At 41.6% G+C, this 49,191-nt stretch carries 40 protein-coding genes, 9 tRNA genes and 1 pseudogene; 25 read left to right on the top strand and 25 right to left on the bottom strand.

Annotated elements, in window-relative coordinates:
* Positions 1-27: 27 nt before the first annotated feature.
* The 4 genes from H5123_RS11865 to gltX all read right to left on the bottom strand — a co-directional run bounded on the left by H5123_RS11865 (position 28) and on the right by gltX (position 1,994).
* Positions 28-103 (bottom strand) — tRNA-Glu (locus H5123_RS11865).
* Positions 104-234: 131 nt separating this feature from the next.
* A tRNA-Glu gene (locus tag H5123_RS11860) sits at positions 235-310 on the bottom strand.
* A gap of 96 nt (positions 311-406) precedes the next feature.
* Positions 407-482, bottom strand: a tRNA-Ala gene (locus H5123_RS11855).
* A 102-nt stretch (positions 483-584) separates the two neighbouring features.
* A complete protein-coding gene (gene gltX / locus H5123_RS11850; RefSeq protein ID WP_124016283.1) occupies positions 585-1,994 on the bottom strand; it encodes a glutamate--tRNA ligase in 1,410 nt (469 codons plus the stop codon).
* 256 nt (positions 1,995-2,250) lie between these two features.
* Here gltX and H5123_RS11845 point away from each other — a divergent pair.
* The 6 genes from H5123_RS11845 to H5123_RS11820 all read left to right on the top strand — a co-directional run bounded on the left by H5123_RS11845 (position 2,251) and on the right by H5123_RS11820 (position 2,883).
* A tRNA-Val gene (locus H5123_RS11845) sits at positions 2,251-2,326 on the top strand.
* Between the two features lie 39 nt (positions 2,327-2,365).
* A tRNA-Val gene (locus H5123_RS11840) sits at positions 2,366-2,441 on the top strand.
* Between the two features lie 33 nt (positions 2,442-2,474).
* Positions 2,475-2,550 (top strand) — tRNA-Val (locus H5123_RS11835).
* Between the two features lie 41 nt (positions 2,551-2,591).
* Positions 2,592-2,667, top strand: a tRNA-Val gene (locus H5123_RS11830).
* 36 nt (positions 2,668-2,703) lie between these two features.
* A tRNA-Val gene (locus H5123_RS11825) sits at positions 2,704-2,779 on the top strand.
* A gap of 28 nt (positions 2,780-2,807) precedes the next feature.
* Positions 2,808-2,883, top strand: a tRNA-Val gene (locus H5123_RS11820).
* Positions 2,884-3,163: 280 nt separating this feature from the next.
* Here the strand turns inward: H5123_RS11820 and H5123_RS11815 are convergent.
* Positions 3,164-4,993, bottom strand: a complete 1,830-nt coding sequence (locus tag H5123_RS11815; RefSeq protein ID WP_182698091.1) for an ABC transporter ATP-binding protein — start codon at positions 4,991-4,993, stop codon at positions 3,164-3,166.
* A gap of 223 nt (positions 4,994-5,216) precedes the next feature.
* Between H5123_RS11815 and H5123_RS11810 the strand changes: the two genes are divergently transcribed.
* From H5123_RS11810 to sstT, 6 genes are all read left to right on the top strand, one after another.
* Positions 5,217-6,752 carry a DNA-3-methyladenine glycosylase 2 family protein gene (locus tag H5123_RS11810; RefSeq protein WP_182698090.1) on the top strand — a complete coding sequence of 512 codons (1,536 nt, stop codon included), beginning with the start codon at positions 5,217-5,219 and terminating at the stop codon, positions 6,750-6,752.
* A gap of 4 nt (positions 6,753-6,756) precedes the next feature.
* Positions 6,757-7,308 (top strand): methylated-DNA--[protein]-cysteine S-methyltransferase, encoded by a 552-nt coding sequence (locus H5123_RS11805; protein WP_182698089.1) that lies wholly within the window; start codon positions 6,757-6,759, stop codon positions 7,306-7,308.
* A gap of 70 nt (positions 7,309-7,378) precedes the next feature.
* Positions 7,379-8,662, top strand: coding sequence for a DEAD/DEAH box helicase (locus H5123_RS11800; RefSeq protein ID WP_124016287.1), 1,284 nt, complete (start codon positions 7,379-7,381; stop codon positions 8,660-8,662).
* An 11-nt stretch (positions 8,663-8,673) separates the two neighbouring features.
* Positions 8,674-9,153: a dual specificity protein phosphatase family protein gene (locus H5123_RS11795; protein WP_124016288.1), complete on the top strand. Its 480-nt coding sequence runs from the start codon at positions 8,674-8,676 to the stop codon at positions 9,151-9,153.
* Positions 9,154-9,676: 523 nt separating this feature from the next.
* Complete coding sequence (locus tag H5123_RS11790) at positions 9,677-10,579, top strand: chemotaxis protein CheV (RefSeq protein WP_182698088.1); 903 nt, start codon at positions 9,677-9,679, stop codon at positions 10,577-10,579.
* 497 nt (positions 10,580-11,076) lie between these two features.
* Complete coding sequence (gene sstT, locus H5123_RS11785; protein WP_182698087.1) at positions 11,077-12,309, top strand: serine/threonine transporter SstT; 1,233 nt, start codon at positions 11,077-11,079, stop codon at positions 12,307-12,309.
* Between the two features lie 79 nt (positions 12,310-12,388).
* Here the strand turns inward: sstT and H5123_RS11780 are convergent, their stop codons facing one another.
* The 3 genes from H5123_RS11780 to H5123_RS11770 form a co-directional block, all read right to left on the bottom strand.
* Positions 12,389-13,042, bottom strand: coding sequence for an RluA family pseudouridine synthase (locus H5123_RS11780; protein ID WP_182698086.1), 654 nt, complete (start codon positions 13,040-13,042; stop codon positions 12,389-12,391).
* Positions 13,043-13,207: 165 nt separating this feature from the next.
* Positions 13,208-13,798 (bottom strand): protein disulfide oxidoreductase, encoded by a 591-nt coding sequence (locus H5123_RS11775; RefSeq protein ID WP_182698085.1) that lies wholly within the window; start codon positions 13,796-13,798, stop codon positions 13,208-13,210.
* A gap of 26 nt (positions 13,799-13,824) precedes the next feature.
* Complete coding sequence (locus H5123_RS11770; protein WP_182698084.1) at positions 13,825-14,424, bottom strand: ACP phosphodiesterase; 600 nt, start codon at positions 14,422-14,424, stop codon at positions 13,825-13,827.
* Between the two features lie 457 nt (positions 14,425-14,881).
* Here H5123_RS11770 and queA point away from each other — a divergent pair, with 457 nt between their 5' ends.
* The 5 genes from queA (at position 14,882) to secF (ending at position 20,378) form a co-directional block, all read left to right on the top strand.
* Entirely contained in the window at positions 14,882-15,922 is a 1,041-nt protein-coding gene (gene queA / locus H5123_RS11765) for a tRNA preQ1(34) S-adenosylmethionine ribosyltransferase-isomerase QueA (RefSeq protein ID WP_182698083.1), read from the top strand.
* A 142-nt stretch (positions 15,923-16,064) separates the two neighbouring features.
* Entirely contained in the window at positions 16,065-17,189 is a 1,125-nt protein-coding gene (gene tgt / locus H5123_RS11760) for a tRNA guanosine(34) transglycosylase Tgt (protein WP_124016295.1), read from the top strand.
* A 25-nt stretch (positions 17,190-17,214) separates the two neighbouring features.
* Positions 17,215-17,547 (top strand): preprotein translocase subunit YajC, encoded by a 333-nt coding sequence (gene yajC, locus H5123_RS11755; RefSeq protein WP_124016296.1) that lies wholly within the window; start codon positions 17,215-17,217, stop codon positions 17,545-17,547.
* An 18-nt stretch (positions 17,548-17,565) separates the two neighbouring features.
* A complete protein-coding gene (gene secD / locus H5123_RS11750; protein ID WP_124016297.1) occupies positions 17,566-19,416 on the top strand; it encodes a protein translocase subunit SecD in 1,851 nt (616 codons plus the stop codon).
* A 14-nt stretch (positions 19,417-19,430) separates the two neighbouring features.
* Positions 19,431-20,378 (top strand): protein translocase subunit SecF, encoded by a 948-nt coding sequence (secF, locus tag H5123_RS11745; protein ID WP_124016298.1) that lies wholly within the window; start codon positions 19,431-19,433, stop codon positions 20,376-20,378.
* Positions 20,379-20,645: 267 nt separating this feature from the next.
* On the opposite strand, the gene H5123_RS11740 is transcribed toward secF, so the two are convergent.
* Positions 20,646-21,047, bottom strand: a complete 402-nt coding sequence (locus H5123_RS11740) for a DUF3224 domain-containing protein (protein ID WP_124016299.1) — start codon at positions 21,045-21,047, stop codon at positions 20,646-20,648.
* Between the two features lie 164 nt (positions 21,048-21,211).
* Here H5123_RS11740 and H5123_RS11735 point away from each other — a divergent pair, with 164 nt between their 5' ends.
* The 5 genes from H5123_RS11735 to H5123_RS11715 all read left to right on the top strand — a co-directional run bounded on the left by H5123_RS11735 (position 21,212) and on the right by H5123_RS11715 (position 24,363).
* Complete coding sequence (locus tag H5123_RS11735; protein WP_124016300.1) at positions 21,212-21,532, top strand: putative signal transducing protein; 321 nt, start codon at positions 21,212-21,214, stop codon at positions 21,530-21,532.
* A gap of 117 nt (positions 21,533-21,649) precedes the next feature.
* The gene (locus H5123_RS11730) at positions 21,650-22,009 is read left to right on the top strand and encodes a rhodanese-like domain-containing protein (RefSeq protein ID WP_182698082.1); all 360 of its coding nucleotides are present in this window, start codon (positions 21,650-21,652) and stop codon (positions 22,007-22,009) included.
* A gap of 8 nt (positions 22,010-22,017) precedes the next feature.
* A complete protein-coding gene (locus tag H5123_RS11725) occupies positions 22,018-22,929 on the top strand; it encodes a bifunctional precorrin-2 dehydrogenase/sirohydrochlorin ferrochelatase (protein ID WP_182698081.1) in 912 nt (303 codons plus the stop codon).
* Positions 22,930-23,007: 78 nt separating this feature from the next.
* A complete protein-coding gene (locus tag H5123_RS11720; protein ID WP_124016303.1) occupies positions 23,008-23,544 on the top strand; it encodes a YaeQ family protein in 537 nt (178 codons plus the stop codon).
* A 216-nt stretch (positions 23,545-23,760) separates the two neighbouring features.
* Positions 23,761-24,363, top strand: coding sequence for a histidine kinase (locus H5123_RS11715; protein WP_165870087.1), 603 nt, complete (start codon positions 23,761-23,763; stop codon positions 24,361-24,363).
* Between the two features lie 77 nt (positions 24,364-24,440).
* Here H5123_RS11715 and H5123_RS11710 read toward each other — a convergent pair whose 3' ends face one another.
* The 15 genes from H5123_RS11710 to H5123_RS11640 form a co-directional block, all read right to left on the bottom strand.
* Positions 24,441-26,894: a S8 family serine peptidase gene (locus tag H5123_RS11710; RefSeq protein ID WP_182698080.1), complete on the bottom strand. Its 2,454-nt coding sequence runs from the start codon at positions 26,892-26,894 to the stop codon at positions 24,441-24,443.
* Positions 26,895-27,356: 462 nt separating this feature from the next.
* Entirely contained in the window at positions 27,357-27,719 is a 363-nt protein-coding gene (locus H5123_RS11705; protein WP_182698179.1) for a rhodanese-like domain-containing protein, read from the bottom strand.
* Between the two features lie 28 nt (positions 27,720-27,747).
* The gene (locus H5123_RS11700; protein WP_124016307.1) at positions 27,748-27,960 is read right to left on the bottom strand and encodes a DUF2892 domain-containing protein; all 213 of its coding nucleotides are present in this window, start codon (positions 27,958-27,960) and stop codon (positions 27,748-27,750) included.
* Positions 27,961-28,004: 44 nt separating this feature from the next.
* Positions 28,005-31,277, bottom strand: a complete 3,273-nt coding sequence (locus tag H5123_RS11695) for an efflux RND transporter permease subunit (RefSeq protein ID WP_182698079.1) — start codon at positions 31,275-31,277, stop codon at positions 28,005-28,007.
* A 5-nt stretch (positions 31,278-31,282) separates the two neighbouring features.
* Entirely contained in the window at positions 31,283-32,332 is a 1,050-nt protein-coding gene (locus tag H5123_RS11690) for an efflux RND transporter periplasmic adaptor subunit (RefSeq protein WP_182698078.1), read from the bottom strand.
* A 241-nt stretch (positions 32,333-32,573) separates the two neighbouring features.
* Positions 32,574-33,857 carry an OmpP1/FadL family transporter gene (locus H5123_RS11685; RefSeq protein WP_124016310.1) on the bottom strand — a complete coding sequence of 428 codons (1,284 nt, stop codon included), beginning with the start codon at positions 33,855-33,857 and terminating at the stop codon, positions 32,574-32,576.
* Positions 33,858-34,299: 442 nt separating this feature from the next.
* Positions 34,300-35,760, bottom strand: a complete 1,461-nt coding sequence (gene putP, locus H5123_RS11680) for a sodium/proline symporter PutP (protein ID WP_124016311.1) — start codon at positions 35,758-35,760, stop codon at positions 34,300-34,302.
* Between the two features lie 135 nt (positions 35,761-35,895).
* On the bottom strand, positions 35,896-36,603 hold the full coding sequence (locus H5123_RS11675; protein ID WP_124016312.1) for a DUF3379 domain-containing protein: 708 nt from the start codon (positions 36,601-36,603) through the stop codon (positions 35,896-35,898).
* Entirely contained in the window at positions 36,596-37,159 is a 564-nt protein-coding gene (locus H5123_RS11670; protein ID WP_124016313.1) for a sigma-70 family RNA polymerase sigma factor, read from the bottom strand. Before H5123_RS11670 ends, H5123_RS11675 begins: the two co-directional genes overlap by 8 nt.
* A 101-nt stretch (positions 37,160-37,260) precedes the next feature.
* Positions 37,261-38,892, bottom strand: coding sequence for a BatD family protein (locus tag H5123_RS11665; protein ID WP_182698077.1), 1,632 nt, complete (start codon positions 38,890-38,892; stop codon positions 37,261-37,263).
* Positions 38,886-40,988: a VWA domain-containing protein gene (locus H5123_RS11660; protein ID WP_182698076.1), complete on the bottom strand. Its 2,103-nt coding sequence runs from the start codon at positions 40,986-40,988 to the stop codon at positions 38,886-38,888. The genes H5123_RS11665 and H5123_RS11660 overlap by 7 nt, the downstream gene beginning before the upstream one ends.
* Positions 40,985-41,992: a VWA domain-containing protein gene (locus tag H5123_RS11655; RefSeq protein ID WP_182698075.1), complete on the bottom strand. Its 1,008-nt coding sequence runs from the start codon at positions 41,990-41,992 to the stop codon at positions 40,985-40,987. The genes H5123_RS11660 and H5123_RS11655 overlap by 4 nt, the downstream gene beginning before the upstream one ends.
* A complete protein-coding gene (locus H5123_RS11650; protein ID WP_182698074.1) occupies positions 41,986-42,534 on the bottom strand; it encodes a DUF4381 domain-containing protein in 549 nt (182 codons plus the stop codon). The genes H5123_RS11655 and H5123_RS11650 overlap by 7 nt, the downstream gene beginning before the upstream one ends.
* Positions 42,535-43,470 carry a DUF58 domain-containing protein gene (locus tag H5123_RS11645; protein WP_182698073.1) on the bottom strand — a complete coding sequence of 312 codons (936 nt, stop codon included), beginning with the start codon at positions 43,468-43,470 and terminating at the stop codon, positions 42,535-42,537.
* Positions 43,471-43,511: 41 nt separating this feature from the next.
* Positions 43,512-44,468, bottom strand: a complete 957-nt coding sequence (locus H5123_RS11640) for a MoxR family ATPase (protein ID WP_124016319.1) — start codon at positions 44,466-44,468, stop codon at positions 43,512-43,514.
* Between the two features lie 249 nt (positions 44,469-44,717).
* Between H5123_RS11640 and fadI the strand changes: the two genes are divergently transcribed.
* From fadI to H5123_RS11625, 3 genes are all read left to right on the top strand, one after another.
* Complete coding sequence (gene fadI / locus H5123_RS11635) at positions 44,718-46,028, top strand: acetyl-CoA C-acyltransferase FadI (RefSeq protein ID WP_182698072.1); 1,311 nt, start codon at positions 44,718-44,720, stop codon at positions 46,026-46,028.
* 5 nt (positions 46,029-46,033) lie between these two features.
* Positions 46,034-48,160 (top strand): fatty acid oxidation complex subunit alpha FadJ, encoded by a 2,127-nt coding sequence (fadJ, locus tag H5123_RS11630; RefSeq protein ID WP_182698071.1) that lies wholly within the window; start codon positions 46,034-46,036, stop codon positions 48,158-48,160.
* 242 nt (positions 48,161-48,402) lie between these two features.
* A complete protein-coding gene (locus H5123_RS11625; RefSeq protein ID WP_235781780.1) occupies positions 48,403-48,693 on the top strand; it encodes a hypothetical protein in 291 nt (96 codons plus the stop codon).
* A gap of 229 nt (positions 48,694-48,922) precedes the next feature.
* On the opposite strand, the pseudogene H5123_RS11620 reads toward H5123_RS11625, so the two are convergent.
* Positions 48,923-49,191, bottom strand: a pseudogene (locus H5123_RS11620) (hypothetical protein); the annotation flags it as partial.

The raw sequence follows: 49,191 nt of genomic DNA, 5'->3' as shown, positions 1-49,191 counted from the left end.
TCGAATCATGTTCAACCATCTTAAATATGGTATCCCATAGGGGATTCGAACCCCTGTTACCGCCGTGAAAGGGCGGTGTCCTAGGCCTCTAGACGAATGGGACACAGTTGATACGTTATACTCTGCATCGAGTGAATACTCATTGGTGTCTGTAGGCTAAACACCAGTGCTATATAGATCATCAAACACTTTTTCTAAAAAACAGTTTCGAATCATGTTCAACCATCTTAAATATGGTATCCCATAGGGGATTCGAACCCCTGTTACCGCCGTGAAAGGGCGGTGTCCTAGGCCTCTAGACGAATGGGACACAGTTGATACGTTATACTCTGTATCGAGTGAATACTCATTGGTGTCTGTAGGCTAAACATCAATGCTAATATCTATTTAAAGATAGTTAAGTAAGTGGTGGAGCTACACGGGATCGAACCGTGGACCTCTTCACTGCCAGCGAAGCGCTCTCCCAGCTGAGCTATAACCCCTCTTACTTAATGCTTTTGGATATGCTACTAGAAAAAACTAACATCATGTCTCAACTGCGAGGCGCATTCTATGCAGCATACCCAAAAGTGTCAACTCGTTTTTTAGGAATTTATTCTATCTGCTACAAATTCAATCGCTTTGGATATTCTTTGTGCAGATCTTTCTTTTCCGATTAAGAACAAGGTTAAATCTAACGCAGGAGACTGCCCTGCGCCTGTCACGGCAACACGTAAAGGCATACCCACTTTACCCATACCGACATCAAGTTCAGTTGCTGTCGCTTCAATAACGTGGTGAATATTCTCTACACTCCAATCATTTAGCTCAGATAATTTTTGATTAAACAATGTTAGAGGCTCTAGTGCAACGCCACGTAAATGCTTTTTAGCTTGGGCTTCATCAAAATCTGCAAAGTCTTCATAGAAGTATCGGCTTGAAGCGGCTAACTCTTTTAGTGTTTTCGCACGTTCAGATAGTGCCGTAACAATTTCAGTTAGCGCTGGGCCATTACTGGTATCAATTTTCTGATCATCCATATGCCACTGTAAATGCGATGCGACATAAACAGGATCGAGAGACTTGATATAATGTTGGTTTAGCCAAACGAGCTTATCAGTATTAAAAGCTGAAGCCGCTTTATTGATATCATCTAATTTAAACAGCGTTTTCAACTCGTCCATTGAAAATATTTCTTGATCACCATGAGACCAACCTAAGCGAACAAGGTAGTTTAATAGTGCTTCAGGTAAATACCCGTCATCACGGTACTGCATAACGCCTACAGCACCATGTCGCTTAGATAGCTTGGCGCCATCGTCACCTAGAATCATCGACACATGAGCATATTCAGGAATAGGTGCGCCTAAGGCTTTAAGGATGTTGATTTGGCGTGGAGTATTATTGATATGATCTTCACCGCGTACAACGCAGGTGATGCCCATATCCCAGTCATCGACTACAACACAGAAATTATAAGTAGGTACGCCATCGGTACGCTTAATAATTAAGTCATCAAGCATATCGTTAGAAATTTCGATACGTCCACGGACGTGATCATCAAATATCACACTGCCTTCGATAGGGTTTTTAAAGCGAACAACAAAGGGCTCATCAGTATCACGAGGTGCAAGGTTACGACAGCAACCGTCATATTTTTGTTGTAGACCTTGTGCAGCTTGCTCTTCACGCATGCTTTCAATACGTTCACGAGAACAATAACATTTATAGGCAGTGCCTTTATCAAGCATTTGCGCAATAATTTCATTGTAACGATCAAAACGCTTAGTCTGGTAGTAAGGGCCTTCATCCCAAGTCAAACCTAACCAGTTCATACCATCAAGGATAGCGTCACAGGCTTCTTGAGTTGAACGTTCAATATCAGTGTCTTCAATACGAAGTACAAATTCACCATTGTTAGCACGAGCGTGCAACCATGAATAAAGTGCTGTTCGAGCACCACCTACATGAAGAAAACCAGTTGGACTTGGAGCAAAACGCGTCTTGGTAGTCATAATCGGACACTAACCTATTTATAAACGTCTAAAGAAGACAAACAAAAAAATGTGACGCTATTCTAACAGTCAAACCCAGCAGTTGAAATGGCGGACATCTAAACCTAGGGTTGTTTTTGAATTTTCTTTATTATTGAGTACAATCCCTTGTTCAACAAAGCATCAAAGCGAACAATTTTAGCCCGACTGGCAATATTTTAAATAAAAAGCGTTGACAGGTTTTGCTTGCCCCCTATAATACGGCCCCACACAGCGAGGTCGATTAGCTCAGCTGGGAGAGCACCTCCCTTACAAGGAGGGGGTCACTGGTTCGAGCCCAGTATCGACCACCATATTTTTATTTATGGAACATTACTGTTAATTATATCCCAGGTCGCTTAGCTCAGCTGGGAGAGCACCTCCCTTACAAGGAGGGGGTCACTGGTTCGAGCCCAGTAGCGACCACCATATAATTTTCAGAAGTTTTTGTGTAGAGTCCCAGGTCGCTTAGCTCAGCTGGGAGAGCACCTCCCTTACAAGGAGGGGGTCACTGGTTCGAGCCCAGTAGCGACCACCATATCTTTTATAGATTGATGGACTCAAAAGTAAAATATCCCAGGTCGCTTAGCTCAGCTGGGAGAGCACCTCCCTTACAAGGAGGGGGTCACTGGTTCGAGCCCAGTAGCGACCACCATATTTTACTAACAGTTATAAAAAGATTGATATCCCAGGTCGCTTAGCTCAGCTGGGAGAGCACCTCCCTTACAAGGAGGGGGTCACTGGTTCGAGCCCAGTAGCGACCACCATATCAATTTAGTTTTGCGCTATATCCCAGGTCGCTTAGCTCAGCTGGGAGAGCACCTCCCTTACAAGGAGGGGGTCACTGGTTCGAGCCCAGTAGCGACCACCATCTAGCCTCATCCTCAATATCCAACATAATCAAACACCATCTAGCTTCATCCTCAATATCAAACATCATCAAACACCATCAAAAATAATCCCAACCTAATTAAACAAAACATCATGATTTTTTGATTTCCATTATCATATCTGTTCATTTTTGCTGTTGGTCTAATCGCGAATATAGCTGTTTGTGTTGAATCCTATTGTTTATACCACAATAAAAAAACCACTCATTGTGTGAGTGGCTTTTGCAGTAGAGGTGAGTTACAAACTATCTCGGGTAAGTTTTAATCTAAACCCAAAAAACCACCGGTTTGGTGAGCCCAAAGCTGTGCATATATGCCTTTAGCGTCAATGAGTTCTTGGTGAGTTCCTTGCTCAACAATACAGCCTTTATCTAATACAATTAGCCTATCCATAGCTGCAATCGTCGACAGTCGATGCGCTATCGCTATCACTGTTTTGCCTTCCATTAATTCATACAATGATTCTTGAATCGCGGCTTCAACTTCAGAGTCGAGCGCTGATGTTGCTTCATCAAGTAATAAAATGGGTGCATTCTTTAATAATACTCTTGCAATGGCAATGCGTTGGCGTTGGCCACCAGATAGCTTGACTCCGCGCTCACCAACTTGGGCATCGAGTCCTTTGTTACCAAATGGATCAGTTAAATTATCAATAAACTCTGCTGCTTGTGCTTGAGTGATAGCAGCTACTAGTTGCTCGTCATTGGCATGAGGATCACCGTACAAAATGTTTTCACGAATTGAGCGATGCAGCAAAGATGTGTCCTGAGTAACCATACCAATGTTTGCCCGTAATGAGTCTTGGGTAATATCTGTTATAGGTTGGTCATCAATGAGTATTTGGCCTTTTTCAACATCATGAAAACGCATTAGTAAGTTTACTAACGTCGACTTTCCTGCACCAGAGCGTCCTACTAAACCGACTTTTTCGCCAGCTTTAATATTCAGGTTTAGCTGTTCAATGACTCCTGCTTTTTCGCCATAATGAAAACTCACTTGGTTAAAATCGATTTTACCCTGATCAACAGTAATGTCTTTGGCGTTGGGTTTATCTTGAATCGCAATCGGTTTCGATAAAGTATTCATTCCATCGGTAACGGTACCAATGTTTTCAAATAGCGAACTGATTTCCCACATGATCCACTGTGACATACCATTTAAACGAAGGGCTAAACTTACAGCAATGGCAATTGCGCCAACCGTAATCGCATTGTCAGCCCATAACCAAATAGATACCGCAGCGATAGTAAACGCCAACACGTAATTAATGATTTGTACTAAGACATTAATGATCGTTACCAGGCGCATTTGGCCATAAACAGTTTTTAAGAAATGTGTCATGCTGTCTTGAGCATAGTCAGCTTCTTGGGTGGTATGTGAGAACAGCTTTACGGTAGAAATATTGGTATAACTGTCAACAATACGCCCGGTCATGGTTGATCGAGCATCGGCTTGTTCTGTGGATATCGCCTTTAACTTTGGCACTAATTTCCACTGAATTAAGACGTAAGCAGCCAACCATACCAGCATGGGCAGCATCAGGCGCACATCAGCAGCGGCAATCATCACCAGCATCGAGGTGAAATAAACCAAGATATACATGAGAACGTCGAGTAATTTCATCACCGTTTCACGGACCGCAAGCGATGTTTGCATAACCTTAGTGGCTATTCGTCCGGCAAAGTCATCTTGATAAAATGAGATGCTTTGCTTGAGCAAATAGCGATGTGCTTGCCAGCGAATCGCCATAGGGTAGTTGCCCAATAGTGTTTGATGCACGATAGACGCATGCAGCCAGACAATCAGCGGAATAACCACTAACACAAGCACCGACATGATAATTAATGTTGTACCTTCATCTTGCCATAAGGTTTGCGGGTTTTTGGTCACTAACCAATCGACTAATTTGCCCATAAAACCAAAGAGCGAGACTTCCAACATCGCCAGTACAGCCGTTAGCACCGACATCACAATTAAAGGTAACCCAAATCCGCGGGTATAATGGCGGCAAAATGCATATAAAGTATTGGGGGGCTGGGTCGGCTCTTCTTGTGGCAGTGCTTGGGTCAATGATTCAAAAAATTTAAACATCTAATGCTCTAACGTAATGGTGAAAATTCTGCTGACTAGGATAACGTAAATCTACCAAATGTAATCGGTTAAATTGTTACATTATACGAAACGATTGAGTTCCGTTTTCCGCTAGTCGTGGTTGTTGTGTTTAGGTAAGATAATTACTCAGATACGCAGTGCACTGAAAAAGGTTCAGTTTTTCTATTGCACTTGACTAAAGTTAACGAGGCTAACGGAATTAATGGTACAGATTAATAGCGATTGCAATATTACAGCTCAGATCTGCCAACAGGCGAGATTGAGTCGTGATGCACGCTTTGATGGTCAATTTTTTACTGGGGTACTTACCACCGGGATCTATTGCCGCTCAATCTGTCCCGCCCCAGCGCCCTATGAAAAAAATGTTCGTTACTTTGATTCTGCTATAAAAGCGGCGAATGCAGGGCTCCGGCCTTGCCTGAGATGTCGACCAGATAGTGCTCCAAGCTCCTTTGCGTGGTTAGGCACTCAAACAACATTAATGCGAGCCATCAAGTTAATTGAACAAGGCTTTTTAAGTGGCGACAACGCTGGAACTGTCGAGTCGTTGGCACAAAAGCTCGGCATTAGCAGTCGCTATCTACATAAACTCTTTAATCAAGGAATGGGGACATCGCCTAAACGCTTTGCGTTATATCAGCAGTTGATGTTTGCTAAACAGTTATTACACCAAACACAATTATCAATGACTGAAGTTGCTATGGCTGCAGGCTTTAATAGCATCAGGCGGTTTAATGAATTTTTTAAACAACAGTTACTGTTAACCCCGAGTGATTTGCGCCAAACAAGCCGAGGTTCAACGGACGACACTCATCCTTGTAAAGATAACCAAGTGAGAACTTACATTAAACCAATTACATTAGCATTAGCTTACCGACCGCCTCTGAGTTGGAGTAAAATGTTAGCTTTTTATGCATTTCGTCAAGTCGACAATATGGAAGTTATTGACGATGAGTTAGGTCGTTATGGTCGAACATTTTCATTTGATGGAGTTGACGGTTTTTTTTATGTTTCGCCTAATATCGATAAACCCCAGTTGGATGTGAGTATTTACTTACTTGATGCTAACGATATTAAATCATTACATCATATTGTATTGCAATTACGACGTATGTTCGATTTAGATGCTGACATGGTCGTTATTCGCCAAGCATTGTTACCTATTATTACATTAGGAGCTCAAATTGACTCTGGCTTGCGTATTCCAGCCACGGGCAGTGTGTTTGAAGCTGCTTGTAGAGCTGTGTTAGGGCAACAAGTGAGTGTATTGCAAGCGACTAAGTTATTAAATTTACTGGTTAAGCATTATGGTACAACACTTCTCATTGATGGTAAGACTTGGCGATTATTTCCGACGCCAGGAACTATTGCTGCAGCATCATTGGATGAACTAAACATGCCTGGTGCTCGAAAATTAGCATTGAATGCTTTGGGGAAATTTGTACATCAACATGCAGACTCAACACCTGACGACTGGCTTGAAGTAAAAGGTATTGGTCCGTGGACTGTCGCGTACGCTAAGATGCGCGGCTTAAGTGATCCAGATATGTTTTTGAGTTCTGATTTAGTTATCAAAAAGCGCTTGTATGCGTTACATGAACAGGCGGGTCAATCCATTGAAACACCAAAATCATATTTAAGTATTGCTGCTGATATGACAAAACAAGCATCACCTTGGGGCAGTTACTTAACCTTTCAGCTTTGGGATCACGATCCTGTCGCTGCCAAAAACGGATAATTTTATGACCCATTTTATGTCGCTTAAGTGCCATGCCTTAGTTACGAGTCCTGTTGGCTTACTGTCGCTTAAAGCATCTGAGCACGGATTAACCCATTTACAGGTTGAGGATCTGGCTCAAAGGAGTTTAACGGTAAACGTTCATGCTCAAGTTGCTTTACCGCAAAGCGATATCGAGCCTGATCGCGCTATATTACTAGAGGCGCAGCGCCACATTGATGAAACTGTGATTCAGTTAGCTGAATATTTCGCTAAGACAAGGCAACAATTTGATGTGACCTTAGCGCCGAAAGGGACTGAGTTTCAACAAGAGGTTTGGCAAGCATTGAGTCAGTTGCCATTTGGAATGCGTTGCAGTTACAGTGATATCGCTAATACCATAGGTAGGCCTAAAGCGGTCAGAGCGGTAGGTGCAGCAAATGGCGCCAATCCGATAGCGATAATTGTCCCTTGCCATCGCGTAATAGGCAAGGGCGGCAAGCTAACTGGTTATGCTTATGGGCTTGAGATGAAACAGTGGTTACTCGACTTAGAAGGGATTGAACAAATTCGTTAATTTATCTGACTGCTGGGGTAAAGTACGTTAAAATGCGCGATTGATATTCATTTTTGAGCGCATTTGATACATGACCCAAGCTTCTCTCGCGACGACTTTTGCTGAATTTGGCCTGCATACTCCATTGTTGGCAAGATTGGCTGAGCTTAATCACCTTCAGCCGACCCCTATTCAAGCTGAAACTATTCCAAGCACGCTAACTGGTAAAGATTTACTAGCAGGTGCCAATACCGGCTCGGGTAAAACAGCTGCTTTTGCGCTACCGATATTGCATCAATTAGTCAGTCGTCAAGCTGTATCATCTAAAGGAAATTTTGTTAGTGCGTTAGTTTTAGTGCCTACAAGAGAGTTAGCCAAGCAAGTTGCCGACAGCTTTAAATCCTATGCGGTTCACTTAAATGGTGACATTAAAGTGGTTGCGGCCTTTGGTGGTGTGTCTGTTAACACTCAGATGTTAGCATTGCGCGGTGGTGCTGATGTCGTGGTCGCAACACCAGGTCGTCTGCTCGATTTAGTTTCGTCTAACGCATTAAAGCTATCTCAAGTGTCAACCTTAGTGCTTGACGAAGCTGACCGTATGTTAAGCCTAGGTTTTACTGAAGAGCTTACTCAGGTGCTTGACTTACTTCCTAAGAAAAAACAGACGCTATTGTTTTCTGCCACTTTCCCTGATGAAGTTCGCCAACTAACGCAAGCGCTGTTAGTCAATCCGCTTGAGATACAATTACAAAGTGCTGAAGCAAGCACCTTAGTTCAGCGTGTCATGACGGTTAATCGTGAAAAAAAGACTGCCTTACTGGCTCATCTGCTTCAACAACATCAATGGCGTCAAGTGCTCATTTTTGTCGGCGCTAAAAATAGTTGTAATCATTTAGCTCAAAAATTAGCTAAACGTGGTATCACTGCTGAAGTCTTTCACGGAGATAAAGCGCAAGGTGCGCGAAGTCGGGTATTGGAAGGTTTTAAAGCCGGCGAGATTCAAGTGCTCATTGCAACAGACATTGCTGCCCGTGGTCTTGATATTGAAAAATTACCAGTGGTAATTAATTTTGACTTACCGCGCAGTCCAGCAGATTATATGCATCGAATTGGTCGAAGTGGACGTGCAGGAGAGGTCGGTTTAGCGTTGACCTTGCTGTCCCATGATGAGTATCATCACTTCAGTGTTATCGAGAAGAAGAATCAGATCCGCCTTGAGCGTGAACAAGTTGTTGGATTTGAGGCTGATGATGTAGTGCCCGAAAACGTGCTGGAACAACCTAAGCCAATGGCTAAGCCCGAAGGCAGTGGTAAAAAGAAACGTAAAAAGTTGTCCTCAGTTAATGTTGATATTTGGGCTAAAAAACCAGATTAGTAGTAGGTAATATGAAACATATTTTTTGGTTAGTTGATGGACAAGTCGCAGGTCGTAGTGGTCCAAACAAAGATGCATGGAACTTAGCTGAGTTACAGCAAGCGGGTTTCGGTGCAATTGCATCATTAAACAATGGTGAAGGTTGCGACACTAAGGCCATGGCAGAGTTAGGTATTCGTCATAAAGTATTTAATTTACCTGACAATATTCCACCTGAGCCTGAGGATTTAGCCATTTGTGCTGAAATACTACCTCAGGTACTCGCATTTATTCGTGAGTGTGAAGCTGATAATTTACCTGTGTTACTTCATTGTCGTTCAGGCATTAATCGTACTGAAGTGGTAATGGCTTATTACATGATGGAAAATGGTGCCGCGCCCTTACATGCTGTTAGCCAAGTGCGTAATGCCAGTGGTTTAGCGTTTGATGCTGATGGTTGGGATCAGTTTGTGTATGACGTGCTCTATGAGCTCCAATCTGCTTCAAACTAATTGAGTTAAATTTAAATATTGCATCAGGGAGACAATAGGTGAGATCAATCATTGATTTCATCTATGTCTCCCTTCGTTGTTTTAAAGGGCTTAGATCAGCGTAAATATTTATGCTCATGACTCATTTGATATATATTTTAGGCAGTTATGTCAGGTAATGCCTATAATGTGAATTGTCACACAGCATTTAGCTATTTGAAGTTTACGTTATTTTTTGAGCTGCCTTTTCCGTTCCATATAGACTAATCGTGGTGACAAGAGTATTGATAGCAATAGTCATTTGCGGCAAGCGGTTAACGTAACTTGATAACTCGGTAATATTTATCAAGAATTAATGACAAAAAATGATGTATTGAAGCGTGATCACAATCGGCATTATATCAGTGCTGACTATTATCAGGTGAATTGCTAATTTTGTGATTTGTAATGCTATTTGTAGATAAATGCCGATAAAATCTAGTCTACATATTGCCAATAAATGCTATAGTGAAGTTGATTTCAGTCTTCAGATGAAGGGGTAATAATGAGTCCTAAAATAAGCAAAGCGAATCAATCACAGGGGCTATTGCTTTTTAAGTTGAATCAAACACAATTATTTGCCTTGGGTACTCTAAAAATTCGTGAACTCGTACCGTATACTCCTTTAACTAAAATCCCGCATTCTCACCCTGCTGTTCTTGGCGCGGCGACTATTCGTGGTATGACTATACCAGTTATTGATATGGCGGCTTCTATTGGTTATAAACCTGTGAGTGAGTCTGAGCGAAAAGATTGCTACATCATCATTACCGATTGTCAGCGAATGGTCATTGGTTTTCTGGTGCGTGGCATTGATAAGATCATTGAGTGTAATTGGCGTAATATTGAGGCGCCTTCTGGCAACTTAGGCAAAAATGCCTTTTTAACTGGTGTCACTCGTTTTAATGATCAATTAGTGCAATTACTTGATGTCGAATTGTTATTATCGAAAATATTCCCTGATGATCCCATTAGTAATCGAGCAATATTAACCGATGTTCAACGTGAAAAATTATCACCATTGCGTATTTTGTTGGTGGACGATTCCAAAGTTGCCCGTAAACAATTATCCGATGCTCTGGACTCCATTAATATAGCGTATCAAGTTACCGCAGATGGCCGTGATGCATTGCAAATGATGCAGCTAGCCGCCGCAGAAAGAAAACCTATCGACTTATTGGTAAGTGATATTGAAATGCCAGGTCTAGATGGTTACGAATTAGCCTTCGAAGTTAAAAATAATCCGGCAATTGAGCATGCATATATTATTCTTCATACCTCATTATCGAGTGAAATAAGTGTCAGCCAAGCCAAGCAAGTTGGCGCAAATGAGGCATTAACGAAATTTGATGCTAAAGAGCTGATTGAAGCAATGCTTAGAGGCGCACAGGCATTACAACCAAGTTAATGGTGATATTTTTTGATATTTATTCATTTTTAACATAGTTAACAATTTTGTAGCAAGTTGTCGGTAAGCTTCAATTTAATGCTTTCTTTATGAGCGAAGCTTAAATTTTTTTACTCATTTTGTATCAATACTAGACTTATCACACACCATCCTGATATATAGCTATGAGGCTTTTACAGTGTTCAGTATATTCGCTGTTCACAAGGTAATGCTTAACTTTAATGAGGGAGTGCTATCCCTGAAAACGGAATGATTGAAGTGTGTTAATTGAGCGTGTTGAATTGATCGTACATCAATGAGTAAAACAGCAGGGTGTTTTCAGTAATAGCATTGATATTATCAATGATGTTGTCAGTATTAAAACGTATGTTTTATATCACCACATGCAGTGGGTGATAACTGTTCAGATATGATTAACATTTTAATGTTTCCCTTTCTAAAGATAAGTAAAACCTTGATCATAAAAAGCTATAAATATAATAATCATAGGTTAAGTAATGAATCAAAAAACATCACTATTCGCTCGTATCGCTCACGGTAGCCTTGTGCTTCAAATTATCAGCGGGATCATTTTGGGTGTGGTCCTGGCAAGTATTTCCACAACTGGTGCCAACAATGTGGCTTTTTTAGGCTCACTCTTTGTGGGAGCTTTAAAGGCGATTGCGCCAATACTGGTTTTTGTTTTGGTGGCATCATCTATTGCTAATCAAAAGAAAAATAGCCAAACCAATATGCGTCCGATTATTGGGCTATATCTTCTGGGAACCTTTGCTGCAGCATTAACCGCAGTGTTATTTAGTTTTGCGTTTCCAACCACTTTACTATTAACCGCCGGAATTGAAGGCTCAAATCCTCCTCAAGGCATTAGTGAAGTTATCAATACCTTATTATTTAAAATTGTCGATAATCCAGTTAATGCATTATTAACCGGTAATTATATTGGCATTTTGGTGTGGGGGGCAGGCTTAGGGATAACCATGCATCATGCCAGTGACAGTACTAAGAGAATGCTTTCTGATGTCAGTGATGCAGTGTCGAATATTGTCCGCTTTGTTATCCGTTTAGCACCTATCGGTATTTTCGGCTTAGTGGCTGCTACCTTTGCCGAAACAGGTTTTGAAGCCATAGCGGGCTATGGTCAATTACTGATGGTGTTAGTGGGATCGATGCTATTTATTGCTTTGGTGGTTAACCCTATTATTGTGTATGTCAAAATTAAACGTAATCCTTATCCATTAGTGTTTAAGTGTTTACGTGAAAGTGGGGTTACGGCATTTTTTACTCGTTCTAGTGCAGCCAATATCCCGGTAAACATGGCTTTATGTGAAGAACTTAAATTGCATAAAGACACCTATTCAGTGTCTATTCCTCTTGGTGCAACCATCAATATGGGCGGTGCAGCGATTACTATTACGGTATTAACTTTAGCTGCTGCAAATACATTGGGAATTCAAGTCGATTTTATGACGGCACTGTTATTGAGTGTTATTGCTTCTGTTTCAGCTTGTGGTGCATCAGGTGTTGCCGGTGGGTCGCTATTGTTGATTCCATTAGCATGTAGCTTATTTGGTATTTCTAATGATGTTGCGATGCAAGTGGTGGCTGTTGGCTTTATCATTGGAGTGATCCAAGACTCTGCTGAAACAGCATTGAATAGCTCTACGGATGTGATATTTACCGCTGCAGCATGTGAAGCCGCTGAAGCGAAAGAAGCTGCTCAAGCTAGTTAATGTTATGACACTGATTAAAAAATGCTGACGTCACCGCGTCAGCATTTTTTTTTCGTCTAATCTGGCTTCACTTATATTATTAAAATGGATGCTGACTAAAAAAAGTCATTTCAGCTTGGCTGTAAGGGTGAGTAATTGTCAGTGACTGTGCATGCAAGTTTAAACGTTTACTGGCATTGATCGTTGCTGCATCACCATAAAATTCATCGCCTAAAATAGCATGACCAAGGGATAACATATGCACCCTAAGTTGATGAGTGCGACCCGTATGCGGCTTAAGTTCCATCAAGGTTGAGTGTGGTCTATGTTCAAGTACTTGGAAGTAGGTTAACGCAGCTTTGCCTGTGCTGGTGAGCATTTGAAATGGCGGCGAATCAGGGTTTGGGCCGATAGCAAAGTTTACTTTCCCCTGCTGTTCATCGACGTGGCCAGTGACTTCTGCAATATACACTTTTTTGGCTTGGCGATTTTGAAATTGAATTTTTAAATGTGATTCGGCTTTTTTGGTTCGCGCAAAAATCATAATACCCGAGGTGTCGCAATCTAAACGATGGATCAAAATGGCTTCAGGATGGCATAGTTGCAAGCGAGTTATTGCGGTATCAAATGTGTCTGGCGAGCGTCCTGGGTTTGATAATAACCCAGAAGGTTTATTAATCACGATAATATCACGGTCTTTATAGCGAATGTCCAACCAAGGAATAGATGGCGGCTTATATGTAAAGATGTGCATGATAAGATGTTCTCTTTGATTGAGTCTGATTCAGGTAAGATGTGTGGCACTGATGCTTATGAGTACTCAGCCATGCGCACTTATGGCGCGAATAATAACAAAATTTTGCTAATAACAAAAAAATCAATTATCCAATTGATATAGAGATGTTTGGCTAAAGGTTGTTTACCAAGTCGCTAACCACAAGCGCAACGACATGCCCCAACTGCTGGTTACGCCTGAGGTGACAAAGCGAATATTGTTATTCGTATCGATGATATAAATCGCGGGTAGAGCCATTGCGCCCCATTGTTGGCTTAATGATATTGCCTGAGGTTGGTTTTGTTGATTGATCACCTCAAAACGATAATCATGCTGCTGCATAAAGGTTGTTATTTCAGCATCGGTACCTGATGCAACTGCAATAGAAACCACTTGATAATCTTGATCTGAACTGACCGAGTTAACCATAGGCGAGGTGACTTGGCATATCGGGCACCAAGTACCCCAAAAATATACCAACGTGGGTTTATTGCTGATACTCAAAGAGTTGGATTGCTGTTTCATCTCAACAGATGTTGAGGTAAACAGTGATATGGGTTTATTAGTTATCAAGTGTGCTTCAATTGGGACAGCAGCACCTTTGCGCATATCTCGTTGCAAATAACTGGCAATAAAAAATAATGCTATTCCAATGAGTGTGATATCACGAAGGCTTGTAAACCAAAATCGCTTGGATTTGAGGGTAGATTTTAGGTTGATTACCCATGATGGCATTCTTAATTCACTCCTGTTATTACTCTCTATAATGGTAAATATTCAGCAGGCGTTTTACGACTATACAATCTGCTATAGGCCATCAATTGCGGATAAAAGGTTCTAAATGCAATTTCGATGTCAACATAAATTTTATCAATATCTTTAATGGCATGGTCAAACAATTCAGGTTTTGATAATCGCTTACTTACCCCCTTAATCGCCTGGTTTAACCCTAGTCTTGTTTGATAACTACTTAACCAATCCTGCTCAATAATTTGTGGCGCTATTGCTTGTAATGTCGAAGGGAGTTCAAGTGTCGTATTGAGCTGGTGGTAGGCTTTTTGACAAAACTCATCTAGTGGCTGATGATGGTACTCTTCCCAATAAAAGGCTAAATAATGATCAAATACTAGGTCAATCAATATGGGGGCTACCCGACGTGAGGTTTTAGGGAATAACTTGAGCAAATCGATAATAATTTCATGACTGTCAGTAATTTGGTCTATTTGACGGTGTAGCCATATTCCTTGCTGCAGATGCTTCGGATGTTGGCTAATGTTACCTTTGGCGAAATCTCCCGACAAATTAGCTACTAGGTGAGTATTGCTGATGTCGGCTAAATGTAAGTGAGCTAGAAAGTTCATAAATGGTACTTCTAATTTTATTATTTTACAGTATGATACAAGCCGTTTGTAACGGACTGTTACAATTAGGCTAGAGTGTGAACTTAATCATAACGATTTATATAAAAATGTCATTGAGTATTGGACATCATTATTGTTGTGACATGCTCAAATATAACAGCCGTTAAAGGGTATATGATTAATCTTAAGGGTCAAGGATGATGAAGAGTTTGATAAAAAAGTTATTAGGTCGGTCTACAGTACCTAAGAGAAATAAAGTACACATAGATATGCGCTACGAAGAGCATTCATATAAGTCGAATCAACCATTTAATGACGCTAAGCCCAATTCGATTGATATAGATGATATTGCTACAGAGGTTATTAAACAAAAACCGACAAAAAAGTAATCAGTAAACTTGATCTTAACCGGCGCTCGCCATAGACTAGCGGCCGTTTTTACTGTTGAGATTATACCATGCGCGTTGCAGATTTTTCGTTCGAACTCCCAGATGAGCTGATTGCTCGCTATCCGACAGCACAACGCAATGCTTCGCGTTTACTCACGCTAAGTGGCGAAAACGGTCAGCTTGCCGACAAACAATTCACCGATTTACTCAATTTGATCAACCCTGGTGATTTGATGGTGTTTAATAACACTCGAGTTATTCCAGCTCGATTATTCGGGCAAAAATCTACGGGTGGGAAGCTTGAAATTCTCGTAGAACGTATGCTTGACGACAAACGTATTTTGGCCCATGTTCGCAGTTCTAAATCCCCTAAAGTTGATACTCTTATCGACTTAGATGGCGGATATCAAATGAAAATGTTGGCCCGTCATGATGCCTTGTTCGAACTTGAGCTTCTGTCTGATAAAAGTGTATTAGCAGTGCTTGAAGATGTCGGCCATATGCCTCTGCCCCCTTATATCGACCGTCCAGATGAAGACGCTGATAAAGAGCGTTATCAAACGGTATATAACCAAACGCCAGGTGCTGTGGCTGCGCCAACGGCAGGTTTGCACTTTGACGATGCCATGTTGGCTGAATTAAAAGCTAAAGGTGTCAATATTGCTTTTGTGACCTTGCATGTAGGTGCTGGTACGTTTCAACCGGTTCGAGTTGATAATATTCTTGAGCACAAAATGCATTCAGAGTGGGCTAATGTTGGCCAAGATGTCGTTGATCTCATCGCGCAAACCAAAGCCAATGGTCATCGTGTGATTGCCGTCGGAACAACGTCTGTTCGTTCGCTTGAAAGTGCAGCCAGAGCCAGTGGCGATGGCCCATTACAAGCCTTCTGTGGTGATACAGATATTTTTATTTATCCCGGTTTTCAATTTAAAATCGTTGATGCCATGGTGACCAATTTTCATTTGCCTGAGTCGACATTGATAATGCTATTAAGCGCTTTTGCTGGTTTTGATGAAGTGATGAACGCTTATCAACATGCTATTACGCAGAAATATCGCTTTTTTAGCTATGGTGATGCCATGTTTGTGACGAAAAAAGCCCCCTAAGCAACGAATTTGATTTAAAATACTCGCCCACAATAGTGGGCGTTTTTTTGATTTAATGTCTCAGTAACCTTGAAGCATTAAGATTTGCCCTCATTACTATAGAAACTAAACGAGTCAGACTGTTTATCTGGCAAGGTGATTTATGAAATTTGAATTAGATACAACAGATGGTCGTGCACGTCGCGGACGTCTTATTTTTGATCGTGGCACCGTAGAAACGCCAGCATTTATGCCTGTGGGAACATACGGAACCGTAAAAGGGATGACGCCGGAAGAAGTGCGCGCGACGGGTGCCGATATTTTATTGGGTAACACCTTCCATTTATGGCTGCGTCCAGGTGAAGAAATCATGCGCAAGCATGGTGACTTGCACGATTTTATGAATTGGCAGCGGCCAATTCTAACGGACTCAGGCGGATTCCAAGTGTTCAGCTTAGGTGACATCCGTAAAATAACCGAAGAAGGTGTGCATTTTCGTTCACCGATTAACGGTGAAAAGATTTTCTTAGACCCAGAGAAATCAATGCAAATTCAGGATTCTTTGGGTTCTGACGTGGTGATGATTTTTGATGAATGTACTCCATATCCAGCAACTCATGACGAAGCGCGTAAATCGATGCAAATGTCATTGCGTTGGGCAAAACGCTCGCGAGATGAGTTTGACCGCTTAGAAAATCCAAACTCTTTGTTTGGTATTATTCAAGGTGGAGTATTTGAAGACTTACGTGACGAGAGTATAAAGGGTCTTTTAGATATTGGATTTGATGGCTATGCCGTTGGAGGTTTAGCAGTGGGCGAGCCTAAAGCTGACATGCACCGCATTTTAGAGCATGTTTGTCCGCAGATCCCTGCTGACAAACCTCGCTACTTGATGGGCGTAGGTAAACCTGAAGACTTAGTTGAGGGCGTGCGTCGCGGTGTGGATATGTTCGACTGTGTTATGCCAACGCGTAATGCCCGTAATGGTCATTTATTTACCAGTGAAGGTGTGATTAAAATCCGCAATGCGCGTCATCGCGATGATACATCAACATTAGATCCTAAGTGTGATTGTTACACCTGTAAAAACTATTCACGTGCATATTTGTACCATTTAGATCGTTGTAATGAAATTTTAGGTGCGCGTTTAAACACCATCCATAATTTACGATATTATCAAATGTTGATGGAAGGTTTGCGTGGCGCAATTGAGACAGGTACATTAGACACCTTTGTTAAGGAGTTCTACACCAGTTTCGGTCGTGAAGTACCTGAATTAACCGTTTAATTTTAGCTAATAAGAAGAGAGAACTATGTTTATTTCAAATGCATATGCAAACCCAATCAGTGGCGCTGCCGGTGGCGAAACCATGCAGTTAATTTTCATGCTAGTCATGTTTGGATTAATTTTTTACTTCATGATTTTCCGTCCGCAGTCAAAGCGTGTTAAAGAACACAAAAACTTAATGGCCTCTATTTCAAAAGGTGATGAAGTATTAACCAGTGGTGGCATTCTAGGCAAAGTAACCAAAATCGGTGAAGAAAGTGATTATGTGTTATTAGCTATTAACGATAACAACCAAATCACGATCAAAAAGGATTATATTGCAGCGGTATTGCCTAAAGGTTCTATCCAGTCGTTATAAAGCCAAGAGGGCTATGGTGTGTTAAATAAATACCCAATGTGGAAAAATATCATGGTGATGCTCATCATCGCCATTGGTAGTTTTTATGCAATACCAAATTTGTTTGGTGAAGATCATGCAGTACAGATCGTCGCAACCCGCGGCGCTGAAGTCACTGCATCGACTCAAACGACTGTGGTTGATTTATTAGAGAGTCAGGGTATTGCGGTAAAGCGTGCCGAGCTTGAAAATGGTCAGTTATTAGTTCGTGTGCAAAATCCTGAGCAGCAGCTGTTGGCAAAAGAGTCTATTGCTGAACTGCTTGGCCAGAAATATACCGTTGCATTGAACTTAGCACCGGCAACCCCAAAATGGCTTGAAGCTGTTGGTGGTTCGCCGATGAAATTAGGTTTAGATTTGCGTGGCGGTGTTCACTTCTTAATGGAAGTGGATATGGGCGAAGCAATCCGTAAAATGGAAGAAGCTAAAATAGCAGATTTCAGAAGCCAACTTCGTGAAGAGAAAATTCGTTACGCTGGTATTCGTAAAACCCCAAAAGGGATTGCGATTAAGTTTCGTGACGCTGCAACTGTTGACCAAGCTGAAACATATTTAAAAACTCGCAGTAAAGACATGACCTATACCGATGCGAGCAGCGGTAATGAGTTTATGCTGCTTGCTACCATGAGTGATGCTTATCTTAAACAGATTAAGGAAGAAGCACTTCAGCAAAACATTACCACTATCCGTAACCGTGTTAACGAGCTTGGTGTTGCTGAGCCAGTAGTTCAACGTCAAGGCGCTGAGCGCATTATTGTTGAATTACCAGGTGTGCAAGATACCGCGCGTGCAAAAGAGATTTTAGGTGCAACAGCATCGATTGAATTTCGTATGGTTGACGACAAAGCTGATGTGAGTGCAGCGGCAAGTGGCCGTGTACCTGCTGGTGCTGAAGTGTACCAACGTCGTGAAGGTGGGATTGCCGTATTGAAGAAAGAAGTGATGTTAACTGGTGATCATATTACTGGTGCGCAACCAACTTTCGATGAATATAGCCGTCCACAGGTTGCGATTAATCTAGACGCTAAAGGCGGCTCGATTTTCTCAAACGTCACCAAAGACAATATCGGTAAACCAATGGCAACATTGTTTATTGAATATAAAGACAGTGGTACACGTAATCCTGATGGCACAGTGAAAATGACTCGTATTGAAGAGGTCATTTCAGTTGCTACCATTCAAGCGCGTTTAGGTCGTAATTTTGTGATTACGGGTCTTGAACACACTGAAGCACAAAGTTTAGCGTTATTGCTTCGTGCTGGTGCCTTAATTGCGCCTGTGACTATCGTAGAAGAAAGAACTATTGGCCCAAGCTTAGGTGCAGAAAACATCCAAAATGGTGTTCAAGCAATGATTTGGGGTATGGTTGTTGTACTTGTATTCATGATGGTTTACTACCGTGCATTTGGCTTTATTGCCAACCTTGCATTATTGGCGAATTTAATCATGGTTGTTGGTGTGATGTCGATGATCCCAGGTGCGGTATTAACCCTACCAGGTATTGCTGGCATGGTATTAACTGTGGGTATGGCGGTAGACGGAAACGTGCTGATTTTTGAGCGTATTCGTGAAGAACTTCTTGGCGGTCGTAGCGTTCAACAAGCCATCCATGAAGGTTATGGTAATGCATTTTCAACCATTGCAGATGCCAACATCACCACCTTTATGACAGCATTAATTTTATTTGCTGTTGGTACCGGAGCGGTGAAAGGCTTTGCTGTTACCTTAATGATAGGTATCGCGACTTCTATGTTTACTGCCATCGTAGGCACACGTTCAATCGTGAATGCGGTTTGGGGTGGTAAGCGCGTTAAGTCATTGTCTATCTAAGGGAGACGTTGAATATGTTACAGATATTTTCAGTAAAGAACACAGTCGACTTTCTTCGTCATGCTAAAATCATCAGTATTATGTCGATGCTTCTTGTTATTGCCTCACTAGGGTCGCTTGCGACTCAAGGCATTAACTGGGGTTTGGACTTCACTGGCGGCACGGTAGTCGAAATGGAGTTTTCAGCTCCTGTCGACTTGAACGCTTTGCGCGGCACTATGACTTCAGCGGAAGCTGAAGGTGCAGTAGTACAGAACTTTGGTTCAAGCCGCGATATATTGGTGCGTTTACCGGTCAGAAATGAGCTAAAAAGTGATGTCCAGGTTGCCGCGGTATTAGCCGCAGCGCAATCAATTGATGCGGGCGTGATTCAAAAGCGAGTTGAGTTTGTTGGTCCTCAGGTAGGTAAAGAGTTAGCAGAGCAAGGTGGCTTAGCGGTTATTGTTGCCCTAATCTGTATTCTTATCTATGTGTCATTTCGTTTTGAGTGGCGTTTAGCAGCAGGTTCTGTTGCGGCGTTAGCCCATGACGTTATTGTTACTTTAGGGGTGTTTTCGGTATTACAGCTTGAATTTGACTTGACCGTATTGGCAGGTTTGTTGACAGTTGTGGGTTACTCACTTAACGATACTATCGTGGTGTATGACCGTATCCGTGAAAACTTCCTCAAAATGCGTAAAGGCACACCTGAAGAGATTGTGAATACCTCAATCACCCAGACCATGAGCCGTACCGTTATTACTACGGGTACCACATTAATTACCGTTATTGCGCTGTTCTTAAAAGGTGGCACGATGATCCATGGCTTTGCAACTGCATTGCTATTAGGTATTTTTGTCGGTACATATTCATCAATTTACGTGGCAAGTTACTTAGCCGTTAAATTGGGTATTAACCGTGAGCACATGTTACCTGTAGAGATTGAAAAAGAAGGTGCTGACCAGCCTTCAATGATGCCTTAATATGCATTGTTAATTATTTAATCGCTAACAATAAACCCCAGCTTGCTGGGGTTTATTGTTTATGGAAGGTCACTATTTTGAGATGTTAAATGTGTTTTACAGGCCACCAACAAGGTTTTGTACCACAGGGTTTGCGGATCGATTATTAGTGCTTCCCATCCGTCGCTACCGAGGATTTCAACGCCGCTAAAAACCAATCTTGTTTGTATGAGGTTTGCTGATACTCTAAATGTGCCGATATCCGTATCTAAACGAGAAATAGTTATTTTATTCATGTTGTAGAGTGATGATGTAATCAGCTTGACCATTTTCGGTTGAAGTAAATTCGCCGTGGCCAATATATTGCAGCAGGTTATCGGTCCCTGAATCAGCGATTACGTTAAATTGGCTCTGTGCCACGCCTTGTGAGAATACGCCATTATGTTGCAGAACTATGCTGCCTGCTATCTCTGGCGTATCAATGGTTAAGTGTTCTATGCCAACAAATACAGCCGAACCTTCTTTTTGGTATGACATAATATAGCGGATTTGCGCAGAACCACTGACGTCACCAGAATATGTTTGGCTAATTTCTGCTATGGTTTGTTTGCTGTCGTTGTGGTGTTCTGCATAAGTCGATTCATTCCAGGTGGTGATTTGAAATACACCTTTTAAGACTATTTTTGTCATGTAGAGTCCCGTTTTTGATGTTATTGAGTGCAATGACCCATGTAGCATTAAGATAATCATTGTTTGTTATAAATGTCCAATTTATAAACAATACTCGACAGATTTTGGCTTAGGCAGTAGGATGACATAAATTTGCCAGCAAGAGCAATGACATAGGATCTCGCATGGAACAACGAAAAGTATTATTGGCTGGTGGTAACTTACTGCAGGCTCACACATGGAAAGGATTACTTGAAACCAGTGGAATAGACGTTGATCTTAAAGGAGAAGCGCTTATTGGTGGTGTTGGCGGTTTGCCTATTGAAATGCAGACTGTTGAGTTATGGGTTGCAGATAGTCAGCTTGTGGCAGCACAGAGTTTATTGGATGCACTTGATATTGAAAAACCTCAATGGCAATGCGTTCAGTGCCATGAAATAAATGAAGGAAGTTTTGAGTTGTGTTGGCAATGTAGTTCGCAAAGAAGTGAAATGCATAACGAATAAGCGCTTGTATAAGTTTATTTTTTTCATAAACTACAGACTAAACCACTTTGCGGTTTATGACGTATAAAGTACTCATTTGTTACTGATAAGCGACTTTACCTAACTTAAGGATACGCTATGCAAGCATCTCCAGCTTTCGCCCGTTTAGTTGATTCAGTTATGCCTCATGTTACCTTGCTAACGATTGAACAATATCAACAACAAGACCAGTGGCAATTAATTGATGTTCGAGAAGATAATGAGTGGCTGCAAGGGCATTTACCTAAAGCAAAACACTTGAGCCGTGGCATTATTGAGCGTGATATAGAGCATCGATTCCCTGACAAAGATACCCCATTACTCCTTTACTGCGGTGCCGGCCAACGTGCAGCATTATCGGCCTATAATTTACAGATTATGGGATACACACAAGTCGCCTCGATGATTGGTGGATACCGTGCTTGGATACAACATCAATTCCCTATCGTTGAAGACTGAGTAGATTAATGCAATATTTCCCATTATTTGTAGATACCCAAGGATTACAGGTCTTATTGGTTGGCGCAGGTGAGGTCGCTACACGTAAACTAGATCTCTTGTCTCGTACTGATGCCAATATTCATGTAATTGCACCAGACGTCGCCACTGAGATTGAAAGCTATTATTCTCAGGGACGTATTAAACTTTCGCGCCGCGAAGTGTGCAGCGCTGATTTTGCCAATGTCGACATTATTTATTTGGCCACAGCTAATGAACAACTTAATATGGACTTTGCCGAATTAGCCACTGAGCGTGGAATTTGGGTTAATGTGGTCGATAACCCTAAATTTTGTCGATTTATTACGCCTTCTATTGTTGACCGAGGCCGGTTAGTCGTGGCAATAAGTACTGCTGGAGCAGCACCAGTTTTTGCGCGAACGATTCGTTCGAGACTCGAAACCATGTTACCACCATCGTTAGCACCATTATTTGATTTTGTTGCTAGCAAGCGAGAAGAAGTCCAACATAAATTATCCGCAGGTAAAGATAGACGTTTATTTTGGGAACAGTTTTTTACCACTAACCAAGATAAGTTTGATGGCTTAACTGAACAGCGTTATCTTGATGCTTTTGATCATTTGAGTGTTAAAGGCGACATTATCTTATTAACTGAGGACACTCCGACGCATTTGTTGCCTATAGCCGCAATGCCTTTGCTACAGACATTAGATGTGGTTTACAGTGATAACCCGCTCGATGGCGAGATTAATGAACTATTAAGGCGCGATGCCAGCAGAGAAAAGGTACCGTTATTAAGTGATATTACTCATCAATATGAGCATGGTAGTCGTATTCTAATTGTGTCTTCATTGGCTAAAGTCAGTCAGCTTAGCGCACATTTCCCGATGGCAAAACATCTTCGTCCAGGCGCAATTTAACCCGATAAGAATGATGTCCTATTATACCGAGTCTACTTTGTAGTAGACTCGGTTTTTTTATATGAGTTGGAACCCTTCATGGCCGCTAAAGCTACCGTCTTTAAAGTCTCTTTGCAGATAGCAGATATGGATCGTCATTATTATGCCGATCATCAATTTACCTTAGCCCAACACCCATCTGAGACCGACACCCGCATGATGGTTCGTTTGCTGGCATTTGCAATTAATGCATCAGAATCATTAGTGTTTAGTAAAGGTTTGTGCGTTGATGATGAAGCGGAACTTTGGGATAAAAACCTCAGTGGCGAAATTGATCTTTGGGTTGAATTTGGTCAAGCAGATGAAAAGTGGCTCAGAAAAGCGTGTGGTCGTTCAAAACGAGTCATTCTTTATACTTATGGCGGCCGAAGTGTACCTATTTGGTGGCAACAAAATCAGCAAGCATTCGCGCGTTACGATAATTTAAGCGTGATTAATTTCCCTGAAGATGCAGTTAAACAAATGGATATATTTGTTAATCGTAACATGGCGTTACAAGTAAGCCTTAGTGAAGGGCAAGTGTGGTTTTCAGATGCAAATAATAGTGTGTTAATCGAACCTGAAGTCTTAAAATGATGGGAATTATCTAAATTTAGCGCCTAACATACTCCGAATCACAACAGTGTGAATTAAACCTTAATTTTATAAAAATTAATTAAGTTTAATCAAATGTGCCTTGTGCTAATAAAAACACAGGCAGATAATCAAGATATCTAGTAAATACCGAAAAAATATAAATAACTGATAATAATAGTTTTATTTTAACGGTAGCTGTTGATTAAGGATGTTGTTGTGAAAAAATTAGCCCTATACCCAGTAGAAAAAATTGACCAATTAACTTCACCAGAAGCCCATGAAGACATATCAGTACAGTCTTCGGCATTAAACGTGTTTACTGATTTCAAGAAAGTGACGCCTATGGTTATTGAGTCAAGTACATCGGCTGTGAATGTTGAGCACTTAATGCAAAAGTCACATGTCCGCCTTAAATTAGTCATTGACCATCACGATCAGTTTATTGGCTTAATCAGTTTTGAGTCATTACATAATCAAGAGATATTAAAACGAGTGGCCGCAGGACATCAGCGTGAACACCTCAGTGTTGCTGATTTTATGATCCCTAAAGAAGATCTTAAAGCGATCGATTTTGAAGATTTAAATTATGCTCGAATCGGTGATGTAATTGAAACATTGCAATCAGCAGGGCAACAACATTGTTTAGTGATTGATCGCGAACAACATGCTATTCGCGGAGTATTATCAGCCAATGATATTGCAAGGCGATTAAAACTTGCTGTCGATGTGAGCACACCAAACTCATTTGCCTCAATATTCAAGGTTATTGCCAATACTCAGCAGCCAGCGGTATTACAAATACCACAGCCTCACTTTTAGGTTTTCAATCAGTTAATGAGTAAAGCGTAAAAAAATAGCCACATTTCGTGGCTATTTTTGTATTGAACAAGAGGAGATTACTGGAAGCTTAAACTCCAAGTATCGATATACCCAGTATCTTGTTTGGCATTATCAACTGCTTTTAAAGTCCATACACCACTAGACTCTACACCAGCCATATTAGCTGTGTAAGTCTGGGTTAAGTTATCGGTTCCACCACCAGTATTGTTGTGCAGGACAACCGTTTGACCTGTAGGACTCACTAACTGGATTTTTAAATCACCAATATACGTGTGAATGATACCGATAGACACTGATACCGATCCTGAATCGCCAGTACGACTAACAGTGATTGGGCTAGTGATACCAGTGGTATTATTATCTGGAATCGTATAATTACCAGTATTGGTATAGCTTGCTGGACCGCCAGTATTGCCACCACTGGTTGTTGCCGCGGTATAATTAGCCACTAGGTTGACGTTACTAAATGCGCTATAACCTTGCACCATCACATAATAGGTACCCGTTTGTGGTGTGGCAATAGGGCAAGATTCTGCATTACCACTCTTCCATGGACGACAGTCATAACTGCTGCTGGTCGGTGATGCACCATATTGCACATACAGGTCAGCATCGCCAGTACCGCCACTCATGGTAAAGGTTAAGTCTTTTGCGCCTGCTGGGACGTCTAACGAGAAATATAGCTCATCACTTTTAGCGCCAGCTAGACCGGTTTTTGCGACACCTTTTACCAGTACACTGTCACCAGTACCAGGGCCTGTGCCAGGATCGGTTGGACCAGTACATGATTCGTCTAAGTAGGCCTTTGCTGCAACGGCATTAATCATCCCATAACCGGTTTGGTTATCACGTCCCGCAACACTTAAGTCATCAGCTGTTGCATTAAGTGCTGCACGTACTTGGCTTGCACTACATTCAGGGTGGTAACTCCACACTAATGTAGCAACCCCTGACACATGCGGTGTGGCCATAGAGGTACCATTGTAATATTCGTAATCTTGGTTACCTTGATTACTCACTGTCGTTGATTGTCCCAACTTAGCTTTAAGTGCAAGCCCTGTTGCTCTATCTACTGACACTGAAGGAACCGTAATATCACTGTTGGCATCAACTAAGAATGGGTTTTGTAGGCCAGGTAGGGCACTATTACTGTACACAATAATACCTTTAGCGCCTGCAGTTTTACATGCTTTAGTTGAGTTGATTTCAGGGTAGCTTGAACCTTGGTTGCCTACGCGCTCAACAAGACAAATCTTATTCGCCATATTGCCACATGAAAAACTGGTTCCATTGACGGTACATTCTGCTAAGGCTCCGGTTGCACTTGCATTGATAGGTGCAGGAGCATAACTGGTTCCTGATGGAGTCAGACGATTGTGCGGTACTACGCCATTGCTAAAATAGGACTGACCACCAATAGTGATATCTGCTAAACGTCCTTCACCAACGGTAACGGTTGACAGAATTGCTTCACCAGGACCTGAAATTTCAACTTGATCCGTGTACTGTGAAAATGCTGCATGATCAAGGTTACTGTCAACGGCGGCCACTGACATCACACTGTCATATGAAGCAGGGTAGCTATAACTACTGTCACCAGCATTACCAGCAGCTGCAATTAATAATACGCCATTATTGTAGTGAGTATTTAATGCATTACGCTCGGTTGTGGTTGAACCACTGCCACCCAAGCTCATTGTGACGACATTTGCACCACCTGAATTAACACAAGTGTCGATAGCGGCTACTAATGATGATGAGTAGCCCCATCCTGCTTCGTTAAACACTTTTACGATATGAATATTGGCGTTTTGGTTAGGCATAACCCCGACCACACCTTCATTGTTTGCAATGGCAGCAATAGTACCTGCGACATGAGTACCATGAGCATTATTATTACCCGGTTGATACCAGTTGCCCGTTCCGGAATTATTGGTTCCGGTGACGTTGTTTGCATTTAAATCGTTATGACTACGATCGTAACCAGAGTCAATAATACAGATAGTGCGATTACCCGCTTGGCTGTCGCTTAGTACAGTTGCACCAACAAAGGTTTGTCCCCAAGGTGTTGTTTCTGCAAGCAATCTACGTGGTAAGTCTTCTTCAACATATTCAACGTCTTGACGTAAACGCAATGCTTTGATTGATGGCGAGTCGAGTTTTACAGAATAACTATTACTTCGACCAACACGCTTCATTTCTCGCGCTTTTACACTGTTCAAAGCACGAAATTGACTGAATACTTCGTTTGAGCGAGGCTGATAAGACATGCTATTTGTTTCAGGTTGAACGCCCACATTTTGCGTTGCAGAACTGCTGCTTAACGTTTGTGCCGCATTATCATTCTTAAATTTAACGATATAACGTTTAGGTAACGGAGATTGTTGATCAATTTGTTGGTTAGTAGCAGAAAGCTGTAAAGGGGATGGGGCAGCATTGACTTGAGTTGAAATAGCCAAAGCAAGAGCGGTCATGCTAAGCACGACCGCTGAGTTTTTATTCTTTTTCATATTATCTTCCATGTTAATCAGAGTTAAATAACGTCTTTTATAATTATGTTTATCGATAAGCTTATTTTGCCTATCTATTTAAAAGGTAATCACATTTTCACCAAATGTAAATAACTTGTTAACCTTGACTTTGATAATACAAGTACTTTTTATGATATTTTCGTGAATTATTATGTAACATTTGTGAATTTAAAATTTATTAAGCAGTATTTTGATAAAAGTTATCTGTATAACTTTTATCAAGTTACCTAGATGTAAGCGCTTAACCGAGAAATGAATAAGTGAAGTTGTTAATGCTAATAAATAATTAACTTAAATACAGTGTAAATGATAGTTTACGATTTTTGGTGTTATTGAAGTAATAACAGTGGTTTACTCTGTAGTGCTGGTGATGAGTAGGATGCTATTGAAGCATAAAATTAAGCCACAGGATTAGCTCTGTGGCTTAATTTATTGCTGAGATTATCGTGCAGATATTAAACTGTTAAAACCACCTGCATTATAGGTGTTGCTGTATCCTTGTTTAACGAGTGATTTTTGTGCCATATCACTGCGATTACCGCTGCGACAATAAAGCACTATTTCAGTGTCTTTAGTGATATTGAGCTTTGCTAACTCGGGTACGATATTATTGAATGGGATATTCATAGCACCGTCAATATGTCCTTCTGCAAACTCTTCAGCAGTACGCACATCAATCAACATGACGCCACGGTCGATCTTCTCCCATGCAACGCTGGGCTCTTGCCCTGCCGCCCAAGTCGGCATGAGTGATGCTGCTAATATCACTAATAGCGCCAATACCGATTGAATAGACAACAGCATAGATTTCTTAAACACGATAAATTCCTTGTTATTTATTTAAGGCTATTTCCGCTGCAGTTTTGATGCCTAATTTTTTCATTACCATCGCCGCAGGACAAAAGCCTGTGAATGCACTCTGAAATAGATTAGCGCCTACAAACACCGTTAGCCAGACAAAATGTGGACTGACAGTTGCGGTTAACACTATCGATAATAAAACCATGAAGCCTGCAAAGGCCATAATACTTCTTTCTAATGACATGTTTAGATCCTTATTGGGCGTTGCCCAGTTAACGAATAATCTTGTTACTTAGCTGTGATAATGTGTTTATTTTTCATAACCGAATAATACAATACTGGGATTACTACCAAGGTTAAAATGGTCGAGATAAAAATACCAAAAATTAAACTAATAGCTAAACCATTAAAAATAGGGTCGTCAATAATAAATAATGCGCCAATTATTGCCGCTAATGCTGTCAACATAATCGGTTTGGCACGCACAGCCCCAGAATGGATAACGGCTTGTTCTAATGGTATTCCAGCAGTTGTTTGCTGATTAATAAAATCGACCAGCAAGATAGAGTTTCGAACAATAATACCTGCTAGCGCAATCATGCCTATCATCGATGGGGCCGTGAATTGAGCACCCAATAAAGCGTGTCCTGGCATCACGCCAATGATGGTTAATGGTATTGGCGCCATAATGACTAACGGCACCACATATGATTTAAATTGCCCCACAACTAACAAGTAAATTGCAATCATTCCAACAGCATAAGCAATACCCATATCGCGGAAAGTTTCATATGTGATTTTCCATTCACCGTCCCATAAAATAGCCACGTCAGTTAATCCATCAGGTTGATTAACCAGATTTTGTTGAATTGGGTAACTTGAATCACCTTGTTCATTTTGTTGATTAATTTGGCTGACCATGTCAAACATACCGTACAGTGGGCTGCCAGTAGGGCCTGCCATATCAGCAATAACCATGATCATAGGAACCATATTTTTGTGGATAATTGGTGCATTAATAACCTGCTGTTGTACCTTGACTAACTCTGTCAATGGCACGGTTTCACCCGATTGAGTTGGTAAGCGTAATAACAACACTTGCTTAAGGTCTACTTTAGATGCCTCATCAAGTTGTAATCTAATTGGCGTGGGCTGAGCTAATTGTGCTTGATACAAATAACTCACATCTTTACCATCAACGGCTGTGCTGATGGTATCGACGATACTGGCGTAAGAGACTCCCAATAAGCGAGCTTTATTACGGTCAATAATTACCTGCCATTTTTGTTGCTGTGCTGGCAAATAAATATCCATATCAACAACATGTTCTGTGTCCTTGAATCGTTGTAATAAGTCATTGGCTGCTCGTTCGCGTAGCTCAGTGTTCGGTGCATAAACCTCGGCCACAATGGGTGACCACACTGGCGGTCCGGGTGGCACTTCAACAATCTTAATATTTGCATGGTAGCGAAGACCAATTTTTTGTAATGGTTCACGCACCGATGAAGCAATGGTGTGGCTGTCGCGGTCGCGATGTTTCTTATCAACCAGATTTACTTGGATCTCACCGAGTTCTTGGCTACTGCGCAAGAAATAATGTCTTACTAAGCCGTTAAAGTTCATCGGTGCATGAGTACCTGCGTACAATTGTAAATGCTCAATTTCTTTAACCGTCGTGAGATATTGACTGAGATCTTGCAAGACTCTTTGAGTTTGTTCTACTGGTGTTCCTTCAGGCATGTCGACCATCACCTGAAACTCTGACTTGTTATCAAAAGGCAGCATTTTTAATATTACCGCTTGCATTACTGGCAAGGCGACAGCAAAAGCTATCAATAGAGCTATGCCTAACGCCAAACCTTTACGGGCTTTTGGTGCATGTTCGCCAATTAAAAAAGGGCTCATTATGCGGGTAAACAAGCGTGTTAATCGATTGTCTTCTTCTACCACAATGTCAGTACTTGCAGTTGAATTAGCTGAGTTATGAGATTTTTTGTGAGGCTTTAATAACTTATTGCTCAGCCATGGCGTCATAATAAAGGCGATTAATAACGAAATGATCATTCCCATACTGGCATTTATCGGAATAGGGCTCATGTATGGGCCCATGAGTCCCGATACAAATGCCATTGGCAAAAGGGCGGCAATAACCGTAAAAGTCGCCAGTATGGTTGGTCCGCCGACTTCATCAACGGCGTGTGGGATAAGTTCGCTAATGGGTTTATCACTCATTGCCATATGCCGGTGGATATTTTCGACCACAACAATAGCGTCATCAACCAAGATGCCAATCGAGAAAATAAGCGCAAATAACGAAATACGGTTGAGGGTGAATCCCCAAGCCCACGATGCAAATAAAGTAATGGCTAGAGTAATAATAATAGCCACACCCACCACGGCAGACTCACGAACTCCCATGGTGAATAAAACTAACAGTACCACTGCCGATGTAGCAAAAATCAATTTAAAGATAAGTGTGTTCGATTTATCCCCAGCTGTTTTACCGTAGTTACGAGAGATGGCAACATCAACATTATTGGGAATTAATACATTATCGACAGCCTTGATTTTCGCTAAAACCGCATCAGCGATATCAACAGCATTGGTGCCTGCTTGTTTGCCTATCGCAATCGTTACTGCAGGATAAGTTCCCTTGTCGGTGACATGCCAAACATGTTGTTTGGGTATATCACTTTTGAGGCTTACATCGGCAATATCAGATAAATAAACGGCATGGGGAGATGAACTTCTAGCCGTTGTTGCATCTGGTTGATTGACTTTTATCAGTAAATTATTGACATCATCAAGCGTACGTAAAAACTGTCCAGTTTGTAGTTTTATTTCTTGATTAAACTGTGTCAAGGATCCTAGCGTAGACAGCTGGTTATTATCTTGTAAAGTGGCACTAATATCGTTGAACGTGACGCCGAAACTGCTCATTTTGACAGGATCGATACGCACATTTAACACCATTTCGTGGCCACCCTGGCTGTAAATCTCTCGCGTGCCAGGTATCCGCTTTAGTTCGGTTTCCAAGCCAGATGCCACTAAGGTAAGCTGTTCTGCGGTGATGTTTGGGTCTTTAGACCAGAGGGTTAGGCCTACAATAGGCACATCATCAATGCCTCTGGGTTTAATTAATGGCTCACCAATGCCAGCGGCATGATTAAATTTATCTCGGTTAGAGTACAGTTGATTATATAAATTAACCACGGCCTCATCACGTGGAATACCGACATCAAAAATCGCGATAATCAACGCACCATCAGGTTGAGAGAATGAATAAAGAGTATCAATCCCTTTTATTTGAGAAATGATACGTTCAGCAGGCAAGGTGACTTGATTTTCAACTTCCGTCGGCGTGGCGCCAGGATAGGGAATAAACACATCTGCAAAAGTGACATCTATTTGTGGTTCTTCTTCTTTTGGTGTAATAATTACCGCAAAAAGACCCAGTAATAAGCCTAAAATAGCCAATAATGGGGTGATAGCACTTTGTTGAAATGCCTTTGCTATTGAGCCTGAGATGCCGAGTTTATTTGGTTCGTTGGGGGTTGTCATTCGGGCTACTCCTGAGCTTTTGTTGCTGAGGAATTAATTAAATAACGTCCTGCATCAATAACAATTTCATCGCCTTCCATAAGACCTGACAGCACTTCTACAGTATTTGTTTTAGTATCTATTCGGCCAATTCGTACCTGATTTAATACTATTTTATCGTTACTTACACGATACACAGAGGTTAAGTCACTGACTTGATGAATCGCCGATAATGGCACCACCAGACTCTTTCTACTGGGAAAGGCCACGGTTACTTTGATCCATTGCCCCACGATGATATCTTCGATATCAGCGGCATTTAGATTGACTCGCACTTGATGTTGATGAGTGAGTGGATCGGCAAATTGATACACATCAATATCACCGGAAGTGATTTCATTACCATTAGGTAATTGAATCGCAACTTGCGCTTGTTGTTGAAGCTGAGCAATATCTTGTTGTGGGACTTGAAATACCGCTCTGAGGTGTTGAGTATCATAACCAGAAAACAGTGCCTGACCATAAGATATTGTTTCACCTTGCTCAACAAAACGTTGAGTCATTCGGCCACTAAAAGGCGCACTCACGACTGTGTAATTTAAGCTTTCTTTGGCTTGTATTAATTGTGCTTGAGCAGCACTCACAGCTTGTTTGCTTGATTTTGCTTTGGCTGTGGCTTCATCCATGGCGCCTTTTGATATAGCCCCTTTAGGAAATAGGGCTTTATAGCGCGCATATTGTGCTTGTGCCTCAGTGTTTAGTGCTTCTGCTTTAGCCAGTTCAGCTTCCGCTCCCGCGAACCCAGCACCTTGCTCTTTATTAGTGATTTCCAGTAAAGACGCGCCTTGTGGTACTAAATCATTAACATCAAAATGGATATTAATAATCCTTCCTGAGGTTTGGGCTGAAATCGTTGCCGCTTTAATTGCTTCAATTTTTGCATCGTATATTCGCGGTTGATTTTGTTCGGAATATGCTAATTTTAATGTATTAACATCATAGGCTTGCACTGCAAGAGGTAATGCTATTGTGGTGAGGATAACACCGAGGAATAAATAATTTGTTAACCGAGACATATGAAAAGCCTATTTTGGAGTCTATAAGAAAATTCTAATGGACTTTATGCCGTTACGCAACCGATATATTAGAATTATTTTATATATTAGATCTTAATCATATTACGGAGATAAAAAACCGCCAATTATTGCTAAATGGCGGTTTGGATAAAAAAGGATGATACTTTTTTAGTCCGTGGTGAATGAGCTAAAAAAGGCAGTCAATACTCATGGTTAAAGAGCACTGATTAACAAGTGTTAACTAAAAGCTGTAGTTATATTGTACTGAATAATAAACAGCATTTGATCGCGTTTGTGCTGAAATTTCACTGCTATAACCAGGTATTTGAGCAAGAAGCTTACTGTCTTCTAATACGGTAACATCTTCTCCGCGCACAAAAGCGATGCCTAAATCAACGCTCGATTTTTGGCTTAAGTCGTAACTGACGCCAGCGGTATACCAAGTACGATCAGAATCAGGAATTGATAATGATGAATGCTGATTCACAACACCTTGATCCGATGCTAAACCTGCGCGCAAAGTGAGATCTCGAGTGAGATTATAAGTTGCCCCTAAGCTTAAAAACCATGAATCCTTCCAGTGGTATTCTTTTAAGTCGGCTTGGTCAACACCATTGGCACCATCTTTAACCACGATTTTGTCAAACGAGCTCCAATTGGTCCACTGAGCCGTGTAATGTAGCGCGAATTTATCCGTTAGCTGGTGAAAACCGGCAAACTGGGCAATATCTGCGATAGGAATATCAATTTTATTGTATTCAGTGTACTGATAATTTACATCGCCTTTGGCGGTAAGTTTTGGGCTAATGCGGTAGCTTAAACCAAAACGATTATCTGGATTAACTTCATACACCACACCAACAATCCCACCTAAAGCCCAACCATCGGCATCAACATCCACTAAGTTGCCGATCTGTGGGTTGTCGCTCTTACGTGTGAGGGTTCCGCTACCATAAACGGCATCAACACCGAAGCCGAAACTGAACTCATCATTGACGCGATAAGACATGCTCGTGTTGAAGTTAACGGTAACGACTTCTGTGTTACCTAATAAATCAACTGGAGTTGGAAGTGGCACAGCATTGCCGCTTATAGTCGGTGTTTTATTGGCTAAGTTGCCTAAATCAGTGCCGGTGCCATAGTTACTGAATACCGCAACTCCGAAGGCCATTTTGTCGTTAATCGGGTTGATATAATAGAAATTCGGAATAACTTTTGCGTCAGCAGCGCTGTGTTCACTGCCAAAGGCGACATCTTGACCGCCAAAATTGCCTTTTGCATCCGATACCGACACATCGATATCAGCATAAACGACACCTAAAGATAATGCGGTTTCATCAAAGAGAGCCATAGCGGCAGGATTACGAGATAAAACTGAGGCATTGTCAGCAATAACAGCATCCCCAGCCATTGCACGACCAATACCGGTAGCTGATTGACTATTTAACTGAAAACCGGCGGCTGAGGCTTGTACACTGATTAAGCTTACTGCGGTAGCAATGAGAGTCTTGTGGAATTTATTCATTATTATGTCCATTTATTATTACCGTTTTGTTCAAAGTTTATCCGCTTTAAACATTTGACGGTCAAAATTTAGGGCATCTTAGGTAAATGTGAACTATGTAACAACTCCGACCAGATGTTAGTTGTTGTTAATATTAAGTTAATTCTAGTTTTTAGTCGTGAATTAGGTGTTTGATAGCATGGCAGTATATGTGAATTCCAGCTCCATTTTCGGCGATAACTACACCCTGGTTAGCTTAAGTTAAATTTTATTCATCGTGGATGTTAAGCAACTGCTGGATTAAATTCATAGTATTAAGTTGCTCATAAATACTCAATTAGCCGTCATGGGAGGGGGTTGTTTTTAAAGCTTATTTATTCGTGTTGAGTTGGGCAAGGTATGATAAGAAGGTAACTCAACTTCTATTAAAGAAGCTGAGTTACCAAGAAAACTTTTAATGCCATTATTGCGTTTTCAAAGACTCACGAAAAGCACTGAAATCAGCGATAGTTTTATCAGTCGGTGGTGATATTTTACTGACGATTACGCCCACTAACATAGCGAAAATAAACCCTGGGACAATTTCATATAGCTCAAAAATACCGCCAGTCATTTGTTTCCAAACCACAACAGTTATAGCACCTACTAAAATCGTTGCAATTGCACCGTTGCGGCTATAGCCTTGCCAAAACAGCGATAACAGCACTACTGGACCAAATGCAGCACCAAACCCGGCCCATGCATAACTGACTAGCCCTAAAACACTGCTTTCTGGATTAAGCGCAACAACTCCAGCCACTAATGCGATGGCTATAACGCCAATACGACCGACTAACATTAATTCTTTACTACTGGCTTGTGGACGCAACCATTTAAGATAAAAATCCTCGGTGATCACGCTAGAGCAGACTAACAACTGCGAATCGATAGTACTCATGATGGCAGATAAGATAGCTGCAATAAGCAAACCACCAACCCAAGGGTTAAACGCGGCATGGGCTAAATGAATAAACACGGTTTCTGAGTTTTCAAGTGGTTCGGCGGCAAAATAAAGGCTGCCGGCAATGCCTGTTGCTAAGGCACCAAATAGTGACACTATCATCCAAGTCATGGCAATACGCCGAGAAAGGACTAAGTCTTTTGGGCTGCCGATAGCCATAAAACGAGACAAAATATGCGGTTGCCCGAAATAACCTAACCCCCAAGCCAGTAAAGACACAAGGCCAATAACAGTGGTGTTCTCATTAATAAACGACAACATCGCCGGGTCTATCTGTTCAAAACCTGCTTGTGTATCTGGCTGACTAAAGATGGATACAGGCACAATAATTAAGGCTATTAACATTAAGCAGCCTTGAAAGAAGTCAGTCCAACTAACCGCAAAAAAACCGCCGACAAAGGTATAAGATACAATAATAAATGAGCCTATTAATAAGGCGACGGTATAATCGAGACCAAAGACTTTTTCAAATAATATTGCGCCGCCGACCATGCCTGAGGAGGCATAAAAAGTGAAAAAGATCAGAATCGTTAATGCGGAGACTAATTTTAATAGCCCATGAGAGTCATTAAAACGGTTCTCAAAAAAGTCGGGCAAGGTTAGTGAATTATTGGCCACTTGGGTATAAATACGCAGACGCTTAGCGACAAATAGCCAATTAAGCCAAGCGCCAAACACTAATCCAAAACCAATCCATGCTTCACCCAAGCCACTTAGATACACTGCCCCTGGCAAACCCAGTAATAACCAGCCCGACATATCTGATGCACCCACACTAAGAGCGGTGACTGCGGGGCCCATTTTTCGTCCGCCAAGAATATAATCATCGACAGTATCGGTTTTGCGGTAGGCCCAGTACCCAATACCCATCATTAAGGCCAAGTATCCTATAAAGGTAATGAGGATCGGTGTTTGAATATCCATATAGTTCCCAAGAGATTATTTTTATGTTCGACATGCTAGCAGAAGTTAGAGATAGTTCACACTTTGAATTATTCAAGTGTAAAAAAAATCCGCTATTCAATGAAGTAGCGGATTTTAGATTGTCACCGACAGTGTTTAAATAAAGGTATTTTCAACTTCTTTTTTGACAAACTCAAGATTAGATGCTGGTTCTCCCACCAAGACCATATAGGCATCGGCTGTTTGAAAACTTTGACCTTTATATTGGTTATCAGCAAAAGCTTCTTCTAATACAATACGCTTTTCAATGGGCACAATGAACAAGGTGACCTTATTGCCATTCTCGTCAGCCATGACTAAATGCAATGATTTGACACCTTGAAAATCACAATATGAGGTAAAAAAAACACGCCCTGGTTGTTTGATAAACTTTGAGTCACTCAATCCATCGACACTGGCGAGTTTAAAATTAACATCATTAAAGCCAATATCCTGTTCCATGATCAATGCTTTGGTTTCATGGTGTACATGAGCAAGCGAGTTTTCGCTTAAGTTTACTGGCGTAAAACGTAATAAACTAAAACTGACTCCGACGATAAAAGCCACTGATGCAGCCATCGCCATCATGTAGCGAGTATGTTTTTTGCTTTGTTGATGTTGGCTTAATTGCTGTCGCAAAATCAATTTATCAGCTAAATCATCTGGGACACTAATATTGAGTGCTTGCATGAGTTTATGGTCAAATGCTTTTAGATCTTTGATAAATTTTGCATCATCTTCATGTTCAGCTAAATGAGTTAAAAATTCATCTGACTGATTATTGGGGTCACCGTATGCTTGGCGACGAAACTGTAGATCATCCATTTGATTGACCTCTTACCTCTGGTGCTTCGAGAGCGTCTTTTAACTGGTTTCTGGCTCTAAATAAGCGCGTCATTACCGTATTTCGATTCAGTTCAAGTATGGCGGCAATTTCATCGCCACTAAACCCGCCAATCAGCTGCAATAACAAAGGTTCTCGGTATTCAATATCGAGTTTACCAATTTGACGACGCAACCAATACTGTTCAGTGTCTTCTTCATGACTTGTGGATAATACATCCTCAAGTAAATCTTGTTCTACGTCGCTGTAGTTAAATTGTTTACGTTCAAAACGTCTGGCATTTTCACGCCTTAAAATTGTGATCAGCCATGCCTTAGCAGCTTTATCATCGTTTAACGAGTCTAAAGACCGCCACGCTCTTAAGAACGTCTCTTGGGTGATATCCTCAGCAACATGTTTATCACCACATAACCAAAAGGCGTAGCGAAATATGTCGGTATGAAGTGCCCTGACAAGGCTATCGTATCGTCGTTGTTTTGTTAGCATCTCAGATAAGACCGCGGGTTCGGACTTTTTCTTTCGCAGGGAATCGAACATTTTTTAACTTTGTTGAGTTAATAATAACTAACAGCTTAAAAAGCGGGGGGATTAATAGCAAGCTAAATAGCAGAACCTGTCTGCTATTTAGCGTTTAAATATTAGGGATTTAGTTGTTTAATTAATGATTTTTTACCTGCATCAGGTTGCCGATAAGCCAAAATGGCATCCATAAGTGATTTTTTGTCAATTGCTTGTGGATGATTACTGTATTTATCTGCTTGTAATTTATTCAGTGCCGCCGACAATTGCTCAGATAAGCCACTGATTTGCGTTAGCGTCATGAATTTTCCTAAGCGTTCACTAAAATAGCCTTGTACTGCGACAATAGCAGCACTGCTATCGTTACGGTCACATGCATCGATAATGGCATCGAGGCCTTTTGCGGTTGTTTTAGGCTTTGTTTTTTGACTTTTATTGTCATCATCTGTGTATGGCTGTGCTCGGTTTGCCGATACCGCCTTACGCCATAATACTAAGGTGATAAGCCATAACATCCCCAGAACGGCACTTAATAGTGGCCAATATCCGCGACCTTGAACTGCGCTAAAATTATCAACTGGTGGAATGTCTGTGGTTGCCGTTGAGCTGCCGATTACGTTAATTGTTCGTTCTGGTAATGTGGCAAATTGTTGTTTTTTAAGATGTGGGTTCCACCAAGGGACACGGATCTCAGGTAGGGTATAGGTTCCTGGTTTTGTTGGCACAATCGCGGTAGTGATACTGTATTGCGACACAACTTGGTTGTCGCGAACAAAAGTTTGTCTTACTGGTTTTTCTGGGTAGGCTTTTAAGCCTTCAGTCAGCGGAATATCAATATCTGGTAAACTGGTATCATCAGTATTGGATGCGATTAAACTAATTGAACGGGTAATTGGGCTACCGACTTCAAATTCATTAACATCTTCTGGCCAAGTTTCTTTTAATACTGCAATATCGCTGACTAACCATTTTCCTTTATAGCTTGGGGGAATAGGGTTGATTTGAATTACCTGCCTTTCGGCTGCAGTTTGTATTGGTCGACTTTCATTAAAACCAAACATACCTCCACGCCTAGGAGCCTCGACAATAACATCACCCGAAAAGCCGGCGCCATTAATCACCAACTCTCCAGGCAGATCAGCAATAATCCCATAAGTACGTTCAATTACTCTAAAACGGCGGCCATCGACAATTTCGCTTCCGTCTTTATCCTCACCGATTTGCTTGATTTGTGCCCCTTCAATGGCTGGAGCACTGAGCACTCCACGTTGTAATTCTACTGCAAGGTACAATTTTACTTTGTAGGTGATTAACTGGCCGACATAAGCATCAGAGGCACTCGTCGATATTCTCATGAATACATTTTCAGCTTTGTCGGCTGTTGTGCCTTGTGGGATCACTTTAAGATTAATCGGGTTTGAGCTCACGCCTTTGATGTTAAATGCGGGAATAGTGATATTACCTACTGATTTAGGTGATAATAATATCTGCCAACGAGTTTCTTTTGTGGTGTCAAAATTAACCATTTTGGTACTGCGACCTACACTGGTTCTGCCGACAATAAAGTTTTTCAGTAATATCGAAGTGTCCAATTCGTTGGCACTGAGATCGTCGTCAGCAGTTACATCGAGTACGAAGTATTCACCTGCAACCACAGGGTTACGGTCTACAGTTGCTTGTACTTGGCTCATTGCAAATACAGGGGCTGCAATAATCAATAGCAATAAGCTAAAAAAAGTTCTAATTACCACTGTTCATTATCCTCACGTGGTTGACTGTTTTGACGACGTTTTTGATATTCAAGTTGCATTTTATTACGGATTAATACTTGGGGATCTTCATTGATAGCGCGAAGAGCCCTTTCCATGTCCGCTGGAAGTGAATCTTGATTCATCTGCGATGCTGATACCATTTCAGCTGGTTTATCTTGCGAATTACCTTCGGAGTTTGCAAGGTCAGAAGCCTTAGCTGCGCTCATCTTCTGTTTATCATCAGTAGGCTGATCTTCATTTTTGCTCGCACTGGCTTGCATGCTAGATTCATTACTTTCAGGTGAGTCTTGCGATTGATCATTTTTGGGTGAGCCCTTGTTATCATTAGTCTTTGGTGATGATTGTGGCTCTGAGCTATTTTGTTGTGAGTCATTTTTTTGCTCACCTGACGGCTGATCATTGGATGCTGATTGAGATTGTTTTTCATCTTGCTTTTGATCTTTTTCAGCTGACTTATCGCTGTCAGAGGAGCTATCATTACTGTCTTTAGATTGATTTTCAGCGCGCTGATCTTGGTTTTGCTGACTCGATTGGTCTTGTTGACCTTGCTGGTTTTTTTGTTCACCGGCCTTAGACTTATCCGGTTCTGACTGTGGTGATTTGTCTTTATTAGAAGATTGCTCAGAAGATGAGTTTTGATCATCTTTTGAGTCGGATGAGTCTTGTTGTGACTTATCCGACTCTTGTTCTGATGAGTCCTTTTTCTGTTGTTCGAGCAGTTGTTGAGCTAAGGCTAAATTCTGTTCTGCTTCGATAAAAGGTGATTGCGCGGCAATCGCTTTTTGATAACGAGTAATGGCTTCTGGGTAGTCTTTCAACTGCATCAATGCATTACCTTGGTTGAATAACCCTTGGGCAGTATTATTTTGTTCAAACTCTGCCAGTGCCTGTTGATAATTACCCGCTTTGTAATGTGCAGAGGCGCGCCATTGAGTGTCTTTAAATGTGTCAGCAGCTTGAGCAAACTGACCTTGCTGAAAGGCTGATTCGGCTTGTTGATCTTGGGTTTGCCATAAATCTTGCCACACCGACGCTTGTGCTGGTTGACTGTGAGTTAGGCCAAACGCCATTGCTGCAGACAATAGCAAAACAGGATTAAGCATAATCGTTAATAATCCTTGTCTAAAACTCATTAATATTGGGATGACTAATAACATTGCCAGATATGGCCCGAGATCTTGCCAAGTCTCACCAGCGAGTTCTGTTTCACTCGCTTTGCCGTCTGAGGCTAACCATTGTGTAAGAGTTGAAATATCGCTGCCATCTGTTTGCGCTGGCACTAGGATACCCTGATGTTGCTTTACTAGTTTTTGTAATAAACCATAATCGGTTTTAGCGACAACCACTTCATTACTGTTATCTCGCAATAACTGACCATCAGCTAAACGGATCGGGGCGCCTTGTTTACTGCCAAATGCCATAATAGATAAACGATAACGGTCGTTGACGGCACTGGTTGCTTGATTAAATTGCTGTGCAGAAATGCCATCGGTCATGACAATAATGTCGCCACTGACATGGCCACCTTGAGCTAATAGTTTCTCTGCCAGTGATAATGCTGCCGCCAAATTAGAACCTTTGGTTGGCATAATATCAGGTGATAATGTGGGTAATAAATTTAAAATGGTGCTGCTATCACGAGTTAACGGGCTGATAGTGTAAGCGTCACCAGCGTAGGCAATGAGTCCTGTTTCGCCTTCTTTGAGTTCGTTTAGTAAATCGGTAGCTCTAAATTTGGCATAAGATAAGCGATTCGGGCTTAAGTCTGTGGCATACATAGACTGCGACATGTCCATAATGAGCACTCTACCTTGCTCAGTAGCAAATACCGGCAAACTTTGTTTATTCAACGCTGGGCCGGCAAGCGCAATCACTGCAATTATCCAGCAGGCAATCAGTACCCATTTAGGTTGATGAGTTTTCTCCACGGTTTGGGTCACCAGTAACTGACTTAAATGCGGCGAGATATATTGTTTCCATGCTGATTGCTGGCTATGTCTACGCCAAAATAATGCACTTAATATCAATACTGGAATCATGCCCAATAGCCATTCAGGGCGAATGAAATGTATCATTGTTGATCCGCCTCTTTGTTAGACTTGATTTTAGGCCATAACTGATTTGGCCATTGTTGCTGCAAACTAATTAAGAAGCTGATTAGTAATGACATTAATAAAGGCCAATAAAATAATTCACTTTTTGGGCGGTAACTTAATTGATCTCGGCTTACCGGCTCTAACTTGTCTATTTCTTGATAAATGCTGTTTAACTCTTCACTGTTACGAGCTCTAAAATATCGACCTTTAGTGATGCTGGCTAATTTTTTGAGTTGCTCCTCGTCTAAATCCATTGAAGGATTAATTCGCTCTTTACCAAAAATAGTGCGCCGTTCTAATATTTCTGCACCCACGCCGATAGTGTAAATGGTGACATTACGTTTAGCCGCAATTTGGGCAGCGACTTCGGGATCAATATTGCCAGCATTATTAGATCCGTCAGTGAGGAGAATTAGTACACGATTACTTTCATCGACTTTATCAAAACGTTTTACCGCTAAGGCAATCGCTTCACCAATAGCGGTTTGCTTGCCTACAAGGCCTATTTGCGCATCATCTAAAAACGTGGCTACAGAGCGGCGATCTAGGGTCAACGGTGCTTGTAAATAGGCATGGTCTGCAAATAATATGAGTCCGAGCCGATCTCCTTTTCGACGCTCAATGAAATCACTTAATACATGCTGAATTAACGTAAATCGATTAACCGTTTGCCCGTTTATCACCATATCTTCAATTTGCATACTGCCCGATAAATCAACTGCCATCATTAAATCACGACCTTTGGCGGGTAATTCAATCGGGTCTCCTAACCATTGTGGCCTTGCTATTGCTAATAAAAGAAAAATCCACATTAACCAATACCGTTTACGACTCACTTTTTGATTGACTGCCCTTGAGTGCGTCATCGTAGTAGCGATGCCTGGTAACTGTAAATGTCCACCGGCACTGTCTATATTAATACGCTTAATCAATAACGGCAGTGGCAGTAAGAGTAATAACCATGGCCAGTAAAATGCTAACATTTGGCCTCCTGATGTGGATTGTTGGATATTAAGGTCGCATCACTAAAAGCATGCTTATTGTTGAGCCAAGCTTGTGCTAACTGGAGTAATTGGACTTTTTCGGCTTGATCTAAGCCGCTCGCTTGGTGACGCTTAACGAGTAATTGTCCTATTTTATGTTGTTGATCTGGCGCGAGACGAGTATCTAACCAATCAAACCAAGGTTGACCATTGAGTTTAGCGAGGTGTTCTCGTGGTAGATAAGTTAATGCGGTACGCTTGAGTAAGCTATTGACTTGTGCTGCAAAGCTATCATCTTCGACATTATAACTTTGTAAAAGTGTTAGGGCTATTTTGCGTGGTGCATGATATTGATGTTGTTTATATAAACGCTTGCCCAACCAAACGGCTAAAATAATCAATACGGCTGCGATTATCCAATATCCTGGCGCAATCGGTATGGTGCTGATCGGGGCGGGTAACGCAATATCGTGCAATTGAGCTAAAGCTGATGCGTTGGCATCAATTGGCATTGGTTGTGATGGTATGTTTGGCGTGGTCATTTAACGTAAAATATCCAATTGGGCACTGAGCGGTTTAGCGGCATCAATTAATTTTGGTTGCACTTTAATCAAATTCATTAAAGCAAAAAATTGTTGTTGCTGCGCTTGTTGATTCGCTAACCAAGCCTCGTAACTTTGCCGAGTTAAGGTCAATTGTTGTTGGCCATCTCGAACGGGTAAGGCAAATTGTTTTGGTAACGCCAAGGTTCCTTGTCTTAATGGATCGGTTACCACAAATGCTCCGATATCACAGTGACGTGATAACTCAGTTAATGGTGCTAAGCATTGTTGGTTAATATGTTGACCGTCGGTAATAATCCAGATTAGAGAACCAGGTTTTGCAATACGTTGTAAACGTTGACAGGCTTTAAACATATGGCCTGGATCAGGTGACAATTGATTAATTTGCTTTAATTGCTGCTGATGAACATCAATTAACCCCGACGTTAATTGCAAAATACCTTGGCGGCGACTTCGCGGTTTAAGTTCTAAGTGATTAGTTTCACTGGCGATTAACGCCCCAAGCCTGTCGCCATTATTGATTGCATTCCAACCTAATGTGGTCGCTAAATGGGCTATCTGGACAGATTGAAGTAATAATTGCGAGCCAAAATATGAGCTTTGGCTCAAATCTATCAACAGCAGGATAGGACGTTCGCGTTCCTCCACAAATAACTTAGTGTGCGCAACTCCGGTTCGCGCAGTTACTCGCCAGTCAATGGTTCGAACATCATCACCATTTTGGTAATGACGAACTTCAGCAAACTCCATACCGCGGCCTTTTATTTGACTGCTTCGATGACCCGACAAGGCTGCTTTTGCCCGCGACTTATGATCGGGGAGGGCGCGCGACAAGCTCTGGCAAGCAATTAATTCTTGCTCATTTAAGCTCATACCATCACTGTAAAGGGGTAATGAGTAGGTTTGGTTCATCATAATCTAATCATGCTCAATAATAAGTGCACCTATTGCAACATCTACGGTACGGCAACTTGACTCAGAATATGATCAATCACTTGATCTGCCGTAACACCTTCAGCTTGAGCTTGATAGCTGAGTAACAAGCGGTGTCGTAAAACATTAGGCGCAACCGCTTGAATATCTTCTGGCGATACAAAGTCTCGTTCATACAGCCAAGCACGTGCTCTTGCACAACGTTCTAATGAAATCGTGGCGCGCGGACTGACTCCATACTCGAGCCATTTGGCTAAATCTGCGCCATATCTTGCTGGTTGGCGAGTCGCCATAATAATCTCAACGATGTACTTTTCGAGTGGCTCAGCTAAATAAATATCTAATGCCTGATCTCTTGCTGCAAAAACATCTGCTTGCGCAACAGGATCTATCGTTGGTAATTGGTGTGTCTTAGCCTCTTTACGGGACTGGCGTAAGATTTCGCATTCGGTTTCGGCACTGGGGTAATCGAGGTTTAAATGCATTAAAAAACGATCTAACTGTGCCTCAGGTAAGGGGTAGGTACCTTCGTTTTCGAGTGGGTTTTGGGTTGCCATAACTAAAAAAAGTGGCGGCAGAGGATAACTGTGTTTTCCTACAGTAACTTGGCCTTCAGCCATGGCTTCTAATAAAGCAGATTGTACTTTGGCAGGGGCTCGGTTAATTTCATCTGCAAGGATTAAGTTATGGAAAATTGGCCCTGCTTCAAATTCAAATGTACCGGTTTGTTGGCGATAAATATCGGTACCGGTTAAATCGGCAGGCAGCAAATCGGGCGTAAACTGAATACGATGAAACTCACCTTCGACACCGTCGCATAGTGCTTTTACGGCTCGCGTTTTTGCTAAACCTGGTGGACCTTCAACTAATAAATGACCATTTGCGATAAGTGCTATCAGCAAGTTTTCTGTTAATACGGGTTGACCTAAGACAACAGTATCTAAATAGGCGCGGAGTGAGTGAAAACGACTTAACGGCATAGGTAGTACTCAATTTATTTAGTTGGCATTGGGTGTATTAAATCCTATGTTATGAATTCTATTGGTTTTTGGCTAGTAGGATTAACACAATTTAACTCTTTATGAAGTAGATAGTTGTAAACGCCTGTTTAAAACCGTTCAATAAAAAGTTAGAATCAGGTCACACTTTGATGGTCTGACCAGATTATCTGGCAACATATAAACTTACCGGCTGAGCCGAGATGAGCTAACAATAATAGAGGGTGACACATGAGTGATAGACAACAAGTAACGAATTCCCGGGGTGAACGCATTGCGATTGTTGCCGGTTTAAGAACACCATTTGCAAAACAAGCAACAGCCTTTCATGGCGTATCTGCGCTAGATATGGGCAAAATGGTGGTAAATGAGTTGCTGTCTCGCTCTGAAATTGATCCTCAATTAATTGAACAACTAGTGTATGGCCAAGTTGTACAAATGCCAGCAGCGCCAAATATAGCCCGTGAAATTGTACTGGGTACCGGAATGAATGTGTCAACTGATGCCTATTCTGTCACTCGAGCTTGTGCAACTAGTTTCCAGTCTGCGGTTAACGTCGCTGAGTCAATTATGACTGGCAACATTGAAATCGGTTTAGCGGGTGGTTCGGATTCTTCTTCTGTGTTACCGATTGGTGTATCAAAGAAGCTGGCACATGCTTTAGTCGACTTAAATAAAGCACGCACTTTTAAGCAGAAATTTGCGATTGCACGCCGTTTAGGCTTGAAAGACTTAATGCCTGTCCCGCCTGCGGTTGCTGAATATTCAACGGGTTTGTCGATGGGGCAAACCGCAGAACAAATGGCTAAGACTTACAGCATCAGTCGTGCCGATCAAGATGCATTAGCGCATCGTTCACATACATTAGCCACTGACACCTGGAATTCTGGCGTGCTTCAACAAGAGGTGATGACAGCTCATATTCCACCTTTTAAACAATTTATCGACCGCGATAATAATATTCGTGAAAACTCTGTATTAGAGTCTTACGCCAAATTGCGTCCCGCATTTGATCGCAAGCACGGTACCGTTACTGCCGCCAACAGTACGCCATTAACTGATGGTGCTTCAGCCATTATTTTAATGAGTGAAGGTCGAGCCAAAGCTCTAGGTTATCAGCCAATTGGCTATATCAAAAGTTATGCATTTACCGCTATTGATGTTTGGCAAGATATGTTAATGGGGCCGTCTTATGCCACGCCATTAGCATTAAAACGCGCAGGAATGGAATTAGAAGATTTAACCCTCATTGAAATGCACGAAGCATTTGCGGCGCAAACATTAGCTAACATGCAAATGTTTGCTTCAAAGAAATTTGCTGCAGAGAAGTTAGGTCGTAGTCGCGCCATTGGCGAAATCGACATGAGTAAGTTTAATGTTTTGGGGGGCTCGTTGGCTTATGGCCATCCTTTTGCGGCAACCGGAACACGTTTGATTACCCAAGTGTGTCGAGAGCTTAAGCGTCGTGGTGGTGGAACTGGATTAGCGACAGCTTGTGCCGCGGGTGGTTTAGGTGTTGCAATGATTTTAGAGGTGGAGTAATGAGCATGGAAAAAACATTTAATTTAGCTCGTCGTGACGATGGTATTTCGATTTTAACAATGGATGTTCCTGGTGAAACCATGAACACCTTAAAAGAACAATTTGGCCCTGAAATTAGTGACATTTTAACCGAAATTAAAGCTGATAATAGTATTAAAGGCTTGGTGGTTATTTCTGGCAAGGCGGATTCATTTGTTGCTGGTGCTGATATCACAATGTTAGCCGCTTGCAAGAGTGAAGCTGATGCCAAAGCATTGTCACAACAAGGTCATGTGGTTTTTTCTGAGCTTGAAGGATTATCCATTCCTGTTGTTGCCGCTATCAACGGTGCTTGTTTAGGCGGTGGTTTAGAGTTAGCGCTAGCGTGTCATTTACGTGTATGTAGCGATGATAAAAAAACCATGCTAGGTGTGCCTGAAGTACAACTAGGTTTGCTGCCTGGCGGCGGTGGTACACAGCGTTTACCTCGATTAGTCGGAATTGCAACTGCGTTAGATATGATGCTTACTGGCAAGCAAATTCGTCCTAAACAAGCATTAAAAATGGGTTTAGTGAATGATGTTGTACCTAACTCTATTTTGCTTGAAACTGCGATTGAGCTAGCAAAAAAAGGCAAACAAGCTGCAAAACCTGTGGTGCAATCTAAAATTAATCAGTTTTTAGAATCATCTTCGTTTACTCGCGATATTATGTTTGATCAAGCTCGTAAACAGGTAATGAAGAAAACTCAGGGTAATTATCCTGCACCTGCCAAAATTATTGATTGTGTTCGCCAAGGTATGAATAAAGGCATGGTGAAAGGGCTTGAGGTTGAAGCGACCCATTTTGCTAATTTGGTGATGTCAAAAGAGTCTGCTGCATTACGTAGCTTGTTCTTTGCCACTACGGAAATGAAAAAAGAAACCGGTGCTGAAGGCGCTGTGCCACGTAAAGTTAAAAAAGTAATGGTATTAGGTGGTGGATTGATGGGCGGTGGTATTGCCTCTGTCACGACTACTAAAGCTAAAATTCCAGCACGTGTAAAAGACATTTCAGAGCAGGGACTCAGTAACGCACTATCATATGCTTACAAGCTTTTAGATAAAGGTGTAAAACGTCGTCACATGACACCCATCGCGCGTGATAATGTCATGGCATTAATGACAACAACCACTGAATATAACGGTATTAAAGATGCCGATATCGTGGTTGAAGCTGTATTTGAAGACTTAGCGCTTAAACATAAAATGGTTCAGGATGTAGAGCGTGAATGCGGTGAAAACACCATTTTTGCATCGAACACTTCATCTTTACCTATTGGTCAGATTGCTGCAGCGGCAAGCCGTCCTGAAAATGTGATCGGTTTACATTACTTCTCTCCGGTAGAAAAAATGCCCTTAGTTGAAGTGATTGCGCATAAAACTACATCACCCGAAACCATTGCTACTACAGTGGCGTTCGCACGCAAGCAAGGAAAGACACCTATCGTAGTTCAAGATGGTGCTGGTTTTTATGTTAACCGTATTCTAGCCCTGTATATGAACGAAGCGGCACAGTTATTACTTGAAGGTCAGCGTGTTGAGCATCTAGATCGCGCGTTAGTCAAGTTTGGTTTCCCTGTGGGGCCAATGACGTTGCTCGATGAAGTGGGCATTGACGTAGGAGCTAAAATTTCGCCAATTTTAGAAAAAGAGCTCGGCGATCGTTTTAAAGCCCCCGCAGCTTTTGACAAGTTATTAGCCGATGACCGTAAAGGTCGTAAAAATGGCAAAGGTTTCTACCAATACGGGCCTAAAGCTAAAAAAGCCAAATTGGTTGATGAGTCAGTTTATAAGGTACTCGATATCGCAATAGCTTCAGATAAAGAAGCAAAAGATGTTGCAGAGCGTTGTACCATTCAAATGCTTAATGAAGCCGTTCGTTGTCTGGAAGAGGGGATTATTGCCTCTGCAAGAGATGGTGACATCGGTGCGATATTCGGTATTGGTTTTCCGCCATTCTTAGGTGGTCCGTTCCGTTATATCGACACCTTAGGTGCAAGCAATTTAGTGGCAACTTTACACGGCTATCAATCACTCTACGGTGACCGTTTCGCACCGTGCGACACGTTAGTCAAAATGGCCAGTGATGGAAGCCAATTTTATAAAAAGTAATAAGGCTGTTTTTATTTAGCGAATAAAAAGTTATCAAGTTGTAAAAAAGCGGCAATTGTTTGCCGCTTTTTTATTTATTTAAGGCATGCTTTTGCCTGATTTTTAATCAGATAGATGCCTCTTTAGGGTATAATACTCATTGTTGATGATGATAGCGTAAACTATTATGTGGGTGATATTTCGCCATTAAGCTGTCATAGCTTGGATCTGATGGCGTTAATATTATGACTTGCGAGTCAAAGATGAGTCGTAATGATGTGCTGGTAGGGATGAGATTTACTGAGTTATTTAATTTACTGACTTATTTGGAGTTAGCGATAATGCAGTTCAGTTGGTTATTCATGCTTGTTTTATTGAGTATTAGTAGTGGTTTTCTATTTGGTTTTGCAGCTTATAAGCATGGATTAGCAGTAAAGCGGTGGGGATGTGTTGGTTGTATACTAGGGCCACTTACTTACCCATTGTTTAGCACACACAAACGCTTAGCTGATATGAAGGTTTGGCGATATGGCCGTTATAGCATAGAAGGCTAATCTCATTTCAGTTTGTTATATCAAAATTCATATTTCAAATAACAAAAAAGGAGCTTATGCTCCTTTTTTATGGCTGATGGTTAACCATCAGTATCTTAAGAATTACTTCCACCAAGCTCTGGCTTGGATAACTTCAAGGTGATTTAAACCTTCAGGCAATTTTACTTTTTTACGAGCTGGTTTTGCTAAACCAAGTGCTATTTTTAGAGAAGTAAACATAGGGTTCTCCTTAAGCTATTTGAGTGTCTAGGACTTTGATGTTAGGAAATCCAGCGGTTTGGATATCGAGGACTTTGATGTTAGGAAATCCAGCAGTTTGGGTATCGAGGACCTTAATGTTAGGAAATCCAGCGGTTTGGGTATCGAGGACGTTCATGTTAGGAAATCCAGCGGTTTGGGTATCGAGGACTTTTATGTTAGGAAATCCAGAGGTTTGGATATCGAGGACCTTAATGTTAGGAAATCCAGCGGTGTGGGTATCGAGGCCTTTGATGTTAG

Origin of the sequence: Shewanella sp. SR43-4, assembly GCF_014163845.1 — a bacterium.
Taxonomy (GTDB): domain Bacteria; phylum Pseudomonadota; class Gammaproteobacteria; order Enterobacterales; family Shewanellaceae; genus Shewanella; species Shewanella vesiculosa.
This window is presented reverse-complemented; position numbering and strand designations above follow the sequence as displayed.

Coding starts and splice junctions, on each gene's coding strand:
- H5123_RS11720 (WP_124016303.1), top strand. CDS start 23,008: ATGGCCGCTAAAGCTACCGTCTTTAAAGTCTCTTTGCAGATAGCAGAT.
- H5123_RS11815 (WP_182698091.1), bottom strand. CDS start 4,993: ATGTTTAAATTTTTTGAATCATTGACCCAAGCACTGCCACAAGAAGAG.
- putP (WP_124016311.1), bottom strand. CDS start 35,760: ATGGATATTCAAACACCGATCCTCATTACCTTTATAGGATACTTGGCC.
- H5123_RS11670 (WP_124016313.1), bottom strand. CDS start 37,159: ATGTTCGATTCCCTGCGAAAGAAAAAGTCCGAACCCGCGGTCTTATCT.
- secF (WP_124016298.1), top strand. CDS start 19,431: ATGTTACAGATATTTTCAGTAAAGAACACAGTCGACTTTCTTCGTCAT.
- H5123_RS11775 (WP_182698085.1), bottom strand. CDS start 13,798: ATGCCATCATGGGTAATCAACCTAAAATCTACCCTCAAATCCAAGCGA.
- yajC (WP_124016296.1), top strand. CDS start 17,215: ATGTTTATTTCAAATGCATATGCAAACCCAATCAGTGGCGCTGCCGGT.
- H5123_RS11640 (WP_124016319.1), bottom strand. CDS start 44,468: ATGCCGTTAAGTCGTTTTCACTCACTCCGCGCCTATTTAGATACTGTT.
- H5123_RS11810 (WP_182698090.1), top strand. CDS start 5,217: ATGGTACAGATTAATAGCGATTGCAATATTACAGCTCAGATCTGCCAA.
- H5123_RS11740 (WP_124016299.1), bottom strand. CDS start 21,047: ATGACAAAAATAGTCTTAAAAGGTGTATTTCAAATCACCACCTGGAAT.
- H5123_RS11700 (WP_124016307.1), bottom strand. CDS start 27,960: ATGTCATTAGAAAGAAGTATTATGGCCTTTGCAGGCTTCATGGTTTTA.
- H5123_RS11770 (WP_182698084.1), bottom strand. CDS start 14,424: ATGAACTTTCTAGCTCACTTACATTTAGCCGACATCAGCAATACTCAC.
- H5123_RS11675 (WP_124016312.1), bottom strand. CDS start 36,603: ATGGATGATCTACAGTTTCGTCGCCAAGCATACGGTGACCCCAATAAT.
- H5123_RS11695 (WP_182698079.1), bottom strand. CDS start 31,277: ATGACAACCCCCAACGAACCAAATAAACTCGGCATCTCAGGCTCAATA.
- H5123_RS11805 (WP_182698089.1), top strand. CDS start 6,757: ATGACCCATTTTATGTCGCTTAAGTGCCATGCCTTAGTTACGAGTCCT.
- H5123_RS11645 (WP_182698073.1), bottom strand. CDS start 43,470: ATGATGAACCAAACCTACTCATTACCCCTTTACAGTGATGGTATGAGC.
- gltX (WP_124016283.1), bottom strand. CDS start 1,994: ATGACTACCAAGACGCGTTTTGCTCCAAGTCCAACTGGTTTTCTTCAT.
- fadJ (WP_182698071.1), top strand. CDS start 46,034: ATGGAAAAAACATTTAATTTAGCTCGTCGTGACGATGGTATTTCGATT.
- H5123_RS11730 (WP_182698082.1), top strand. CDS start 21,650: ATGCAAGCATCTCCAGCTTTCGCCCGTTTAGTTGATTCAGTTATGCCT.
- H5123_RS11780 (WP_182698086.1), bottom strand. CDS start 13,042: ATGCACATCTTTACATATAAGCCGCCATCTATTCCTTGGTTGGACATT.
- H5123_RS11710 (WP_182698080.1), bottom strand. CDS start 26,894: ATGAAAAAGAATAAAAACTCAGCGGTCGTGCTTAGCATGACCGCTCTT.
- queA (WP_182698083.1), top strand. CDS start 14,882: ATGCGCGTTGCAGATTTTTCGTTCGAACTCCCAGATGAGCTGATTGCT.
- H5123_RS11800 (WP_124016287.1), top strand. CDS start 7,379: ATGACCCAAGCTTCTCTCGCGACGACTTTTGCTGAATTTGGCCTGCAT.
- H5123_RS11650 (WP_182698074.1), bottom strand. CDS start 42,534: ATGACCACGCCAAACATACCATCACAACCAATGCCAATTGATGCCAAC.
- H5123_RS11690 (WP_182698078.1), bottom strand. CDS start 32,332: ATGTCTCGGTTAACAAATTATTTATTCCTCGGTGTTATCCTCACCACA.
- H5123_RS11685 (WP_124016310.1), bottom strand. CDS start 33,857: ATGAATAAATTCCACAAGACTCTCATTGCTACCGCAGTAAGCTTAATC.
- sstT (WP_182698087.1), top strand. CDS start 11,077: ATGAATCAAAAAACATCACTATTCGCTCGTATCGCTCACGGTAGCCTT.
- H5123_RS11725 (WP_182698081.1), top strand. CDS start 22,018: ATGCAATATTTCCCATTATTTGTAGATACCCAAGGATTACAGGTCTTA.
- H5123_RS11655 (WP_182698075.1), bottom strand. CDS start 41,992: ATGTTAGCATTTTACTGGCCATGGTTATTACTCTTACTGCCACTGCCG.
- fadI (WP_182698072.1), top strand. CDS start 44,718: ATGAGTGATAGACAACAAGTAACGAATTCCCGGGGTGAACGCATTGCG.
- H5123_RS11660 (WP_182698076.1), bottom strand. CDS start 40,988: ATGATACATTTCATTCGCCCTGAATGGCTATTGGGCATGATTCCAGTA.
- H5123_RS11705 (WP_182698179.1), bottom strand. CDS start 27,719: ATGCTGTTGTCTATTCAATCGGTATTGGCGCTATTAGTGATATTAGCA.
- H5123_RS11625 (WP_235781780.1), top strand. CDS start 48,403: ATGAGTCGTAATGATGTGCTGGTAGGGATGAGATTTACTGAGTTATTT.
- H5123_RS11790 (WP_182698088.1), top strand. CDS start 9,677: ATGAGTCCTAAAATAAGCAAAGCGAATCAATCACAGGGGCTATTGCTT.
- H5123_RS11795 (WP_124016288.1), top strand. CDS start 8,674: ATGAAACATATTTTTTGGTTAGTTGATGGACAAGTCGCAGGTCGTAGT.
- H5123_RS11735 (WP_124016300.1), top strand. CDS start 21,212: ATGGAACAACGAAAAGTATTATTGGCTGGTGGTAACTTACTGCAGGCT.
- tgt (WP_124016295.1), top strand. CDS start 16,065: ATGAAATTTGAATTAGATACAACAGATGGTCGTGCACGTCGCGGACGT.